The sequence below is a fragment of the Planococcus sp. 1R117A genome, assembly GCF_051417975.1.
Classification (GTDB): Bacteria; Bacillota; Bacilli; order Bacillales_A; family Planococcaceae; genus Planococcus; species Planococcus shenhongbingii.
On record NZ_JBPRLO010000007.1, the window covers coordinates 115,344 to 161,795 of the forward strand.

General features: G+C 45.0%; 39 protein-coding genes (1 of these 39 cut by a window edge). 27 read left to right on the forward strand and 12 right to left on the reverse strand.

Features of this window, described 5'->3' with window-relative positions:
* From ACSFXN_RS17880 to ACSFXN_RS17910, 7 genes are all read left to right on the forward strand, one after another.
* On the forward strand, window positions 1-807 hold the 3' portion of the coding sequence (locus ACSFXN_RS17880) for a TAXI family TRAP transporter solute-binding subunit (protein WP_437151524.1). It extends 366 nt beyond the left edge of the window; only the last 807 of its 1,173 coding nucleotides appear in the window; its start codon lies off the left edge, out of view; its stop codon occupies window positions 805-807.
* Window positions 808-874: 67 nt separating this feature from the next.
* Entirely contained in the window at window positions 875-2,788 is a 1,914-nt protein-coding gene (locus ACSFXN_RS17885; protein ID WP_437151526.1) for a TRAP transporter permease, read from the forward strand.
* A gap of 36 nt (window positions 2,789-2,824) precedes the next feature.
* Window positions 2,825-4,972 (forward strand): acetate--CoA ligase family protein, encoded by a 2,148-nt coding sequence (locus tag ACSFXN_RS17890; RefSeq protein WP_437151528.1) that lies wholly within the window; start codon window positions 2,825-2,827, stop codon window positions 4,970-4,972.
* Window positions 4,973-4,987: 15 nt separating this feature from the next.
* Window positions 4,988-5,416 carry a PaaI family thioesterase gene (locus ACSFXN_RS17895; protein WP_437151529.1) on the forward strand — a complete coding sequence of 143 codons (429 nt, stop codon included), beginning with the start codon at window positions 4,988-4,990 and terminating at the stop codon, window positions 5,414-5,416.
* Window positions 5,417-5,437: 21 nt separating this feature from the next.
* A complete protein-coding gene (locus tag ACSFXN_RS17900) occupies window positions 5,438-6,610 on the forward strand; it encodes an acyl-CoA dehydrogenase family protein (RefSeq protein WP_437151531.1) in 1,173 nt (390 codons plus the stop codon).
* A 17-nt stretch (window positions 6,611-6,627) separates the two neighbouring features.
* Window positions 6,628-7,419, forward strand: a complete 792-nt coding sequence (locus ACSFXN_RS17905; RefSeq protein ID WP_437151533.1) for a citryl-CoA lyase — start codon at window positions 6,628-6,630, stop codon at window positions 7,417-7,419.
* A gap of 132 nt (window positions 7,420-7,551) precedes the next feature.
* Window positions 7,552-8,334, forward strand: a complete 783-nt coding sequence (locus ACSFXN_RS17910) for an IclR family transcriptional regulator (RefSeq protein WP_437151535.1) — start codon at window positions 7,552-7,554, stop codon at window positions 8,332-8,334.
* 44 nt (window positions 8,335-8,378) lie between these two features.
* Here the strand turns inward: ACSFXN_RS17910 and ACSFXN_RS17915 are convergent, their stop codons facing one another.
* Window positions 8,379-9,275 (reverse strand): DNA-3-methyladenine glycosylase family protein, encoded by an 897-nt coding sequence (locus ACSFXN_RS17915; protein ID WP_437151537.1) that lies wholly within the window; start codon window positions 9,273-9,275, stop codon window positions 8,379-8,381.
* A 203-nt stretch (window positions 9,276-9,478) separates the two neighbouring features.
* Between ACSFXN_RS17915 and ACSFXN_RS17920 the strand changes: the two genes are divergently transcribed.
* Window positions 9,479-10,024, forward strand: a complete 546-nt coding sequence (locus tag ACSFXN_RS17920) for a GNAT family N-acetyltransferase (protein WP_437151539.1) — start codon at window positions 9,479-9,481, stop codon at window positions 10,022-10,024.
* A 25-nt stretch (window positions 10,025-10,049) separates the two neighbouring features.
* Here the strand turns inward: ACSFXN_RS17920 and ACSFXN_RS17925 are convergent, their stop codons facing one another.
* The gene (locus tag ACSFXN_RS17925) at window positions 10,050-10,226 is read right to left on the reverse strand and encodes a CsbD family protein (RefSeq protein WP_300991430.1); all 177 of its coding nucleotides are present in this window, start codon (window positions 10,224-10,226) and stop codon (window positions 10,050-10,052) included.
* Window positions 10,227-10,481: 255 nt separating this feature from the next.
* On the opposite strand from ACSFXN_RS17925, the gene ACSFXN_RS17930 reads away from it, so the two are divergent.
* The 4 genes from ACSFXN_RS17930 to ACSFXN_RS17945 all read left to right on the forward strand — a co-directional run bounded on the left by ACSFXN_RS17930 (window position 10,482) and on the right by ACSFXN_RS17945 (window position 13,756).
* Window positions 10,482-11,093 (forward strand): 3'-5' exonuclease, encoded by a 612-nt coding sequence (locus ACSFXN_RS17930; RefSeq protein ID WP_437151541.1) that lies wholly within the window; start codon window positions 10,482-10,484, stop codon window positions 11,091-11,093.
* 124 nt (window positions 11,094-11,217) lie between these two features.
* The gene (locus tag ACSFXN_RS17935; protein WP_437151543.1) at window positions 11,218-11,943 is read left to right on the forward strand and encodes an ABC transporter ATP-binding protein; all 726 of its coding nucleotides are present in this window, start codon (window positions 11,218-11,220) and stop codon (window positions 11,941-11,943) included.
* Complete coding sequence (locus tag ACSFXN_RS17940; protein WP_437151545.1) at window positions 11,940-12,962, forward strand: ABC transporter permease; 1,023 nt, start codon at window positions 11,940-11,942, stop codon at window positions 12,960-12,962. The genes ACSFXN_RS17935 and ACSFXN_RS17940 overlap by 4 nt, the downstream gene beginning before the upstream one ends.
* Before the next feature lie 35 nt (window positions 12,963-12,997).
* The gene (locus tag ACSFXN_RS17945; RefSeq protein WP_437151547.1) at window positions 12,998-13,756 is read left to right on the forward strand and encodes a class I SAM-dependent methyltransferase; all 759 of its coding nucleotides are present in this window, start codon (window positions 12,998-13,000) and stop codon (window positions 13,754-13,756) included.
* 149 nt (window positions 13,757-13,905) lie between these two features.
* On the opposite strand, the gene ACSFXN_RS17950 is transcribed toward ACSFXN_RS17945, so the two are convergent.
* Window positions 13,906-14,262 (reverse strand): DUF1801 domain-containing protein, encoded by a 357-nt coding sequence (locus tag ACSFXN_RS17950; protein WP_437151549.1) that lies wholly within the window; start codon window positions 14,260-14,262, stop codon window positions 13,906-13,908.
* Window positions 14,263-14,274: 12 nt separating this feature from the next.
* Window positions 14,275-14,796: a helix-turn-helix domain-containing protein gene (locus tag ACSFXN_RS17955; RefSeq protein ID WP_437151551.1), complete on the reverse strand. Its 522-nt coding sequence runs from the start codon at window positions 14,794-14,796 to the stop codon at window positions 14,275-14,277.
* 174 nt (window positions 14,797-14,970) lie between these two features.
* Here ACSFXN_RS17955 and ACSFXN_RS17960 point away from each other — a divergent pair, with 174 nt between their 5' ends.
* The 4 genes from ACSFXN_RS17960 to ACSFXN_RS17975 all read left to right on the forward strand — a co-directional run bounded on the left by ACSFXN_RS17960 (window position 14,971) and on the right by ACSFXN_RS17975 (window position 21,946).
* On the forward strand, window positions 14,971-16,275 hold the full coding sequence (locus ACSFXN_RS17960; RefSeq protein WP_437151553.1) for an MFS transporter: 1,305 nt from the start codon (window positions 14,971-14,973) through the stop codon (window positions 16,273-16,275).
* Between the two features lie 25 nt (window positions 16,276-16,300).
* A complete protein-coding gene (locus tag ACSFXN_RS17965) occupies window positions 16,301-17,284 on the forward strand; it encodes an ornithine cyclodeaminase family protein (RefSeq protein ID WP_437151555.1) in 984 nt (327 codons plus the stop codon).
* A 227-nt stretch (window positions 17,285-17,511) separates the two neighbouring features.
* A complete protein-coding gene (locus ACSFXN_RS17970; RefSeq protein ID WP_437151556.1) occupies window positions 17,512-20,292 on the forward strand; it encodes an EAL domain-containing protein in 2,781 nt (926 codons plus the stop codon).
* A 16-nt stretch (window positions 20,293-20,308) separates the two neighbouring features.
* On the forward strand, window positions 20,309-21,946 hold the full coding sequence (locus ACSFXN_RS17975) for a thiamine pyrophosphate-binding protein (RefSeq protein WP_437151558.1): 1,638 nt from the start codon (window positions 20,309-20,311) through the stop codon (window positions 21,944-21,946).
* Between the two features lie 40 nt (window positions 21,947-21,986).
* Here the strand turns inward: ACSFXN_RS17975 and ACSFXN_RS17980 are convergent, their stop codons facing one another.
* Window positions 21,987-22,643, reverse strand: a complete 657-nt coding sequence (locus ACSFXN_RS17980; protein WP_437151560.1) for a hypothetical protein — start codon at window positions 22,641-22,643, stop codon at window positions 21,987-21,989.
* Window positions 22,644-23,041: 398 nt separating this feature from the next.
* Here ACSFXN_RS17980 and ACSFXN_RS17985 point away from each other — a divergent pair, with 398 nt between their 5' ends.
* The 3 genes from ACSFXN_RS17985 to ACSFXN_RS17995 all read left to right on the forward strand — a co-directional run bounded on the left by ACSFXN_RS17985 (window position 23,042) and on the right by ACSFXN_RS17995 (window position 27,528).
* Window positions 23,042-25,582 carry a bifunctional diguanylate cyclase/phosphodiesterase gene (locus tag ACSFXN_RS17985; protein ID WP_437151561.1) on the forward strand — a complete coding sequence of 847 codons (2,541 nt, stop codon included), beginning with the start codon at window positions 23,042-23,044 and terminating at the stop codon, window positions 25,580-25,582.
* 506 nt (window positions 25,583-26,088) lie between these two features.
* Window positions 26,089-26,535, forward strand: a complete 447-nt coding sequence (locus ACSFXN_RS17990; protein ID WP_437151563.1) for a DUF4385 domain-containing protein — start codon at window positions 26,089-26,091, stop codon at window positions 26,533-26,535.
* A gap of 105 nt (window positions 26,536-26,640) precedes the next feature.
* Window positions 26,641-27,528 carry a TIGR01777 family oxidoreductase gene (locus ACSFXN_RS17995; RefSeq protein ID WP_437151565.1) on the forward strand — a complete coding sequence of 296 codons (888 nt, stop codon included), beginning with the start codon at window positions 26,641-26,643 and terminating at the stop codon, window positions 27,526-27,528.
* A 210-nt stretch (window positions 27,529-27,738) separates the two neighbouring features.
* On the opposite strand, the gene ACSFXN_RS18000 is transcribed toward ACSFXN_RS17995, so the two are convergent.
* The gene (locus ACSFXN_RS18000; protein WP_437151566.1) at window positions 27,739-28,203 is read right to left on the reverse strand and encodes an N-acetyltransferase family protein; all 465 of its coding nucleotides are present in this window, start codon (window positions 28,201-28,203) and stop codon (window positions 27,739-27,741) included.
* Window positions 28,204-28,272: 69 nt separating this feature from the next.
* Window positions 28,273-29,082 carry a DUF817 domain-containing protein gene (locus ACSFXN_RS18005; RefSeq protein WP_437151568.1) on the reverse strand — a complete coding sequence of 270 codons (810 nt, stop codon included), beginning with the start codon at window positions 29,080-29,082 and terminating at the stop codon, window positions 28,273-28,275.
* A gap of 170 nt (window positions 29,083-29,252) precedes the next feature.
* On the opposite strand from ACSFXN_RS18005, the gene ACSFXN_RS18010 reads away from it, so the two are divergent.
* Together ACSFXN_RS18010 and ACSFXN_RS18015 are read left to right on the forward strand one after the other, a co-directional pair.
* The gene (locus ACSFXN_RS18010) at window positions 29,253-30,029 is read left to right on the forward strand and encodes an alpha/beta fold hydrolase (RefSeq protein ID WP_437151570.1); all 777 of its coding nucleotides are present in this window, start codon (window positions 29,253-29,255) and stop codon (window positions 30,027-30,029) included.
* Between the two features lie 222 nt (window positions 30,030-30,251).
* Window positions 30,252-32,618 (forward strand): M14 family zinc carboxypeptidase, encoded by a 2,367-nt coding sequence (locus ACSFXN_RS18015; RefSeq protein ID WP_437151572.1) that lies wholly within the window; start codon window positions 30,252-30,254, stop codon window positions 32,616-32,618.
* A 411-nt stretch (window positions 32,619-33,029) separates the two neighbouring features.
* Here the strand turns inward: ACSFXN_RS18015 and ACSFXN_RS18020 are convergent, their stop codons facing one another.
* Window positions 33,030-34,961: a S9 family peptidase gene (locus ACSFXN_RS18020; protein ID WP_437151574.1), complete on the reverse strand. Its 1,932-nt coding sequence runs from the start codon at window positions 34,959-34,961 to the stop codon at window positions 33,030-33,032.
* Between the two features lie 175 nt (window positions 34,962-35,136).
* On the opposite strand from ACSFXN_RS18020, the gene ACSFXN_RS18025 reads away from it, so the two are divergent.
* Window positions 35,137-36,321 carry a CDP-glycerol glycerophosphotransferase family protein gene (locus ACSFXN_RS18025; RefSeq protein ID WP_437151576.1) on the forward strand — a complete coding sequence of 395 codons (1,185 nt, stop codon included), beginning with the start codon at window positions 35,137-35,139 and terminating at the stop codon, window positions 36,319-36,321.
* 73 nt (window positions 36,322-36,394) lie between these two features.
* Here the strand turns inward: ACSFXN_RS18025 and ACSFXN_RS18030 are convergent, their stop codons facing one another.
* Both ACSFXN_RS18030 and ACSFXN_RS18035 read right to left on the reverse strand, forming a co-directional pair.
* Window positions 36,395-37,180, reverse strand: a complete 786-nt coding sequence (locus ACSFXN_RS18030; protein WP_437151577.1) for a PAS domain S-box protein — start codon at window positions 37,178-37,180, stop codon at window positions 36,395-36,397.
* Window positions 37,181-37,312: 132 nt separating this feature from the next.
* Entirely contained in the window at window positions 37,313-38,071 is a 759-nt protein-coding gene (locus tag ACSFXN_RS18035) for an SDR family oxidoreductase (RefSeq protein ID WP_437151578.1), read from the reverse strand.
* 144 nt (window positions 38,072-38,215) lie between these two features.
* Between ACSFXN_RS18035 and ACSFXN_RS18040 the strand changes: the two genes are divergently transcribed.
* Both ACSFXN_RS18040 and ACSFXN_RS18045 read left to right on the forward strand, forming a co-directional pair.
* Window positions 38,216-38,779 carry a TetR-like C-terminal domain-containing protein gene (locus tag ACSFXN_RS18040; protein WP_437151580.1) on the forward strand — a complete coding sequence of 188 codons (564 nt, stop codon included), beginning with the start codon at window positions 38,216-38,218 and terminating at the stop codon, window positions 38,777-38,779.
* A 274-nt stretch (window positions 38,780-39,053) separates the two neighbouring features.
* Complete coding sequence (locus ACSFXN_RS18045; protein WP_437151581.1) at window positions 39,054-39,839, forward strand: TerC family protein; 786 nt, start codon at window positions 39,054-39,056, stop codon at window positions 39,837-39,839.
* A gap of 134 nt (window positions 39,840-39,973) precedes the next feature.
* Here ACSFXN_RS18045 and ACSFXN_RS18050 read toward each other — a convergent pair whose 3' ends face one another.
* Window positions 39,974-40,198 carry a hypothetical protein gene (locus ACSFXN_RS18050; RefSeq protein ID WP_300991455.1) on the reverse strand — a complete coding sequence of 75 codons (225 nt, stop codon included), beginning with the start codon at window positions 40,196-40,198 and terminating at the stop codon, window positions 39,974-39,976.
* Window positions 40,199-40,742: 544 nt separating this feature from the next.
* On the opposite strand from ACSFXN_RS18050, the gene ACSFXN_RS18055 reads away from it, so the two are divergent.
* Together ACSFXN_RS18055 and ACSFXN_RS18060 are read left to right on the forward strand one after the other, a co-directional pair.
* Entirely contained in the window at window positions 40,743-41,441 is a 699-nt protein-coding gene (locus ACSFXN_RS18055; RefSeq protein WP_437151583.1) for a DUF2294 domain-containing protein, read from the forward strand.
* Between the two features lie 194 nt (window positions 41,442-41,635).
* Entirely contained in the window at window positions 41,636-43,102 is a 1,467-nt protein-coding gene (locus tag ACSFXN_RS18060) for a protein adenylyltransferase SelO (protein WP_437151584.1), read from the forward strand.
* Between the two features lie 350 nt (window positions 43,103-43,452).
* Here the strand turns inward: ACSFXN_RS18060 and ACSFXN_RS18065 are convergent, their stop codons facing one another.
* Complete coding sequence (locus tag ACSFXN_RS18065) at window positions 43,453-44,034, reverse strand: biotin transporter BioY (protein ID WP_437151586.1); 582 nt, start codon at window positions 44,032-44,034, stop codon at window positions 43,453-43,455.
* A gap of 585 nt (window positions 44,035-44,619) precedes the next feature.
* Between ACSFXN_RS18065 and ACSFXN_RS18070 the strand changes: the two genes are divergently transcribed.
* Window positions 44,620-46,245, forward strand: coding sequence for a glycoside hydrolase family 13 protein (locus tag ACSFXN_RS18070; RefSeq protein WP_437151588.1), 1,626 nt, complete (start codon window positions 44,620-44,622; stop codon window positions 46,243-46,245).
* Window positions 46,246-46,452: the final 207 nt, after the last annotated feature.

Consider the following 46,452-nt stretch of genomic DNA (forward strand, 5'->3'; position numbering starts at 1 on the left):
GGACCACAGGACTTACGAGTAGTATGGGCTCCTTTCAGCTATCTTGGATTCGTCACACTGGAAAAATCAGGAATAAAGACAGTCGCGGATTTAAAAGGAAAAAAAGTTCCTTATATTACCGGCAACCAGTCCGTAAATATCAAAGCTGAAGCTGCTCTCGCTTTCGCTGGATTAACTTGGGATGATGTAGAAAAAACGGAACTATCCGATTATGGCGGCCAGGCGGATGCAATGAAAAATGGCCAGATTGATGTAACGTTCATGAATCCGACAGCATCTGTGCTGATTGAACTGGATAGTATGGACGACATTGCTTGGATTGAAATGCCTGCCGACGACACAGAAGGCTGGAAACGTGTCCAGGAAATAGCACCATGGGTAATGCCGAGTGATATGGATAACGGAGCTGGCATGACTGCGGAAAATCCGATTACGATTATGGGATACGGATATCCAGCGGTAGCCTATTCAGATCAAACAGCTGAGAGTGTTTATGCTTATGTAAAAGCGATGGATGAAACATATGATGACTGGAAAGATGCTGCAGCGAACCTCCATAACTGGCACAAAGAAAACATTCTTGTAGAACCATACGGAGTACCGGTTCATGAAGGAACAATCAAATTCCTGGAAGAAGAGGGATTATGGACAGATGAATACCAAAAGAAAAACGATGAACTCGTTGAACGCTCTAAAAAGTTGAAAGAAGCATGGGACCAGACAGTGAAAAGTGCCAAAGATGAAGGGATCAGTAAAGAAGAATTCCCGGAATACTGGGCTGCTAAAAAAGAAGAGCTAGTGAAGTAATAAAAAACAAGCGCGCCGAAGAACAAAAATCTTGGGTGCGCATCACTAACATAAAGGTGGTGTAGAGATGGAACAAAGATTAAATAAATTCTGGGGCAGCGTAGTGGTGATATTAACAGTAGTAGGAGTCTTGCTGACCATCAATCAATTATTTTATCTAAATCTTTTTGGTTTAAATCCAATCAACTCAGCTTATCTTTACTTTCTATTAGCAGCATTTATGCCATTGGCTTTTATTATTCACCCATTCAGCAAGAAAAAAGAGAATCAGAACGTCCAGTGGTTTGATGTCATTCTAATGATTCTGGCTTTTGTTATTCCATTTTACATGGGGCTCAATGCACAACGGATTATCAGCGAAGGCTGGGAATACATTTCTCCAGCGATTGCGACAGTTTTCAGTGTGATTTTCTGGATAATTATCCTCGAAGGACTTCGCCGTGTGGCAGGTCTCGCGATTATGATAATTGCTGCGGCGTTTTCATTGTATCCGCTAATTTCTGGAGCAGTGCCAATCGGTTTTTTGTCAGGCCAAACATTCGATTTTCTAACAACGGCACGGAACCATGTTATGAGTACGAACAGTGTAATTGGTATTCCATTTGACACAGTCGGATCTTTATTAATCGGTTTTATGCTATTCGGAGTTGTGCTGACAGCTTCAGGAGGAGGAGATTTCTTCTTCAACCTGGCGCAATCGATTTTTGGCCGTTACCGCGGTGGATCAGCTAAAGTTGCCGTTATCAGCAGCGCATTTTTCGGGATGCTGAGCGGAAGCGCAATTTCAAATACGATCACAACCGGTGCGATGACCATCCCTTCCATGAAGAAAGCAGGCTACCCGGCCCATTATGCCGGTGCAATTGAAGCTACAGCTTCTACGGGTGGGACCATTACACCGCCAATTATGGGATCGGCTGCATTTATCATGGCATCATTTATCGGGGTGCCATACGCGGAAATCGCTTTGGCAGCAGCTATTCCTGCCTTCCTCTACTTTTTCGCTTTGCTGGTCCAGGCGGATGGCTATGCAGCAAAAAACAACTTGCGCGGAATCCCGAAAGAGCAATTGCCGTCATTGGTTTCAACTTTAAAACAAGGATGGCCTTTCCTGACAGTTCTGGTTTTGCTGACGTATCTTCTTGTGGTTATGCGCAATGAAGGACAAGCGCCGTTTTATGTAAGTTTGCTGTTATTTGTTCTTGCAATGACGAGAAAAGAAACGCGCTTCAATAAAGAAAAATTATATAACCTTGGAATTGATGCAGGACGCATCCTGACAGATTTAACCGCTCTAATTGCAGGTATCGGCTTTATTGTCGGATCGCTATCTATCACGGGTGTATCATTCTCGTTCGCGAGAGAATTGGTTTCGGTAGCCGGAGACAATATGTTCCTGATTCTAGTTGCTGGTGCGATTACAAGTTTTGTACTTGGCATGGGGATGACAGTTTCAGCCGTATACATCTTCCTGGCAGTGGTTATGGCTCCTGCTTTGGTACAGCTAGGAATCGATCCGATTGCGGCTCACTTATTCGTTTTATACTGGGCGACTGTTTCTTACATTACGCCTCCAGTGGCTTTGGCTTCGTTTGCCGCAGCTGGAATTGCCAAAGCTAACGCAATGAGGACTGGCTTTACCTCTGTCCGGCTCGGAATTGTTACTTTCCTGGTTCCATTTATAATCGTCTACAATCCTGCACTGATTGGCCGGGGAGAAATATCGGAAATCATTAGCGTAGTAGGGACTGCCATTATCGGTGTTTTCTTATTGGCTTCAGTTCTGGAAGGCTACGTGATATGGGCAGGAACTATGAAAAACGTATGGATTCGAATCCTTTTAGGTGCGGTTTCCCTAATGATTATTGCGCCTTTCCTTTATTTAAGTTTAATTGGAATCGCAGTTTCTATCGTTCTATTGCTTATTATCCGCACAAGCAATAAAGCAGCATTGCGTTCAGAAGAAGCGATTGTTGAATAAAGCCAAAAGTATTCTGGAAACGAAAGGGAGTTGTGTATGCCAGCGAACAATTTAAAAGATTTCTTTCATCCACAATCAATTGCCATCATCGGAGCTTCAAAAGATTTGACTTCAATCAGCGGGAAACCGATGAAAAACTTGCTTCAGCATAAGTTTGAGGGGCAAATTTATCCAGTCAATCCCCGCTACGAGGAGATTGAAGGCGTGAAATGCTACAGCAGCATTCTCGATATTCCAGGAAAAGTGGATCTCGCTATGATCGCGATCTCTGCTGCAAGATTACTGTCGATATTAGAAGAATGCATCCAAAAAGAGGTGTATAACATCTTGCTCTTCAGTTCGGGATTTGCGGAAATTGGAGAGAGCGGAAGAAAGATCCAGGACGCAGTAGCAAAACTGGCAAAAGAAAACAATGTGCGCATTATCGGACCGAACAGTGTTGGTTGCCTGAATGTAAAAGAAAGCATTCCAATGGGTTTCGCAACTTCAATGGAAGCAGAAAACGGCTTTAAGCGCGGGAATATTGGTCTTGTTTCTCAAAGCGGCGCTCTCGGTTTTTCAGTTTTCGGCTTAGCGCAGGAAGAAAATCTCGGATTTACGTATGTAGTGAATACCGGGAACGAAATGGATGTCACGACCATCGATACGATGGAATCCATGCTTGAAGATGAGGAGACGACAGTAATTGCGGCTTATATGGAAGGAGTTCCTGATGGCCAGCAATTGATCCAGGTGGCGAAACGCGCGAAAGTATTGAAGAAACCGCTGATTATTTTAAAAACGGGAAGGTCCGAAATCGGAAAAGAGGCTGCATCTTCCCATACCGCCTCTTTAGCCGGTTCGGAAGAAATGTTCGAAGTGATTGCCAAGCAATATGGCATCCTTACTGTGAAAGATATTGATGAAATGATTGATGTTATGAAAATCGTTTCGAGAAGAAAATGGGCAGGCGGTCGCAAGCTGGTAACAGTATCCAATTCGGGAGCAGCTGGTATCGCGATGGCAGACTTTAGTGAAGAACTGGGCCTGAGTTTGGAACCGCTTCAAGGCAAGACAAAAGAAGTGATCGAAGCCACGATTCCATCGTATGGTTCTGCGTTAAACCCAATTGACATTACGGCGCAAGCTTTGAAAGAACAGCATATTTTTACGGAAACGATTGAAACACTTGTAAAGGACGATAATACCGACATTATCGTAATCCAGACAACTTTTGGTGGAGCCTTAGGTGAAGAAATTTGCCGTAAAGTGGCAGAAATCGACAAGCGGGAAGAAAAGCCGATCATTGTGACCGTCACAGGAACGGAAGAATTGACCGGCAAAGGGCGTGAAGTGCTCCGCAAAAATGGTGTTCCGGTTTACAAGACCACTTACGATACGATGCTTGCAGTCAAGCATTTGGCGGATCTGTCTGAGTTTTACCGTACGGAGGATCGTGCCATTGCCATGTCTTCCGAAATTGTGAGATTGAAGCCAAGAGACAATCGGACAGCCGTCTGGACGGAAGAAAAATCGAAAGCGTTGCTAAAGCAATTGGCAATCACTGTACCATTAAATGCGATAGCTGAATCTTATCAGGAAGTTGAACAAGTAATTGCAGATTTGAAATTTCCGTTAGTCGCTAAAGTCATTTCGAAAGACATTTTGCATAAAACCGATGCCGGCGGCGTCAAGCTGGACATTCAAAATATCGATGAATCGAAACAAGCATTCGAAGATATCATTGCTTCCAGTAAAAATTACAAGGAAGATGCCTTAGTCAATGGGGTATTGTTTGAAGAAATGCTCGTTGAAAAAGGGGTGGAAATGTTCATTGGGATCAAGCAGGACCCACAGTTCGGAAGCTTTATCGTCTGTGGACTAGGTGGCATCTTTATCGAAGTTCTAAAAGACATAGCAATTCGCCACGTACCGATTGATAAAGCGGATGCATTATTAATGGTCGAGGAACTGAAAGGCTATGCGCTGCTTCAAGGGATACGCGGAAGCGGAAAGGCTGATATTGAAGCGTTCGCCGATGCACTTGTTAATATTTCCGACTTTGTCTATGCACAAAATGGCAGCCTGAAGGAAATGGACATCAATCCAATAATGGTATTGGACGAAGGAAAAGGAATTGTAGCACTCGATGGACTGCTCGTCTGGAACAAAGTCGAAGCTCCAGACTTAGTAGTAAATCCATAAGGAGAGTGAGGAATTATGCTGAAAACTGAAACCGATTATCTTGAATGGTTAAAAGAGCATTTTGAGAGCGCTCCTTTCTGGAAAAATCTTGGCTTTAAAATTCATTCGATCGAAAAAGGAGAAGCCAAAGTAAAGGTTCTGGTTGCCGATAAAGTACTTAACAATAACCAGACATTGCATGGCGGCGCCATTATGTCCTTGATGGATGTAGCGGTTTCCGTTACATTGCGATCAATCCACCCGGAACTGGTCACGACGGTTTCGTTGACGACCAATTTTATGAATCCGGCAAAAGAAGGAAAGACGGTTTATGCTTCTGCATCGATAGCGGATTCAAAAAGCCGGATCCAGTATGTGAACGCAGAAGTTGTGGATGAAGATGGGATAATTATTGCAAATGGAGTCGGTGTTTTCTCTCTCATAAAAGGAACCAACAAAAACTGAAATTTATTAGGAGGAATTCATATGAATTTTGAACTGTCAGAAGATATCTTGGAAATCAAAAAAACGGTACGCGACTTTGTATACAACGAAGTAGATCCTTACGCCAATCAAATAGAGGAAGACGATGAAATTCCACAATTTATTATTGACAAGAGCAAAGAAATGGGACTTTTCGGCTTGAGCATCCCGGAAGAATATGGTGGGCTTGGGGTCGGCATGGTCGGCAAATGCGCGATTTTTGAAGAGCTTGGAAAAACATCGAATAGTTATACCACGTTGATCGGTGGACACGGTGGAATTGGAACTGTGGGGATTGTTGAAATGGGGAACGAAGAGCAAAAAAGAAAATATTTGCCGAAACTGGCTTCCGGTGAATACATTGGCGCTTTCGTCCTGACTGAACCGAGTGCCGGTTCTGATGCAGCCAATTTAAAAACACAAGCGGTCCGAAAAGGCGATAAATATATCTTAAATGGATCCAAGCATTATATCACCAATGCACCAATTGCAAGCGTCTTTACCGTGATGGCCGTAACAGATCCAAGCAAAGGAGCCAAAGGCATCACATCTTTTATTGTAGAAAAAGATAATCCGGGCTTGATCATAGGAAAAAATGAAGAGAAAATGGGTCTCCGCGGAGTGCATTCGGTTGAGCTTTATTTTGAAGACTGCGAAGTGGATGCAAAAGATATTTTAGGAGAAGAAGGAAAAGGCTATGTCAATGCGCTGAAAATCCTTGCAAATGGACGTGCGGGTCTTGCAGCACGGAATCTCGGATCATGCGAACGATTGTTAGAGCTGACGATAGACTTTGCGATGGAACGCGTACAATTTGGGAAACCGATTTTTGAACAGCAGATCATCCAGCATTACTTGGCAGAAATGGCTTTGGAAATCGAAACATTGCGCAGCTTTACATATAAAGTCGCATGGATGGTGGACCAGGGGCAGAACGTCATTAAAGAAGCGGCAATGGCTAAATTGCTTGGTTCGGAAGTTTACGGACGCGTGGCTGATAAAGCAGTTCAAATCCACGGCGGACTCGGTTATATGAAGTCCTATCCAATCGAACGTTTCTACCGTGATGCCCGAATCGCCCGCATTTATGAAGGAACTTCGGAAATTCAGAAAAATATTATTGCCTCTCAGTTACGTAAAGCTTATAACGCAAAAAACGTAAACGTACCGGTTTAAAAAAAGGAGGAAATAAAATGGACTTTAAAACCAATGTAGGCGTTTCGGAAACTGATAAAATACATGTTCATGGCTATAATTTGGTAGATGATTTGATGGGAGAAATCACCCTTGCTGATATGGCATTTCTAGGCGCTAAACACAGGAAGCCGACAGAAAATGAATCCAAAATGCTTAATGCGGTAATGGTGGCGATTTGCGAACACGGCTTCACACCGAGCTCCATTTCAACGCGTCTAACGTATCTTGGAGCGCCGGAAGCAGTACAAGCAGCGGTAGCTGCCGGGTTATTAGGCGCAGGTTCCGTTTATCTTGGAGCGATGGAGCAAGTTGCAGAAATGCTGACAAAAGGAATGGAAAAGTACGGGGAAGATACACCGGCGGAAGAACTGGCAACGCGGATCCTCGATGAGCGCGCAGAACAAAAACTGCAATTGCCGGGCTTCGGACATCCGATTCACCGGCCGGTTGACCCAAGAACCGTTAAACTGTTTAAACTTGCAAAAGAACTGGGCTTCTATAAGAAAAATTCAGAAGTCATTGAAGAAATCAGCCGGCAATTCAATGAAAGAAAAGGCAGGCCTATCACATTGAATGCTGTTGGGGCAATTGGTGCTGTGTTAGCCGATATGGAATTTGATCACCGCGTCATGAAATCATTCGCTGTTGCCGCACGGGCAGTCGGCCTTGTCGCCCATATTGTTGAAGAAATCGAAGTGGGAAGAAAAGAAAGTGTCGGCCAGCAATTGTTTGATTATGTTGAAGAACATACAGATTACACGGCCAAAAAAGAGGCAATTGTTGAATAAAGAAGATTTCCACAGCGGATTGAAATTTATTTGAAGACTGCCTTAATAATGGCCCTTTAAACAGGATATAATAGTGTGCAGCCCATGAAATAAGGGAATAGGTAGTGGAAACATTGAACCGAGGTGGAGAAGATGGAAGCAGAGAAAAAGAAATATTCCGTTCCGGCAGTCGATACAGCCTTTAAATTGCTTACCTTACTGAGCCGGAAAAAATATCAAAGCAGTACGCTTACCGAGATTTCCAATGCATTATCGATAAATGCAACAACTTGTTACCGGGTGCTTTACGAACTACAGCAAATATCGGTTATCAATTACGATGCCCGAAGCAAACGCTATACACTTGGTCCGTATCTGGTAGTACTTGGAGAACGGGCAAAAGAGCATTTGTTTGATCTATCTATTATTAATGCCCAGCTGGAAAAGCTGACAGCTATCACTGGTCAGACAACTCATTTGGTTTCGCGGGTTGGCAGAAACCGTTCGACTATCATTTCGAAAGTTGAAGGTGACAACTTTGGAGTGCGGGTTTCCGTTGGCCGCCATTTTGAATTGATCGACGGAGCATATGGGAAATGCCTGGCAGCCTATGCCACCAAAGAAGACTTGGAATATTGCTTGCAAAACAACGAACGTGTCCAAGGCTTCAGTGAAGAAGAGCTTGCCGGTCTGCGGCAGGAACTGATTGAAGTGAAAAAGAATGGTTACGCCGTTTCATACAACGAAACGATAAAAGGGATTTTTGGAGTTGGCGCTCCAATTGTAAATTTCAATGGCCAGGCGGAAATGGCTATAGCATTTGCAGGAGTGTGCGCGCAATACGAAAAAGACGAACTGCAGCCATTAATTGACTTGATCAAAGGTGCAGCAGAAGAAATTTCGAAGCAATTGAATAAAGTTTATGCAACGACATAATATAGAAGGAAGCTGGTTCAAGCCGTTACTTGAACCAGCTTTTTTTAATACAGCAGCCGCCACAGATAAAAAGTCGCGTAAGCTTCCCAATTTTTCCACGAAACAGCAACTTCTAGAATTTCCTGTTTCGTCGGTTTGCGGTCAAGCGCCAACTGTAATTTGAGGGCATTGATCAGCCCGACATCATCGACTGGGAACGCAGTCGGAAAGCGGAGGCAGCGCATCAGAACATAATTGGCGGTCCAAGGACCAATGCCGCGGATTTGAATCAATTCTTTTTCAATCTGTTTAAAATCGCCCAATGCCATCAGCTTTTCTTTTGATAGCTCGCCGCTTCCCATCAATTGGGCAACGCCGATGATGTACTCGCATTTCTTCACCGTCATTTTGATATCGGATAAATCGGCAGGCTGCAGTTTAGCAATCTCTTCATACGAAGGGAAGATCCAATAAGTTTGTCCGTTGTATTCAACCGATTCCCCGAACTTCTCAACAAATTGGCGTTTTAGCGTATAAGCATAACCTAAATTGATTTGCTGGCCCAAGATTCCCCAGCACAGCGCTTCGAACAAATCCGGGAACCCAATATTGCGCAAGCCATAGAAATCAGTGACGGTCTGTTTTAACAGAGGGTCTTTTTGCGCCATCTCATAAAAAAGAGCGAGGTCGTTATCAAGGTCGAACCAGTCGCGGATAAAAGCGGCAATGGCATTCTTGTTTTCAGTTTTAATGCCAGTCAGAAAATGAACGTGTAAAAAGCGGTTATCGGGACAGGCAATCTGGAACAATGTACGTTCTCCGCCAACATCAAGCGCCCGCGTAATTGTTCCATCTTTAACCATATACATGCACTCTTTCGGGTTGCGCTGCATATAAGCTAAATTAATGCGGAAATCGAATATCTCCGGCAGCTCGATCAGCAATTCTTCTTGAGTATCCAACGACAGTCCTCCTTTCGGTTGTTCATTAGTTAACAGCATTCCAAATTAAGGCAATAGACCCTTGGATGCGCGTACAATATGATGAACGCAAATAAACCTTTGGCGAACGCAAATAAACGCTCACTGAACGCAAATAAAAATTTCTAAACGCAAATAAACTTCGGTTATGCTACGATATACAGTAAATCGAAGGGGGAATTGGTATGTTTATACATAAAATTGATGAAGATTTAGCTTTGAAATTGCCTGAAATGAAAGATGCTGAGCGGATTTTCGAACTGACCGACAGTTCGCGTAAATATTTAAAAGAATGGCTTCCTTGGCTCGATTTTACGACGAAACTGGAAGACACCCAAGATTTTATTAAAACGGGAAGAAGGAATTATGCAGAAGGCAAAACCTTAAATGCAGCCATCCTCTTTAAAGGAGAAATCGTCGGGATGGGCGGCTTCAATACCATCAACCAGGCGAATAAAACAGCTTATATCGGCTATTGGCTCGCACCAGAATACCAAGGGCACGGCATCATGACCCGCGTTGCAAAAGCATTCACCGAGTATGCACTGAATGAGCTGAAGCTCAACAAAGTGGAAATCCGTGCAGCTGTCGGCAATCAGAAAAGCCGCAGCATTCCGGAACGGCTTGGATATATACAAGAAGGCACCATCCGCCAAGCGGAATGGCTGTATGACCATTACGTAGACCATGTCGTCTATGGCATGCTTGCTGAAGAGTGGACAAGGAAATAAAAAAATCCGGCGGTTAAGCCGGATGTTAAGAACCGCGTTTTAATTTTCCAATGGTTTTTTGGAATTTGCCTTTGGTTTTGTCGAACTTGCCTTCATTTTGCAACCGTGAATCGTCCGTAGCATTACCTACTTGATCTTTGACCTCGCCCTTGGTTCTGCTGACAACGCCTTTCAGTTTATCTGAAAATCCTCCACGGGCCATCTTTAATTCCTCCTATAGTTTTTCTTACTATTTGTATAGCACCATAACGGAAATTCTAAACGTTTTCCGGTACAATAAAGAGAAACTTCCTTCAGTGGGAGCGCTATCCCACTGAAGGTTAGTTGAACCAATCGGACTTTTACGGCCAGTGGATCTCCGCTTGGAAAAGCGGAAGATCCTTACTGACCGTTAAAGCGGGATAAAGAGAAACTTCAATTAAAGTGAGGCAAAAGGAATAACGAAAGGAGGGGTGGCGTGGACAAGCGAGACCCGAGACAAATACTCGAACAGAAAATGAGAGAGACCCGGCCAAAATGGGCGAGAAACCAAGCGCCGAGCCCGAAGAAATACAAACCCAGCATGGAGCTGGTTGAAAACTACGTCGTCCTGGATTTTGAAACGACCGGCCTGCGGGCAGGAAGCGATAAAATTATACAGATTGGTGCGGTCAAATACATCGGACATAACCGTGAAGATACCATGTACCTCTTGATCAACCCCGAACAATACATTTCTCCGACCATTACGCGCATCACTGGCATCACCAATGCAGATGTCCAGGATGCGCCGGCCATCGAAGAAGTGGTGGACGAATTGATCGAGTTTATTGAAGGTCTGCCAATTGTGGCGCACAACGCACCGTTCGATATGGGCTTTTTGTACGCACTAGACAAGATTGCGCCGATACCGGAATATACGGTAATCGATACGGTGAAGCTGGCACGGAAAGCTATCCGCGAAACGCCAAACCATAAGCTGGGAACTTTAGCGCAGTATTTGCAGCTTGAGCACAATGCCCATGATGCCTTAGGCGACTGTCTAGTGACAGCGGAAATTTACCAGTATTGTGTCAGCCGAATAAAATAACAAAGCAGCGGTCTCCTTGATGGGGATCGTTTTTTTATTGCCCCAGCGGCTATGAATCAAATTGAAAAAGAGTAAAATACAAGGTAATAACGCATTCGTTTTTTCTGAAATGGGGGGCTTGTCCATGAACGCCAGCATTGAATTGAAAAACGTCACCAAAAGCTTCGGCAAGAAAACCGTGCTGCAGGAAATCGATTTGTCGATTGAAGAAGGCCGGATTTACGGGTTGATCGGCCCATCGGGATCCGGAAAGACGACGTTGGTGAAAATGATTGTCGGCATCGATGCGCCGGACACCGGTACGGTCCGAGTGCTGGATGTGAAAGTGCCGGATCTGGAATTGTTGAAAAACATCGGCTATATGGCGCAGTCCGACGCTTTATATGCAGAATTGACCGGCAAGGAAAATTTGGATTTTTTTGCATCGCTGTATCCAATGAAAAAATCAGCCATGAAAAAACGCATTGCTTATGCAGCGGATTTAGTTAAATTAACCGATGACCTGAACAAAAAAGTATCGGCTTACTCGGGTGGGATGAAACGCCGGCTGTCGCTGGCTATCGCATTGGTGCATGATCCGAAAATCCTGATCCTGGATGAGCCGACCGTGGGCATCGACCCGGAACTGAGAGTGTCCATTTGGAATGAGTTGTTTCATTTGAAAAATGAACAGCAAAAAACCATCCTCATCACCACGCATGTGATGGACGAAGCGGAAAAATGCGATCAAGTGGCGATGGTGCGGGACGGAACGATTTTGGCGAGCGGCACACCGTCTGAATTGAAAGACCATTATGGAGTCGGGCAATTAGAAGAAGCCTTTTTAAAAGCGGGGAGGTTGCAGCGATGAGAATTCTCGCGTTGGTGCGCCGGATCATCAAGCAAATGCTGCGGGACAAACGGACTTTGGCGCTGCTGTTTTTTGCACCGCTCGTTGTCCTGACGCTGATGTACTTCTTTTTCAACGGCAACACGGTCAATCCGGAACTCGCTGCAGTGGGTATCAACGAACCCTTTACGGCGGCCTTGGAAGAACGGGGAGTCATAGTCATTCCTTACGAAAAGGCAACAGAAGAAACCGTCGTAGAGGATGATTTGGATGGTTTGCTGGTATTGGACAACAGCCGGCTGATCCTTACCCTATTGAATGACGATCCAACATTAGCAAAAAATCTGCTGGCCCAGGTCAGCCAAACGGTCTTGCTGGCTTCAGGGCAAACCCAGGCCATGCAGCTTGAAACGGCTTATATTTACGGCAGCAGCGACACAGAGTTTTTCGATGTACTGTCACCGGTGCTTATCGGCTTTTTCGTCTTCTTTTTCGTGTTTTTGATTTCAGGCATCGGTTTATTGAAAGAACGGGTATCCGGCACTTTGGAGCGTTTAATGGCGACTCCAATTCGCAAAGGGGAGCTGATTGCCGCTTATCTAACGGGATTCGGGATTTTCGCGGTGATCCAGACCATCATCGTGGTGACGTTTTCCATTACGGTGCTTGATGTGGTGCTGGTCGGATCGGTCTGGCTTGTGCTGCTTATCAATTTATTGCTGGCATTGGTAGCGTTGTCGCTCGGCATCTTGCTGTCGACATTTGCGGCTTCTGAATTCCAAATGGTCCAATTCATTCCGCTTGTAGTGGTTCCCCAAATCTTTTTTGCCGGCATTTTTCCGCTCGAAGGGCTGGCGGACTGGCTGCAGGCAATCGGCCGCGTCATGCCGATCTATTACGCGGCGGATGCTTTAAAAGCTGTTATGTACAAAGGCCTCGGTTTCAATGAAATCAGCGGTGATTTATTGGCATTGGTGATTTTCGCTGCGGTTTTTATTGCGCTGAATAATGTTGTTTTGAAAAGGCATAGAAAGTTATAGTGTATTGAACTAGAAAAAATAAAGGGGGAAATGGATTGCTAAATTACTACAGCAAACTATCGACAGAAGTTTACGACCTAGACAAACCAATCGGCAGTTCTTTCGGCGATATCGAATATTACCAAGAACGTCTGAGGAAAACAAGCGGCCGCATTTTAGAGCCGGCAGTAGGAACAGGGCGAATGCTTATTCCATTGCTTGAAGCAGGATATGAAGTGGATGGATTTGATGTTTCAGCGGAAATGCTTGAAAAGTGCCGGGATAATTGTCGTCAAAGAAACTTGAGTCCGAACTTGTTTAAAGGAAGAATGGAGTCGTTTTCAACAGATCAGCAATACAATGCCATCATTATTCCGACCGGTACGTTTTTGCTGCTGCATGAGCGGGAACAATCTTTGAACGCATTGCGGAACTTCCATTATCATCTGGAAGACGGCGGCAAGCTGATTATCGACTTGTATTTGCAGCGGGAAATCGACTTAGGGAAAATTTCAACTCGTACATGGACACTGGAAAATGGTGATACGATCACACTGGAAAATAAGAAAGTGGAAGTGGACTGGGTGAATCAATACACGGTTTCTCACGGCCGCTATGAAAAGTGGCGCGAAGGAAAACTCATCGCCACCGAACTAGAACGTTTCCCGATGCGCTGGTATGGCGTGGAGGAGTTTATGATGGTATTGGAGCAGACTGGTTTTAAAGATATCACTGTTTCAGCCGATTACCGATACGGTGAATATCCGACAAGCGCAGGCCAGTGCATCACTTTTGAAGCGATAGCGGAGAAATAAATCAGTGATTTTGGTGAGTTGGGCATAACGGCATGAGAGTTGGGCATAAAACAGCTAAAGTTGGGCATAAAATCGAAAAGTTGGGCATAACCAGCTGCAACTTGGGCATAAACGACAAAAAGGATGACTCTGCGGAGTCATCCTTTTTGTCATTTTTTATTATACTCAATTGCTTCCCAGATCAAGTTTTTAAAAGCGTCTGGCTGGATGTCATCCAGCTTTCTGACGCGGATATGGCGCATCTTCGTGCCGTCGCCTTCCAGTAACCCATCGCGGTCATCCAGCTGAGCTCCTTGATAAAAGCCGAAATTGATGTGGCTTTTGGCAGTTTGCAGGTAGCACACCAACCCATCCCGTGAATAGCTGGGTTTGCCCCATTTGATTTCTTCTTTCATGTGTTCGGAAACCTCAAAAATCAATTGGCGCAATTCGACGGCCATTTTTTGGATATGCTCGGGAAGTTCTTCAATGTATTGGTCAACTGCTGGGTTTAATTGTGCGTTCATCTGACTCTCTCCTTAAATCGTTTTTGATGAGACGACCAGAAATCGGACATCCCGTTCGGTCATGTTGAACCAGTAATGGGTTTTGCGGGCATCGAACAGCGTGGATTGCTGCTCAGGGAGTTCAAATCGCTGGCCGTCGACTTCCACCGTCAGCACACCTTCCACGACAAAAATAAATTCATAGCCATTGTGCGCGAACGCATTGCCCTTGTTTTCTCCGGGCTGCAAAGTGACGAGGATCGGGGAAAAGCCCGCTTCTTTCACGCCGTTTGATAAATCTTTATAGAAGAATCGTTCCAGGCGGACAGCCAGGTCGTCCTGTTCTGCATTGCCGTCTGCAAAAAAAGTGCTCGGGTCTACTTTCAAAGCATCCGAAATCTTCCGCAGCGATTCCAAAGTGACACTCGATTTTCCGCGCTCCACTTGCGACAGAAAACTGATGGATACTCCGGTTTCATCAGCCAATTCCTTTAATGTCATTTTCCGCTCTTTGCGAAGGCCTTTTAAAGTGGTACCTATTGAACCAGTAGGCATATGCATTTCCTCGCTTTATTGTGATATCTTGTTTCATCATACCTTACTTGAAAGAATCACAGCAATGAAAAACAAAACCTGTTGACAGAAAATTTGTAACTGTCTAAACTGATAAAAGGGGATGAATTGAAGTGGGACTTCAATTTCTATTATTTTATTCAAGGGGGAAACAGTATGGACAAAAAGCAAACACGGCGTATTTTAACGGCAAGTTTAGTGGGAAGTTCGATTGAATGGTTTGACTATTTCTTATATGGAACGATGGCAGCACTTGTTTTTAATCAATTATTTTTTGTCAATGAAGATCCGACAGTCGGACTGATGCTGGCTTATGCGTCATTTGCGCTGTCATTTTTCATCCGGCCTTTCGGTGGCATTATTTTCAGCCATATCGGTGACCGCATCGGGCGCAAGAAAACCTTGGTCATTACATTAAGTTTGATGGGACTTGCGACATTCGGAATGGGCTTATTGCCGACGTATCAAGCGATTGGCATTTGGGCTCCGATTTTATTGATCACCTTGCGTTTGGTGCAAGGGCTTGGAATTGGCGGCGAGTGGGGTGGCGCACTGTTGCTTGCGACGGAATATGCTCCTCCTGAAAAGCGCGGGCTCTTCGGCAGTATTCCGCAAATGGGTGTAACCATCGGGATGGTCATGGGAACTCTCGCTTTATGGGTGATGACGCTGCTTCCAGACGGGGCGTTTATGACATGGGGCTGGCGCGTACCGTTTATCTTGAGCGCATTTTTAGTCATTTTCGGTTTATGGATCCGTAAAGGAATCGATGAGACACCGGAATTCAAGAAAGTGCAGGCATCGGGAGAAATTCCGAAACTGCCGATTGTTGATACATTGAAATACCATTGGCGCGAAGTGCTGATTGCAATTGGCGCGAAAGTGGTTGAAACAGCACCATTTTATATTTTTGGTACGTTTGTTGTATCGTATGCGACAACGACTCTCGGGTTTTCGCAAACCGCGACGCTGGGATCGGTAATGATTGCAACCGTCATTACAACGATTTTAATCCCAATCATGGGTTCGCTGTCCGATAAAGTCGGACGCAAAAGAATGTATATTACCGGAACTGTAGCAATGGCGTTATTCGCTTTCCCATATTTCTGGATGCTGCAGCAAGGATCAGTGTTGTTGCTTGTAGTAGCAACGATTATCGGACTGGGAATCATTTGGGCGCCGATTACCGCGGTGCTCGGCACGATGTTCTCTGAAATCTTTGAAGCGAAAGTCCGCTATACGGGCGTAACGCTCGGCTACCAGATCGGGGCAGCATTGGCAGGCGGAACAGCGCCGCTTGTCGCAACAGCGCTGCTGGCTCGCTTTGATAATTCTTATGTGCCAGTTGCCATTTACATCATCATCACCGCATTAATTTCACTTGCCGCTATTTGGGCAGTGAAAGATTTAAGCGGAAAACAAGCAGCGCCGAAAGTGGCAGTGAAAGAAAGCCGAGTATAAGCCACTTTCTTTAAAGGAGGAAACCATGCTCATCATCAATGAAAAGCAGATTCAGGAAACTTATCAAATGACAGATGCCATCCAAGACATTACTGTCATCTTAAAAGCGAAACAGCAAGGCAAGATTGCTAATCCGCATCGCATCGTTCTGGATTTCCCTGAACGCCAGGCATCATCTCTTTATATGCCGAGCGCCGATTTAGCTGGAGATATTGCCGGAGTGAAAATCGTGACGATTTTTCCGGGAAATCCGGCGCAGGGAAAGCCGACGACACAAGGCATGATTTTGCTGACGGACGCAACAGACGGCCAGCACGTGGCACTTATGACAGCTTCCTATTTAACGCGTTTGCGCACCGGAGCTTTAAGTGCCATCGCGACTGAGCGCCTGGCAAGAAAGGGCAGTAAAATCCTTACCGTCATCGGCACCGGAGCGATGGCGTTTGAACAAGTGCTCGGTGTGCTCGAGGTCCGTGCGATTGAACGCATCATCCTGGTGAACCGGACACCTGAGAAGGCACAAGCCTTCGGTGAAAAATTGGAAGCTTTTGGAGTGAATATTCCGTACGAAGTCGAAACGGACGTCCAAAAAGCGGTCAAGCAAGCAGACATCATCTGCTGCGCCACCCGTTCCAATGATCCTGTTTTTGATGGCCGGGATTTGCAGCCAGGCACCCATATCAATGGAGTCGGTTCCTACTTGCCAAGCATGCGGGAAGTGGATGAAGTCACGGTGTCCCGGACAGATAAGATCGTTGCGGATGACTTGGCAGGTGTGCAGGAAGAAGCCGGCGAATTGATCCACTGCGCCCAAAACAGCAATTGGTCGTTTGATGATATTTATGCCGAACTTGGCGAACTTATAGAAGGCGATAAAGCTGGACGCGAATCGGAACAGGAAATCACGTTCTTCAAATCCGTCGGAGCGGCATATTTTGATCTGGCAGTCGCCAAGGGTGTTTTTGCAAAAGCACAGGCGGCAGATTCAGGAATAGAAGTAAAAATGTAATTAGAACTGTCCACATTTGTGGGCAGTTTTTTTTATGGATAATCAGTACAAAAGGCTGATGGATTTTTAATTCAATATAACTAGATTTTGTGGTAGGATATGCAGAAGTATTGTATTTAAACAGTATATTTATTCCAAAAAAGTGTTAAAATTAAAATAAGTAAGGTATTTATTGGAATTATCCATTATATTGTGCTGATCAACTAATAGAACTGAGGAGCGTATGAATGCGAAAAGAACAAACACGGTATTCTCGGCTTGCGCAAATTACGAAATTAATAAACACGAAACTCGAATTGAGGGAAGTGCTGGAACATGTAATTACAGCGATTTCTGAGGAAATTGTTCAATGTGATTCGGTCGGGATTTACTTGCCGGAAGAAAACGGAGATTTCCGGGGATATGTTGGAAAGCCTGAAATTATAAATGGCATGACGCTGGATATGCATTTTATCGATATGGAATATGATTTGCTGGCAAAAGAAGTAATGGAAACAAAGAAAACGATTTACATCCCGGATACTTCCAGGGATGACCGCCCCGACCCGCGGGCTGTCTCTAGTTTCCAGATTAAATCGCTTCTTGGGCTGCCGATTACGTATGAAGACGAATTGTTCGGCCTGGTGTTTTTATTCGACTACGGGATTCCGATGGATTTAAAAGATGAAGAAATCCAGACGGTCGAAGCTTACGTCAATATGGCAGGCGTTGCCATCCGCAATGCCACCAACTTAAGCAACAAAGAAAATTTATTGGCGGAAAAACAAGTGTTGCTTGATTTCACGCGGGAACTGTCAATGTGCTCGACGATGAAGGAAGCTTTGGATAAATGTTTTTCTTATGTCGGAGATGTATTGAACAATTACAACGTCGGGGTCCATTTGCTGGATCCGCAGGCTGAGAAAAAAATTCAGCCTGCCAATCTGAGCAAAGACAGCCACTGGTCAGAAGAAGACTGGTTGGCTACACATAACAAGGCACAGTTCGACACATTAAGTGATGGCGTGTTCAAAGAAGTAATCCGAACAAAAAAACCGCTTTTGATTCCCAATGTTTTTGAAGACGACCGGCCGAACCATGAAGTATGCAGAAACTTCGGCATAAAAGGCATGTTCATGATGCCATTGATCGCCATGGGCGAAGTTTTAGGGGCCTTGGCTGTTCCGGAATTCGAGAAAAACGAACTTTCTTTCAAAGAAGCGGATATGCAGCTGGCACAGTCTTTAGCGGATGCCACAGCCTCGACTTTGTCCAACCTTTTGTATATGGAGAAACAGGAAGTCATTATTGAAGAAAGAACTTCTGAAATCCGGATTAAGAACAATGAGCTTGAACGGGTAGTAGCAGAATTAGGGAATTTAAGCCGCGAACGCGAGCTGATTTTGAACTCAGCCGGAGATGGGCTTTTCGGATTGGATCTTGAAGGAAGGATCACTTTCTGCAACCCGGCAAGCGAATCGATGCTTGGATATCAATCGGGAGAGCTGATTGGGAAATCTTCCGAAGTCATTTTTGGGAAAAAGAAAGCACCTATTTCCGAAACGGCTTATTTTGAACCCAACCAGCAATTTTTCAAGAAAGACCATTCCGGTTTTTCAGTGGAATATGTCATTTCTTCGATAAAAGACGGCAACCACATTCTCGGCGAAGTAGTCAGTTTCAAAGATATTTCAGAACGCAAAAAACTGGAAGAAGAGATTAAATACCTCGCTTATTATGACAGCTTGACGGATTTGCCAAACCGGGTGCTATTGAATGACCGGTTAAACCAGGAACTGGCTGCTGCAAAATATAAAAGTAAAAAAATGGCCATAATGTACTTGGACTTGGACCGCTTCAAGTTGATCAACGACAGTCTTGGGCATAGCTACGGAGATATTTTATTGAGGGAATCGGCAGGGCGTTTAAGAGTCAGCGTTCCAGACGAAGCCATTGTATCGCGGCAAGGTGGCGATGAGTTCACGATAGTGCTGCCAAATGTAAAAAGCAAAAAAGATGTTTTAAATGTTCTGGAAGATGTAATGGATGCCTTTTCAAAGCCTTATTCATTAAAAGGCAACGAAGTTTACATTAAAACGAGCATCGGCATCAGCATGTATCCGCAAGATGGAGATACGGCTGAAACCTTAATAAAAAATGCCGATGCCGCGATGTATAGATCCAAAGAAAAATCGGGAACTTATTATCACTTCTTTGAAAGCGATATGAGCAACCGGAATCTGGAAAGCATCAAATTGGAGAATGCTTTATACAAAGCATTGGATAACGACGAACTGGTCATTTATTATCAGCCGCAAATAGACAGCAAGACCAATCAGCTGATCGGGGCGGAAGCGCTGCTCAGATGGATGCACCCAACAGAAGGCATGATTTCACCGGTGGACTTTATTCCAATAGCGGAAGAAACAGGATTGATCATTCCAATCGGCAAATGGGTTTTGAAAAACGCCTGCAGGCAGTTGAAAGAATGGCATGCAGCAGGCCATACATCTCTGAGTATTTCGGTGAACTTGTCTGGCCGCCAGTTTGAAGAAGATAATCTGGTATCCATGGTCCGGGACATTATAAAAGAATATGAAATCACTCCTGAGAACCTGCACATTGAATTGACTGAAAATCAGTTGATCCGGAATACCGAAGTGACCATAAAAAAAATGAAGCAATTAAAACAGCTGGGTGTTAAAATTGCCATCGATGATTTTGGTACCGGGTATTCGTCCTTGGGTTATTTGAAAAACTTCCCGATCGATGCGCTGAAAATTGACCGCTCATTCGTCCAAGATATTGAACATGACAACGACAATGCTGCCATAACCGACACCATTATTACTTTAGCCCAAAACCTGAAGCTGAACGTGATTGCTGAAGGTGTTGAAACTCAGGAACAATTGGATTTCTTAATGTCTAAAGAGTGCTACACCATGCAAGGATTCTTTTTCAGCAGACCAATCGAAGCAAAAGATTTAGCTAACAAGTACTTATACAGCAACAGCAACACATTACATTAAACCAGGAGGCTAAAAAATGAAAGCAGTTCGTTTAGTATTAGAGTATTTACAAGGCATGGGTGTTAAGCACGTTTTCGGTATTCCAGCAGGTTCTGTCAATGGATTCTTCAACGAGCTTTACGATATGCCAGAAATTACACCAGTCGTTACAAAGCACGAAGGAGCCGCTGGCTATATGGCCGCTTCCTACGCGAAATACAGCAACCAATTGAGCGTTTGCATCGGCAGCAGCGGACCTGGAGGCACTAATTTGGTGACTGGTGCAGCCAATGCCATGCGTGAACATCTACCTGTTCTGTTTTTAACAGGAGCGGTTCCGGTCAACACAATGGGATTGAACGCTTCACAGGAATTGGATGCTGATCCTGTCTTTAAATCTGTGACAAAATACAGCGTGACGGTGACTGATGCCAATGACTTGTTGAAAGAAATTGTCAAAGCAACCGAAATTGCGATTTCTGGCGTGCCAGGACCCGTGCATGTCGCGATGCCGATCGACATCCAGCACAGCCAAGTAGGCGAAGTGGAAATTCCGGCTCCGGCAAAGCGGGAAAATATGGTGCCGGATCTTGAGGCAATCAAAACAGCCGCTAAGGAAATGGCGGAGCGGAAGAGCGGTTATATATTTGCAGGGCAGGGAGCAAGAAATTCAATTGAACAGCTAATTGAGCTGGCAGAGCTGTTGGATTGGCCGATTATGGTTTCTCCTCAGGCAAAAGGAATCATCCGCCATGACCACCCGCTGTTTGCGGGAGTTTTCGGTTTTGCCGGAAACGACGGAGCATCAAAATTGATGAATGAAGGCGACGCGAAGACTTTATTGGTAGTTGGCTCGAGCCTGGGTGAAACGGCGACGAACAATTACAACGCCAATATGGCAAAAGACCGTTTCTTGGTGCAGCTGGATTTCGACGCGTCGGTCTTTAACCGCAAATACGAAGTGGATGTGCCTGTGCTAGGCGATATTCAACTAAGTTTGGTATTTTTGATTGAAGAACTGAAGGCGCTCGGTTTGTCTGCCAAAACGATGGAGCCTCTAGAATCCAAGGAAGCACCAGCAAACCTTGAAGAATACAGCACCAAAAACGTATTGCTGAAACTGCAGGAATATTTGCCGGCTTCAACTCGCTATACAATTGATATCGGTGAATTCATGGCTTATGTTATCCACCATATGGAAGTGAAAGATGAAGGGACCTTTGACATCAATGTCCATTTTGGAGCAATGGGCAGCGGCTTGAGTGCAGCGATCGGTTCGAAGTTTGCGGAGCCTGAGCGCCCGACTGTAGCGATTACCGGAGACGGTTGTTTCTTTATGCACGGCATGGAGATTTTGACTGCGAAAGAGTACAATCTGCCGATCTTGTTTGTGGTGATGAACAATGCACGCCTTGGGATGGTTTATCATGGGCATGCACTGCAATTCAAGCGTGTCCATGCTGCATTTGAGCAGGAGCCGATTGATATTTCGGCAATGGCCAAAGCGATGAATATTCCAAGTTACAGAATGGATGGAATGGAAGATTTGAATCCGGAAATCCTTGAAGAACTCATGAATATGAACGGACCAGCAGTCCTTGAAGTGGCATTGGTCGATAATAATACACCGCCAATGGGAGATCGTGTGAAGTTTCTGTCATCATTTGGTAAATAAAAACACAATCCCCTTTTTCACTAGTGAAAAGGGGATTGTTCTATAAAGTGGCATAAGATTTTTGAATCGTTCGGTGGATAGCGCCCATTGTCTGGCGTTTAAACAAATCAAGAACGGCTTTTCCGTTCGGATTGCAGAAGTAATAAGCGTCCACTTGTTCATCAAAAGAAAAGCCGAGGTTGGATAACTCCTGCTGCAATTCTTCAGGCAAGCTGTCCATTCCGGTTTTTTCAGTGAAATAGGCAGTCGGAACGACTTTTACATCAACATCGTTTGTTCCGGTATGGACGAGAAATAAATCCTTGTCATTTCGGACAATCCACTGATCTTTCGAGTAGAGTGAAATTCGCTGCTGGTGCAAGGCGGAGATGCCTTCCAGATTTGTGCCGAATATTCGGTTGAGCATTGCCCGGATTTCAGAACCGGATACGGCCTGGCCATGCTGTTCTATGTAGATGTCTATTGCTGCTGCGGATGGCGGAAGAGTGGGAGAGGAAAGATGGACTGCCTGCAGGGCGAGTTCTTTATCCAATATACGAGCTTTATACAAATCCATCCCAAAAGCTTGCTGAATGGCCCTGCAAATTACGAGGCCATTGATTTCACCTTCTAATGAAGAAATGCATCGATCCATCAACTCTACTTTTGACTGATTTTCCTTTTCTTGCTGAAGTGCATCGAAAATAGGCTTTTTCATAAATAATTTCCTCCTTGTTAAAGTAATAGTAGTCCCAATATCACTATTTATTCCATTATATCTCAAAATATTCCACAAAAATATCTAATCGGAGAAATAAATTAGATATTTTCTCCATAATAAGATGACTCTAATACTTAAACTGAAAGAAATTTCATCACTGCATTTCGCATAGCAGTCTTTATAGTTCCTTTTAAATTCTTTTGTCCGGGTTATTTCATTGAACGTCTTTTGATAAAACAGGAAAATATAATCGTAGAATAAGCGGCATTTGTAATTTATAATTACCTAATTGTCTTGCTCATTAAAAAAGGGGATTAAAGGGAATATCATATGGCGACAAGGCTTGGGATAAAGGAAACTCTATTCTCTCTAACAGAAAAGTGAGTTGAACATAAATGCTTAACAGTAGACGCAATTTGCCCGTCCAAACGATTATCAATGCAAGTCCCGACATTATTCTCTTAAAAGATCCAAAAAGCCGGTGGATGGAAGTGAGTGCTCGAACGCTTGAGATTTTCGGGATAGACAGAGATGCAGTAATCGGCAAGACGGATAAAGAAGTAGGCGATATCTACCCTCATTATAAAAAATACGTATCTTGTTTTTTTGAATCTGATCGGCGGGCATGGCAAGCCGGCGAACAGATTCAGACTGCTGAAACTATCACGGTTGATGGTGTAGAACGGATCTTCGACGTAATCAAAATACCGATTTATGATTCAGAAAGGACTGCGGATGCACTTGTTGTCATGGGCAGGGATATCACAGGCTTACTGGAACATGAACAGATGTACAAATCGTTATTCCGCGACCATTCGGATGGAATTTATTCGCTTGATAAAGAAGACAATATTTTGGATGTTAATCAAGAATCCGAGATAATCAGCGGTTATAGCAGGGAAGAACTGATTGGCATGAACTTTCGTTCCGTGCTTGCTCCTGAAGCGCTTGATGAAGCCATCAGATGCTTTGACAAAGTATTACAGGGAATTCCCCAATGCTACGAGTCTAAATTGCGCTGCAAAGATGGAAAAATCAAAGATGTGCAAATCACTACGCTTCCGGCAAAATTGAATGGAAAAATTATTGGCATCCACGGTATGGTTAAAGATGTGACGGAAAAGAATTTGTTGGAACAGCTAAGAAACGAACAAACTGTGATTTTGGCCAAGATTGCGGTAGGGGATCCGCTGGGAGAAATCATGCATTATATCATCGGAGTTGTGGAGAAAATATCTAAAGGTATTTGTACCGTCATGTTTTATGAAAAAGAGCATGACTGGCTGCGTTTTGGCTATGGATCAAAATTGCCTGAACAATTCATCAAAGTGATTGATAGATTTCCGGTAGGTCCTCATCTCGCTTCGTGCGGCCATGCATCTTATACCAAAAAAATTGCAATTGTAACGGATATTGAAAAGGCTGCTTCCTGGTCCCGATGGAGCCAGGAAACTGTCCGCTATGGAATCCGTGCCTGCTGGTCAATGCCGATTCTTTCCACTAAAGATGAATTGCTCGGGACATTCGGAGTTTACTACCATGAAGTCAGAGAACCGTTGGATATTGAAATTGACATGCTGAAGACGTTCAGTTACCTGTCCGGACTGGCGATTGAGCGCAGCCGGCACGAAGAGGAGATTCAGTTTTTAGCCAATCACGATGCCCTGACCAATTTGCCGAACCTGCGATATTTTAAAGAAGTGTTTGCAAATATGATTCGGCAAACTGAAGACTTGGCTGTTATGTTTGTGGATCTTGACCAGTTTAAATCGCTGAATGATACATTCGGCCATAATTTCGGAGATATTTTGCTTCAGGAAGTTGCCAAAAGAATCGGCAAAGCGATTGGTAAAGAAGACATCGTTTCTCGAATGGGCGGAGATGAATTCATCCTGCTGCTTCAGGACGTCACTGATGCGCAGCAAGTACTCCTTGCTGCAGAACAAATTTTGAAAGAAATTGAAAAACCACTGATGATTGAAGGACAAGAGTTCCATGTAACTGCAAGCATCGGCATTAGCCAGTTTGGCAAGCACGGCAAGACAATTGGGCTTTTGATGAAAAATGCGGATGTAGCGATGTACAATGCAAAAGCAACAGGCGGCAATGCCAGCAAAGTGTATGACCCTGCCATGGACGACAAAGCGCATGAACTATATATGTTAAGAGGCGAATTCCGCAAAGCATTGGAACTGCAGCAGTTCGAGCTTCATTACCAGCCTAAAATCAACTTGAAGAAAAAGCGCATCAGTGGAATGGAAGCACTAGTCCGCTGGAATCATCCGGAAAAAGGAAGCATCAGCCCGGCAACTTTTATTCCTCTGGCAGAAGAAAGCGGATTTATCTTGGAATTAGGCGCTTGGGTATTGCGGACTGCTTGCCGGCAAGTGAAGGAATGGCGAGCGGCAGAAGGGCCTGATATCCGTGTAGCGGTTAATGTTTCGGTCAAACAGTTTATCAAACAAGACGTAGCGGCTCTCGTGCAATCGATCTTAAATGAAATGGAGCTGCCGGCGGAGTGTCTGGAAATTGAAATTACTGAAAGTGTGCTGAGCAGCCATGAATCCGTGATCCAGGAAGCGGTTGAGAGCTTGCAGAAGCTCGGCGTGAAAGTGTCGATCGATGATTTTGGCACCGGATATGCTTCATTGACTTACTTAAAGCAATTTCGGGCAGATGCCATTAAAATAGATCAATCGTTCATCCGGCATCTGCCACAGAACCAGGACGATGCGGCTATCGTCTCAGCAGTTATTACATTAGCGAAAGCGCTGGATATATGCATTGTCGCGGAAGGTGTTGAAACAAAAGAGCAAGTGGACTTCCTGGTTGAAAAAGAATGCACCGAAGTCCAGGGGTATTATTTCAGCAAGCCTCTTCAGGCAGACAAAATGCAGAAGCTTTTGAAGCAGCAATTTGCTTCTGAAAATAAATAAAAGCAGAACATTCCTGGAGGATGTTCTGCTTTTCTGCTTGTTGAGAAAGTTGAAATTTGTATTAGGGATATCTCTTATCCAATATTCCGCCAATTGCTTTGCGACGTGCAGCGCCCTTTCATGTCTCGAAGCTAGCGAAGCGATGCAACGACAGAGACAGTATGGCCTTTTCCGCTGATTGCATCGCTTTATCGGCGTTAATTGGATTCCAATCGGCGTTTCGCTCGTTTTTATCAGCGTTTAAAGAATTTCTATCGACGTTTCGGACATTTCAATCAGCGTTTCTCAAGTTTCTATCGGTATTCTTCCAAAAGACACCTTTCTAAATCGAAAGCTCAAAAGATTGAATGGAAAAGGGCTTCGCTAGAACGAAGCCCTCTTTCTAACAAAGTCGGCTTTTGGCCACAGCCAAAAGCCGCTGAATATTCCCCTCTACACTACCCAATCGAATTTCAGGCATTTTTCCCATTCAAGCAGGGTATAAAAACAAAAAGGAGTGCATGCAGATGGCGTTTGATTACAGTCACGATTATGAAAATTTGGATCTCCGGGAGCATCCGGAACTTTATCGTGTCGGCAAAGGAGAGCAAGGCGTGCTGTTGGTAGAACCGTATAAAAGTGAGATTTTGCCGCATTGGCGTTTTAAGACGCCGGAAATCGCTCAGGAATCGTGCGAAAGGATTTATGAGATGTTCGAGGAATACCGCAAGCAGGATGATTTTGTCGGGATGGACATGGCGCGGAAATTTATCCAGATGGGCTATACGCGCGCCCGGCGCTATACCAATTATAAAGGCGGCCGAAAATACAACGAAGACAGGACGATCAAGGAACGGCAAATCGATCCAGTCAAAGCTGAGTCTGCTGCGATTTTCAAAAAGAAATGGGATGAAATCAGGGAAGATGAAGATTATTTGAAACGCAAAAAAGAACATCAGAAAAAGTATGGCTAATAGGTTGCTTTGCATAAAATCTATGCACCCTTCAAGCTGTTCCCTTCGTCATGTACAATAAGAAATGACTGGAAATTTAGAACTGAACAGAAATGAGGGAATGGCTTGAAAAAGAAAGTTGTGATTGCTGGCGGAACGGGTTTTATCGGCCAATATTTAGAGAAACAATTTAAAGAACAAGGCTATGAAGTTCACATAATCTCCCGCCAATCCAACCAGATTTTATGGAATGACCATAGGGGCATCGTGGCAGCATTGGAAGGAGCGGAACTGGTTGTCAATCTTGCGGGCAAATCGGTCAATTGCCGCTACAACGCGAAAAACAAAAAAGAGATATTGGAATCCCGGACGAAAACGACACAGCTTCTTGGCAACGCGGTGGCAGCTTGTGAAAATCCACCGCCGCTTTGGGTCAATGCAAGCACAGCGACAATTTACCGGCATGCGGAAGACCGGCCGATGACGGAAGAAAAAGGGGAGTTTGGCAGCGGATTTTCCGTTGAAGTTGGCCAGGCCTGGGAACAGGCATTTTTCGCTTTCCAGCTCCCTAAGACTCGTCAAGCGGCGCTTCGCATGGCAATCGTACTTGGTGAAGGCGGCGTCATGGAACCGTATAAAAACATGGTGCGTTTTGGCCTTGGCGGCAAACAAGGCAAAGGCAAGCAAATGTTCAGCTGGATCCATATCGAAGATGTCTTCCGCATCATCTTATTTTTGCTGGACCATAAAGATTTAAGTGGAATCATTAACGCTTCTGCTCCAAACCCTGTCACCAACCGCGAGCTGATGGAATTGATGCGCAAGGCGATGAACCGGAAACTCGGGCTGCCGGCAGCCAAATGGATGCTCGAAATGGGGGCTGTAGCGCTGGGCACTGAAACCGAGTTGATCTTGAAAAGCCGCTGGGTCTTTCCGGAACGGCTGGAACGTGCAGGATTCGAGTTTAAATACGAAACGCTCGATCAGGCACTGGGACAAATCTTGAAGAAATAAGACGGGGACAGAAAACACATGAGGTATTTACTTTGCTGTTTCTCCTTGTATAGTTGAATGCTGAAACAGAGTTCCAATCGTTGGATTTTGGTTCAGTAAAGTCATGCGGTGATAAGAAAAAGCTTTTGCAAAGTTAACATGTTTTGATCAAAAAACAAGCCTATTATCCATCGCGGATAATAGGCTCATTTGTATTCAGGAGTCCATTCTTCAAGTCAGCTTGAGTTTAAACCCTTCATGCGTCGCTTCAAAGCCGAGCTGTCCATAAAACCGCAAGGCGTCTTCACGCTGCTTGTCCGAAGTCAATTGTACCAAATGGCATTCGCGCTCTTTTGCCCGTTCGACTGCATACAAAATCATCTGGCTGCCAAGCCCTCGTCCTCGAACGGACGATGCTGTCCGGACGCCTTCGATAGTAGCCCGCCAGCCTCCTTGCCGCACAATGTAAGGAGTGAATGTAATTTGCTGCACACCGACCACTTCACCATCAAGGCAAGCGACGACCAGTTCGTTGTTGGGGTCAGCCGCAATGGCATTGAATGCCTGAACATAAAATTTAGGGAGCGGCTGTTCATAGCGTTCACGCTGGCTCCCTAATACATCATCCGCAAGCATCTCCACAATGCGGTCCAAATCCTGTCGTGTGGCTTGCCTGAATTCAATTGCTTGATCCATAAGCGCACCTCCTTGTTTTCTTCATCGTAACTTAAAAGCAAAGATAAGTTAATTCGAATTTAAAAATGATTATTTATAAGTGTTCCTTATGGGTACAGGGAAAGAAGGCTGTTCTTTTTCTGGATATCTCATTGAACTTTTCATCCGCTTTAATTGTGCCACAATGATGACCGAGATGATGACTAATAAAAACCACGAACTGATTTTTCCGATATGAACAAGCGACCAGGCGGCTTGCTGGTTTGGGTACTGCCAAGCGCCCAGAAAAGTTGTGATGTTTTCCGCTATCCAGATAAAGAAGCCGATTAGCAGAAAAGATAAGATTAATGGCATTTTGTAAGGGGTTCTGTTCACCCGGAATGTCACAAACGTCCGAAAGAAAATCACGAACAGCAGAGCTTTTAAAATCCAGCGGATGTCGTAAGTGAAATGATGCGTGAAAAAGTTGGCGTAAATGAGGAATGAAATTGCAAAGGTGTAAAACGGCTTTGGCCATCCATAAACTTTTAAATCCATCCGTCTCCATGCCTGGCAGATATAACTGGCCACGCTGGCATACATAAAACCGCTGTAAAGCGGGACTCCAAAAAATTTGGAGTGTGCGGCCTCCGGATAAGCCCACGATCCCATATGCACTTTGAACAATTCCAATGCCAGGCCGATTACATGGAAAACGCAAATCACTTTCAATTCATCCATGGTTTCCAGCTTTGAAGTCAGCATGACGAATTGTGCGGCAATACAGACGAGCAGAATAAAATCGTAGCGAGGCAAAAACGGGATTTCCACAAACTTTGAAAACGCTAGTGCAGCAAAAATAACAGCTGGAAAAATACAGGACAGAGCCTGAAGATAACCGAAGCGTATAAAGTTTTTCATGAAAGACCTCCGTTTTAGGAGAATATATTTTAAGCTAAGACGAAAAAGGTTTTAGGAAAGTTTCTGTGATTTTGAAAAAGTAAACTAGACGCCGGCAAAGCGGGTATAGAATAAAAAGACACAGCATGAAAAACCTGCGAAATCTTTAATTCACTGAAGGAGGAAGAGAAATGCCGGAATTCACATCAAACGGAGTTCGCTTGTATTATGAAGAAGCAGGGGAAGGGATGCCAGTGATTCTGCTGCATGGCCTGGGTTCAAGTCACGCCATGTTCAGACAGGAAATGGATTTTTTGAAAAATGAATACCGGGTCATCGCCATTGACTGCCGTGGACATGGAAAATCAGACAAACCGGTGAAATTTACGCTGAACGACCATATTGAAGATGTCATTGCGTTACTTGATCATGTGGGTATTAAAAAAGTGCATATCATTGGCGTGTCCATGGGAAGTTATATCGCGCAAGGCGTTGTGTTGGCGCATCCGGACCGAGTGGAAAAGCTCATATTGGTGGTATCGAAAGCCCATGGAAAAACCTCTTCCACCCAGGAATTATTGACCCGCTATGCCGATGAGCTAGAAGGAATAGAAGAACAAAAACAAATGGAATACTTGTCGAAATACGTCTTCCATAACTTGCCCGCCATCCAGAAATGGCAGGAAGAAATGGCGCAAATCGAGCCTGAATTATCCCTTACGGAAATGGCCGCTGCGAATAAGGCATTAGAAGGATTTGATTTTCGTTCAGCACTGCCGACTGTCACAGCCAAAACGCTGATTATCAGCGGTTCTTACGATGGATTGAATCCTCCAGTGAGGGGGCAAGAACTGGCATCACTCATTCAGAATTCCACATTTGTCGAATTTGAGCAGTCAGGACATGCACCGAACGTAGAAGAACCGGAAAAATTTATAAAGTCCATTTCAGAATTTTTAGGAAAATAGTCGGGAAGCTTAGAGAGGATTCTCTAGGCTTTTTTTATTTATGCAATAAATATAGTTAAAAACAAAAATAACTGATAAAAATATAGAGGCATTTAGATGCTTTCACTCTTATAATTAACTAAATTTTTAGTTAATTATAACCATGGAGCTTACAGATATCTTCAATTATTATTAGAAGTAGTAAATATTTATACAACTAAACAACTAATTGGGGGAACATGAATGAAAAAAACAGTCAGCGGTTTATTGGCAATCAGTATGCTTGCAACAGCTCCATGGTCTTCGGTCCTTGCGGAATCTCCGAAAACTACGTACGTTAATGCGCTGGAGGAGCAGGACGGCAGCAAGTTCAACTCGGAGAGCTATGATTTTCTGAAATTCTCGAAAATCGGTGCAGAGCTTGAGCGCATCGATAAAACATCGAACCGCATCAAAGTGGAGGTCCAAGGCACGTCCGCTGATGGGCATCCGTTGTATGTGGTGACTGTTGCGGATCCGAAAGCGGGCGGCAAATTTGGCCAAAACCAGGCGCTCCGGAAACAAATGTTCAAAAATCCCGGAAAAGCACAGGAATGGATTGCCAAAAACCCGGACTTTAAAGTGCCGATTATGATCAATGGCTCCATCCACGGCACGGAATTTGTCGGCAGTGATGCGGTGCTTCAGCTGATTGAGCGCTTTGCTACGCAAAACGATGCCCAGACCAAAAAAATCCTGGAGAGCAACATTTTAATTTTTAACGTCGTTGCCAACCCGGATGGCCGTGTCGACGCGACCCGCTTCAACGGGGAAGGCATTGATTTGAACCGTGACTTCATTACACAGTCACAGCCTGAAACCGTGCATACGGTAGATTTGATCACTGAATGGAATCCAATGGTATTTCTCGATACACACGGTTACGTAAAGAATTATGCACCGAATAAGCAGGGCTTGATCGAACCTTGTACGCCGCCGCATAATCCGAACTACGAATATGACCTGTACAATAAATGGGCAATGGGACAAGCGGAAGCGATGGAAAGCGAAATCATGAAAAACAAAGCCGAATACGAAGGCACGCTGTATAAAAACATGGTCGGCACATACGTGCCGCAGCGTGACGATGAAGCGGGCTGGGATGATTATCCGCCAATCTTCACTCCGATGTATGCAATGTACCACGGTGCATATGGCCATACGCTTGAAGCGCCAACCAATGATGAAGACGGCGTGAAGTGGATGTACGATGCAGTCATGGGAGCACTTCAACACGCGACTGACAATAAAGACGCCATGATCACCGACCAGATCGAAATGTTCAAACGCGGCATCAATTTTGACCACCCGTTCCATGCTGACGGCTTCTTCCCTGAAGCTTACGTATTGCCGGTCGATGAAAAAGATTCGACTGTAACGGAAAAAGCGGTCAATCATTTGATACAGAACGATATTGAAGTGGTGAAGGCATCCAAGGCCTTTACGATAGAAGGAAAATCTTACGCTAAAGGCTCTTATATCGTAGACATGGCACAAGCAAAAGCGGGACTTGCCAATACGATGTTATGGGACGGGGAAGACATTACGGACGATACACCGGCGATGTACGACATCTCTGCTTGGAGCTTGCCGGAACTATGGGGCTTCCAAGCAGATCCGGTCCAGACAAAAGTTACGGTAACAGCAGCCAAAGTCAATGAAGTGAAAGGCCAAGGCACGGTTACAGGAAAAGGGCCGTTTGTGATTCCAAATTCTTCGGTGAAAGCAGTTGAACTGGTCAACACACTTCTTCAGCAAGGCGTTTCTGTTAAACGCAGCGAACAAGGCGATTTCTATGTGCAAGCACCAGCTAACGCCATTTCTGCTGCTGTGAAAGCATCCGGCATCCAAGTGAAGAGCGGAACTGTGCCAGCAGGAGCTGAAGCGATTTCTGCGTTGAAAGTGGCACTTCTTGAAGACGGCGGCATGGGCAAAGTGCAGTCGCATTCCGGCATGAATTTGGCGCTTGAACGCTTAGGGTTTGATGTAACCGAACTGTCTCCAGTTGAAGTGGCAGAAGCCGGGCTTAACGGTTTTGATGCATTCATCTACAACGGTACGGAAAGCTTGATTTCAACAAACTTAAGTGCAGCGAACAAAGAATTCGGTTTCCAGAACGCAGCACAATTTGATAAGTTCAAAGCGAACGTCAATGCGTTCGTCGCTGACGGCGGCAAATACATTGCAGCCGGAGCAGGAGCATCACGCGCTACAAAAACGCTCGGCTTGACGACTGCTTCCGTCAATTCAGGCGGCAGCAACAGCAATGGCATCGTTTCTGTTGACTACGACGGCAAGGGCATCACAGCAGGTTACGGCCAAGACGACATCGGTTTTGTTTACCGTCCGGCTTGGTACACAGGTGTTGAAACTGAAGAAGTCCTGGCGGCATTCGACGATAGCGACTTCTTTATGGCAGGCCACTGGAAGAATAATCAGTTGGCATCAGGCCAGCCGGTCATTGTTCGTGAAAGCGATAAAGACGTCACCTTGATCGGGCTTGAGCCAGGATTCCGTGACCACACAGATTACTTGTTCCGCTTGATTTCAAACGCGCTTTACACGAAATAAAGATAGTAGAAAAAGGAGCAGCTGATTTTCTGGCTGCTTCTTTTATTCACTCTTTATGAAGAGATCATCTGCAGTTTCGTCCGGAGGAAGCACAGGATTCTCTTCAACGCTGACGCAAGGTTTGGCAGTTTTCCTATTATCGTCCGCTCTATTTTAAAATCGCTCTTGCTGCCAAAGGTGATACCGTGACGAAATAGATTGACAGCCGGGCCAATATGCTTTACTGTTAGAAACGCGATGAGCTCGTTTGCGTAAGACGGACCAGCAATCCTTTATTGGAACACGTTGTGGAACGTGGCTTGGACGCCGCAAATTTTCGAGACCACCTTGCCTTTGGGCAAGGTGGTTTTTTATTTATATAGAAGAAAACGGAGCAACCCATTTAATGGGGTTGCTCCGTTTTTAGTCCGTTCAATCAGACAAGTTCTCAATAGGAACCGGCTCAATGTCATCAGCCGGCTCAAAGCCGAAGACTTTGCTGTAGAAATACAGTTCGGCTTCAATGGAACGTTGGATGTTTTCTGCCATCCGGAACCCATGCCCTTCGCCTTCGAAAGTCAGATAAGCGACAGGCAGGCCTTTTTCTTTCAAGGCATCTACCATCAGCTCTGCCTGGTTTGGAGGGACCACTTTATCTTCGAGACCCTGCAAGAAAATGACGGGGCATGATAATTGGTTCGTAAAGTTGATGGGAGAACGGTCGTAATACGTCTGCTTCGCTTCCGGATAGGCCCCGAGCAAGCCTTCCAAGTATTTGGATTCGAATTTATGGGTTTCTTTCGCGAAAATCTCCAGTTCGCTGAGGCCGAAATAGCTCGCGCCCGCTTTATAGACATCCGTGAAGACGAGCGATGCCAAAGTTGTGTAGCCGCCGGCGCTGCCACCGACAATAGCTGCCCGCTCTCCATCAACTTCTCCTTTTTCAATCAGGTAGTTGACGGCATTCGCGCAATCTTCCACATCGACCACACCCCAGTTGTCTTTCAAGCGCTCGCGGTATTCACGGCCATAACCGGTGGAGCCGCCGTAATTGACATCGACGACCGCAAAGCCGCGGCTTGTCCAAAATTGAAATTCCAGATTAAGTGCAGAAATAGCGGCACTGGTAGGGCCGCCGTGGACCGACACCAGCAAAGGGGGCTTTTCGCCCGCCGGTGCTGCGTGATCCGGATTTTTAGGCCGGTAGTAAATGGCATGGGCGGTTTTTCCGCCTGCTGTTGGATATTCAATGGCTTCCGGGATGGACAGGTAATTTTCATTTAATGGCAAATCGGAAGCTGCCTTGACTTCTTCCAGCTGGCCATTCGCATCCAATCGCACGACACGCGGAAAGTCTGTCGGCGAAGCAGTGATAAAAGCGGCTTCGCCGCCATTTGAATGGATGGAAGAAAAATAGGTGAACCGGTTTTCAACGGGCGTGACATCACCGCTTTTGGCATCTATTGTGGCCAAGTGCATGATGCCGCTTTGCGCATACGCCGCAAGAATGGTCGATTCATTGAGGAAACCATAATCCGCTTCGCCGAATACCCAGCTCGGACCGCCGAATTCCGCTTCCATCGGACAAACCGGTTCCGCTTCACTGCCGTTCAAGCGCATAATGTTCCACCAGTTTGAGCGGTCAGAAAGAAAATAGAGCACGCCGCCCGGTGACCAGACCGGCTGAATAATCGATTCGTTCGAACCGCCTGCCACCATACGGGCATTGGAAACAGAGCCATCTTCATTCAAATCGGCCAGCCATAATTGTGTGTCATCCCAAGGCATGTTCGGGTGGTTCCACGTCAAATAAGCCAGCTGCTTAAAATCTGGGCTGATGCGGGGATTTGAATAGAAATCATTGCCGGACAGAACAATGCGTTCATTGCTGCCATCAAGGTCCATCACCACAATGGCTGTTTCTGCGTAAATGGAGGAGTTGGTATGGTCTTCACGGATCCAGTATAAACGGCCGCGGGAAGCATCGACCGCACCATCGGCATAACGGCGATGGGGATCCGAGGTGATCGGTTGGAAATTGTGTTCTCCTCGCCGGAGATAAAGCAAGTTGTCGTCAAAATTGGAAAAGTAGAGGTCTGTATTATGGACCACAAAAGGGGCACCGCCGTATTCATGGACGCGTGTGCGGACATTAAACGGGGAAGGCGTCAGTTCTATGGCCGTTCCATCTGCCGTTTTTTTCATCACCGTGTTGCGCCCTGCTTCTGCTGGCCGCTCTTCAGTCCAGTAAAGGTCTTGTCCTTCTAAAGCTGCGTTTACAATTCCGACAGTGTCGCGTGTCATCAAATCTGCTGTGATAGGGGATTTCCAACTTCCATAAGGCGATGCAGCGGTTTGGCTCATGTTTGATCTTCCTCCTGGTCTCTTTGAAGTTTTCTGGTTTAGCTGTCTTCATGTTACCATTATAACTTTTTAAATTGTTGGAAAATTAAATAAAATCTACTTTCCCTGCATAGACAGAGCAGGGAAAGTGTGAAAAAATAGAGCCACTATCTCATCTAAAGAAAAGAGTGAAGTTATGAAGCTGAAGGCGGAAGAGAGAGGGAAAAGGATCTTGGCGCCGTTTAAAATCGCTTTAGCATTTGCCGCTGCAAAATTGCTGAAAAACAAAAGCGGGAAACCAATAGTGCTGGTTGGCGGCAATCTTGGAGAAAAGTATGAAGACAATGCTTCGGTCCTGCATCAATATTTGATCAGGCAATATGCCGATACCATGGAGGTATACTGGCTTTACGATCCAAAAACGAATTATGCGGAAGAACAAGGAATGCGTAATGCAGTGGCCCTCGGCAGCTTCCGGAATTATTTCCTGTTCTTTCAAGCAGATTACTCTTTTCATGGCCATTCGATCCGATATGATATTGCGCCTTCCGCACATAAATTTCTATTCCTAAATACCAAGACGGTCATGACGCATGTCAGCCATGGCATTGAAGGCTTTAAAAAGATTTTAATTCAAAAAGAAGATGTGCCACTTTTGAAGCGAACGGACTTTTTTAATTGCGCGTCCCAGTTTGAAATGCGGATCAAACGGGATGAGTGGAAAATCCCTCAAGAAAAACTGATTGTGACCGGCTTTCCACGGTTTGACCGCTACACCGCCAATCAGCCGGCACCATATGTGAAGAAAGTGCTGGCGATGATGACATGGCGGGAATGGCTGATGGAATCGGATAGCGAAGAATTTGAAAAAAGTGATTACTTTGTGCATACCAGCGAGTTGCTGAAGCACGCTGGAATTCAGGAGCTTCTGGAAAATCAGGATATGCAAGTTACCGTAGCGCTGCATCCATTTATGCAGCGCTTTGAAAGCCATTTCAATGAGGTCACTAGCGAGCGTGTCCATTTTATCGGCTTTGACCAGCTTTCCATTTCACAGGCCATTGAAGAAAATGATATGTTGCTGACCGACATCACCAGTGTCTCTTGGGATTTCCTTTATTTGAACAAGCCGATCATCTTTTATTTATTCGATCAGGAAGATTGGGAAAAGAAACGCGGCATCTATATGGATCTGAATAAGGACTTGTATGGCTATAAAGCCAAAACGGTTGAGGAAGTTTATGAGTTTCTGAAAGAAATCGCTGTTGAAGGCGTCAACTTCAACAAATGGTATAGCATGGCGCCGCAGTTCATCGATTTTTTTGATCACAACAACTGCAAACGGCTGACGGAAAGAGTATTCGGGGAACAGAATCAGTAAAAACAAAACAAGCCGCTGTTTGGATACTTAAACAAAGTATCCAAACAGCGGCTTGTTTCAGGAAGCTATAATTTCAGCTAGTGGCTGGTGATCGGGAAAACTCAATAGCCTTCTGAATGGATGAAAAAGTAAGAAGGTGCGGGCTTGTCCCTTGCGAAGTCCCCAGCTCATGTGCAGCTTTTGGAGAAACTCCCGTAATGTATAATGTCGTGCCCATCAGTTTCAATACATCCCGGATGCTTACTAAGCCTTCTATCGGAAACCCTTCTTCCCAATAAAGTCCGGTGACGTCTATGATGACTTTTTCAACACGCTGTTTTTGGACATACATGCTTAGTTTTGAAATTAATAATTCAAATCGCTGCCGGCTCATATTTCCGATTAATGCGACAGCCGCTACATGGTCTTGCAAAGCTAGAATAGGCAGCATGATTTCTTCGATTTCCAACTCTTTTTCAGTGAGGGCCTGGCGCTGGGAATGCTCAATTGAAACATTGGTTTGTGTGCCGATAAAATAGAGAGCGTCATTTACATGTACCGGTTCAATATTCAGCCGGTTCCAAAAGAGGGTTCCATCTTTGCGGTAATTCTGTAAAGTAACCGTCACGCTTTCTCTTGCTTCAATGGCATCTCTAAGTTTTTTTCGGATTTTGGAAGGGGCTTCTTCACGCTGCAAAAAGCGGCAATTCCGGCCCAAGGCTTCCGACTGCTGGTAGCCGGTCATTTTTTCAAACGTGCGGTTTGTATAAATGATGGGATTGTCTTCTTGGGACGGATCTGTAACAATCGTTGCTACTTTGCTGCCATCCAACATGGCTTCAAGAAGCGTGATTTGTTCTTCGTGACGCAAGTTTTTCATAAGAATTACCTCCAAAAGGTGGTGCTGTACTGGAATGCTTATCTATCGTAGCATAATGCAATAGCCAGGAAAAACCAAAACCTGCCGGAACGGCAGAAATATCGTCCCGACAGGTTTTTTGAAGGATATTTATCAATAAGCGGTCCAGCCGCCGTCAATTGTAATCACTTGGCCATTCACAAAGCTGGCTTCGTCTGATCCGAGGAATACCGCTAATTGTGCAATTTCTTCCGGCTGCCCCACACGCGGATTCAAGGCCATCCCAAGCTGCTGGCGGCTCATGCCCGCTTCGCTGATATTGCTCATTGTGCTGCCGATGTTTGTCATGACAGCGCCTGGCGCAATACCGTTCGTGCGGATATTTTTGTCCGCGTACATAAATGCCGTGTTTTTAGTCAATCCAACAACGGCGTGTTTAGATGCGGTATAGGCAGCCCCTGCACGGGCGCCGTACAAGCCGCCAGCTGAAATGTTATTGACGATGACACCGTGCCCTTGTTCAAGGAAAATTGGAATCGCAAGGCGCATGGCGTGCATGACTGCCGTCGTGTTGACCGCAAAAACACGTTCCCATCGTTCATTTGAAATTTCCCCGACCGGTTCCATGCCATCCATGATTCCCGCATTATTCACCAGAATATCAAGTTTGCCAAAAGCTTGCTTCGTTTCTTCAAAAAGGCGGCTTAAGTCGTCTTCAGAAGTGACATTCGTCTGAACAGCAATGGCTTCAGCTCCTGATTCTTTAAGGGACTCGACAACTGCAGAAGCGCCTTCCAAATTCAAATCGGACACCACGACTTTCGCACCTTCTTTAGCATAGCCTCCAGCAATCGCTTTGCCCATACCTGAAGCGGCACCGGTAACAATCGCCACTTTACCTTCTAATCTCATCCTCATAACCTCCTGTTATTTTATTGAACATCTGTCTATTAAAAAGTATAGTGAAGGAAGAAAACGTTTTCAATAATCAAATAAAACCATACTGTTCAATAAACCACAAAACGTGAAAATCTGTTCAGTAAAAGGAGAATGAAAATGCGAAGCGATTTGCGGGTGATCAAAACCAAACAAGCCTTAGAAGAAGCTTTATTGATTTTGTTGCAGGAGAAGGCCTTGAAATCAATTTCCATCACGGAAATCTGCCGATTGGCAAAAATCAACCGGGGCACATTTTATCTGCATTATGGCCAGATAGAAGATTTGTTTGAAGATTATTATAAGGAAATCATGAAAGACTTAACGGATTCCTATCAAGAACCTTACCGTCACACAAAAATTTTAAATCCCCGAGAACTGAATCCGTCGACTATCCGCATTTTTCATCATATTGAAAAGTACAAACGGTTTTACCGGATTGTATTTTCCAAAACGGTGCCGATGTCTTATTACTACCTCTTATTCGATCAAGTCCGTGATTTGCTGAGAAAAGACATGGACCTGGCTTTAAAGCCGGAAATAGATTCCGCTATGCTGAGCGCTTATCAGGCAAATGCCATTCTCGGCATGGCCATTGAGTGGAGCAGAACGGATTTCCGGCAAAAAGCAGAAGAGTTGAATCAGCAGCTGGTATACATTTTGAATATCAATTTGGCTAACTAATCGATTGCTTGATGCCATTTGTTAATAAAAAAGTTGTGGCATTCGGTACCTATCATTTTTGTTCAAGCAGGATAGATGTTATACTAGCATTACAACTCAATAGACTTTGACTTTATGTCAAGGGGGAGTAGCTGTAGGGAAACCTATTTCACAGTCGTCAATACATGGTTCGTAGCCATCGGTTGTGATAGCAAACAAGTTTGCTTAGCGAGACCTTTGCCTTTTATTAGGCGAAGGTCTTTTTTGCTGGCAAAAATTAGAAGGAGGATGAAAGATGGAAGCAATTTTATTGGAGTACGCATGGGTCCTGTTGGTTTTAATCGGTTTGGAAGGGCTCTTGGCTGCGGATAACGCGGTTGTTATGGCCGTCATGGTCAAGCACTTGCCGAAAGAACAGCAGAAAAAAGCATTATTTTACGGGTTAGCTGGAGCATTTGTGTTCCGTTTTGCGGCATTGTTCATGATTACGTTGCTGGTGAACATTTGGCAGATCCAGGCACTAGGAGCTGCGTATCTATTGTTTATCTCAGCTAAGCACATTTACGATCAGCGAAAAGGCGATAGCGATCACATCCTTGACGTTGAAAAAGCACCGAAAAAAGGTTCAGGTTTCTGGATGACAGTGTTTAAAATTGAAATGGCGGATATCGCGTTTGCGATTGATTCGATGCTTGCGGCGGTCGCACTTGCTGTCACGCTGCCGCATTTGAATGTATTCGGAATGGACACTATCGGAGGCATCAACTCCGGACAATTCTTCGTCATGCTTGCCGGTGGATTGATCGGTGTCATCATCATGCGATTTGCTGCCCATAAATTCGTTAAGCTCTTGGAAACCTATCCACAGCTGGAAACAGCAGCATTTCTTATCGTCGGATGGGTAGGGGTCAAATTATTGGTGATGACTTTATCTCACGAAAAATTAGGCATCTTGCCGCACGATTTCCCGCATTCAACACCGTGGACCATCGTATTTTGGACGGTATTAATCGGAATTGTGGTCGTTGGTGCGTTGCTTGGAGTTAAAAAGAAAAAAGAGGCGGAAGCCGAAAGTAAATAATGGCATAAGAAAAGGAGTCTGCTTGAAACTAAGCAGGCTCCTTTTTGTGTGTTACGAAAGGTTTTACTCTTTATCCGATGGGCATAGAAAAGAATAGGCGTTTTACTAAAATTAACGAAACGGACTTTTCTGTTCTAATGCGCGGGATTGATGAAAATTTCCTCATGAGTGGCCAACTGCTGCACAGAAGTGCAGTGTGGACAGATGGTGTAACCTTTTTGTGTTTGAAGCGATTCAATGTAAGCGAGACAATCTTTGAATTCCCGTTTTTCAATCGGTGTTGTCGTGAACCCGCACCGGTCTCCGGCAAAGACTCTTTGGTGAATGGTTTTTGTCGCGTGATCAATCAAATATTTCACTTCCTGCACTCCTTTCTATAAGAAAAGGCAAGGTTTTCCACAAACATCTTATCTTTAGCTTACTTAATAGTAGAAAGAATGAGTAGTGTCTAACAGTCTATTTTTATTAGAAAAATCAGATTTCTTTCTAAAGAAAAAGCTTAAAATAAAAGCTTTAATAGGTATTTTTAGCTAATTTCGTTCTGAATCATTAAAATTTGCTGCATATTGGTGAACGTCCAGGATCAGTTAATGAAAGGATCGGATTCGATGCCAAGAGATTATGGTGGACATTGAAAAGGAATTGGTCAAAAATAGAGCCACCAAAGAATTGAGGCTGGCAAAGTGTTCTTGAATGCCGGATGCTGAATTCTGTTGATCTTGAAACTATTTTAAAAAAGCCTCTGCTGGATGTATTCCTTAACTGGGATTTCGAAGGAGACTGAGGAATAAGAGCCTGTATGCTTGAACTTCATACAAAGTAAGGCATATTAACCCTGAATCTGTTCCTGTATAATGAAACCAAATTAGTAAAATGTGGCTTTCAAGAAAAGGAGGCGTTTAGATGACAAAGGAAAAAACACTTCAATCTGAAATCAGCAGCTATCTGTCCAGCTTGCTGCGCGAGCATTTCGGCAAAGGCCCAACTTCGGTGTTTGTCACGATTGCCATCCCTTTTATCACTATCCATTTTCGCGGCTTTTTGTCGCCAATGGAAAAAGTGCTAATGAAACAAAAGGAAGAACAGCGCATATTGGAGACAAGAGATTTGATGATGAATGATTTGAAACCGGAAATCATCCTTTCACTTAGTAAATATTTGGCGATAGATGTCAAAGAACTTTATGCAGACTGGGACCTTGAAAAAGAAACAGGCCTGATTATTGGCGTACTGGATACAGGTTTGAACAGAGAAACCATCGAGTGGCCGAAAGAGGCAGATGAAAAAGCATTCCAGGAAAAAATAAACGAAGCGAGCAAAAGAGCGGAAAAAGTGCCGGGCAGCACGGATGCTTTTTGGTTGAGTGACCGCACCATCCTTGTGCGGCGTTCAAAGATTTTAGTGCAGATTGAAAAAGAGCTGATCAGGAACGGTTTCGAGGAACAATTGAAATTGGCTAAACGGCCACTTGAACATAGAGTGTTGGAAGAAGCCAGACTGGAAACAGTCCTTAAACGCCAAATCAGCGAGACGTTTTTGGATTGGAACTTTAATGAGGACCTAGGATATATCGTGTTCTTATTAGAACCAAAGAATTCGTGAATGCGTGATCAATTCTTATAGCAGCTTTTTAGATAAGAGGATTGTATGAATGGGAGATAGAAGTTCAAAAAGCCAAGTGCTGAGTCATCCGCCGCTGAAGGGGGTATAGTAAGAAATAGAAGGGTTTCCGACCGGGAGCCTCTTAATAGAACAACCAGCCAAGTTTTTATTTATATAGAAGGAAGGGAGATATTATGACACAACGGAAAGAAAGAACGGAGACCGGGTGGAATTTGGAAAACAGTTATGCCCGCCTCCCAAAAGCATTTTTCACCAACGTAAAACCGCATCCTGTGAAGTCTCCGAAGCTAGCGGCTTTAAATGAACCGTTGGCAGCATCGCTCGGATTGAATATAGAAGAACTGAAAAGCGGAAAAGGCCTGGAAGTACTTGCCGGAAATGAAATTCCGGAAGGCGCGCTGCCGCTTGCGCAAGCTTACGCCGGCCATCAATTTGGTTATTTAACCATGTTGGGCGACGGCCGTGCGGTATTGTTGGGGGAACAAATCACCCCTGCAGGCGAGCGCTATGATATTCAGTTGAAGGGATCCGGACGTACGCCCTACTCGCGAGGAGGCGATGGCCGGGCAGCACTTGGGCCGATGCTCCGCGAATACATCATCAGTGAAGCGATGCATGCACTCGGCATTCCGACCACCCGCAGCTTAGCGGTGGTGGCGACAGGTGAGGAAGTCAGACGCGAAACCAGTCTGCCAGGGGCCATTTTGACCCGTGTTGCGGCAAGCCATCTGCGTTTCGGGACGTTTCAGTATGCAGCAGGAGTGGGCGATATTCAAGCCTTGGCAGATTATGCAATCGAGCGCCATTATGCGGATGTGGATCTTGGAGAAGGCCGTTACCTCGGATTTTTCAGAGCAGTGGCGATGCGCCATGCGTCGCTCGTTGCAAAATGGCAGCTCGCTGGGTTTATCCACGGCGTCATGAATACCGATAATATGACCATCAGCGGCGAAACAATCGATTACGGGCCTTGCGCTTTCATGGACACGTATGACCCGGCAACGGTCTTCAGCTCGATTGACCATCATGGCCGCTATGCTTATGGCAACCAGCCGCAGATTGCGGGCTGGAACTTAGCGCGTTTCGCGGAAACTTTAATTCCTTTATTGCATGAAGAACAGGAAGAAGCGGTAAAGCTGGCACAGCAAGTGCTGTCTGATTACATCAAAACATATTACACCCATTGGCTCTCCGGAATGCGCGCGAAGCTGGGAATTTTCAATGAAGAATCGGCGGATGAAGTGCTTGTTGCGGATCTGCTGAATCTCATGAAGGAATACGATGCAGATTATACCAACACTTTCCGTGCGTTGACGTTTGATCAGCTGAAAGATACAGTGCTGTTCGGCAAGCCGGAGTTTACTGTCTGGACTGAACAATGGCAGGCAAGGCTTACACGGCAGAAACAGTCAAAAGAACAGTCGCATGAGTTGATGCGAAACAGCAACCCGGCAGTGATTCCGCGGAATCACCGGGTGGAGGAAGCGCTGGAAGCCGCAGTGCAAAAAGGCGACTACAGTGTCATGGAACAACTGCTTAAAGTTCTTGCTGATCCATATGCCCATACCGAAGATCAGAAGGATTACAGCACATTGCCTCCGGAGTCACCGGATTCCTACCAGACATTCTGCGGGACATGAAAAAACGGCTAATCCTCAATGGATTAGCCGTTTTGGTTTGATGGGGAATTTCAGCTGCTGTAATCATTTCGTTCCAGGGCAGACGCTTTCCGCGGGGGGCGGCCTGAGCCTCCTCGTTCGCTTCGAAAACCTTGTGCTCCTGCAGCACTGCGCGCTTCGTCGCAAAGACTTGGCCTCACAAACCTCAGCCACAAAACATGTGCTCCTGCGCAAGCTCGTCGCAAAGCTATTGACCGAAATGATTCGGCCTATAGCTTCGCAGCTGGTTGACGGAATATCGGTTAAATGAATAAGTTCTATATACAAACTAAGACGACTAATCCTAAAGGGATTAGCCGTCTTTTCTTTCATTATTTAAACTTCTGAATAATCGGGCGCAGGCGGAATCCAAAGAGGCCGGCAAGCACTGACAGGATCAAGTCTTTTGGAAGCGGTACGGCCATCCATGCCCAAGCCATTTGGTATGTGAAGCCTTCGGGTGCAGCGAACCATAGCTTATAAGCTGCATACATCCAGTTGGTGCCAAATACGTAGTTGACAACAAGGCCAGCAAGCGCTGCCATGACAAAACCGATACGCTTCGGGAATTTATTGGCAATCCAGCCGCTTATTAACGCAATCAGGACAAACGACAAGATAAAGCCGAATGTTGGGCTGATCAAGGTATCCATCCCTCCGGAGAATCCGGCGAACACCGGAACTCCGGCTAGGCCGATAAACGCATAAACAACCATGGAAAAAGCGCCCATCCGGCTGCCAAGCAAAAGGCCGGCAAGGATAGCGAAAAACGTCTGAAGCGTAATTGGTACGCCGCCGATGATCAGGAACGCCGAAATATTCGCCCCGATGGCCATGAGTGCCGCAAACATGGCGATATGTATTAAATGCAAAGTCTTGGAATGATTGGCCGTTCTGGTTGTGGTCGTTGTCATAGTTTCCCTCCATATTTTCAAGCTATTTTCAGTATAATAAGCCTTCGTGTTTGAGTCAACTTATTTTTAATTTAGGTTAACACAAAGAATTCCGTAATATAAGCTGTATCTTTTGTAATAGCCTAAAATCGTTGTAAACTGTAAATAAAATCAAGGTTTCAGGAGCGAAGAACGTGGAACGATGGAAGATTTAAACTGCCTATTTTAATGAGGTAAATGTTCACCAATATGTGCGGGGAATAATCGACAAAGTCCTATCGAATTATGCTATTATGACAGTCGGCGAAATGCGGAAAATCTTAAAGGTAAGAATGATCCCTTCACAGACAAGGAAAGAGAAATTTCGTTAAACCCTTCTTAAACTGTTGTTTTTTTATCACAAAATATTAGTTTAACGTGAATAACTTATTCATCAGCGGGTATGTACTAAAAACTATTAAATTCACTGCTGCCGCTTAAAATTGTTGCTTAGACACTGGCTAGAAAGACAAAACTAAACGGAGGAAACGGGAGCGCGAAACTTGTGTTTGGCCTGCCGGGTTGATCAACTCGGATTGTGTGATCGTTTTTAAAGGAGTCAGCAAGATGAACAGAAAATGGTGGAAAGAGTCGGTTGCTTATCAGGTATACCCGCGCAGTTTCAAAGATTCAAATGGCGATGGCATTGGAGATTTAGCAGGAGTGACCAGCAAGCTCGATTATTTGAAAGAACTTGGAATCGACGTCATCTGGATTTGTCCCATGTACAAATCGCCAAATGATGACAATGGCTATGATATCAGCGATTACCAGGAAATTTTGGAAGAGTACGGGAATATGGAGGATTTTGACCGCCTGCTTGATGAAGTCCACAAGCGCGGCATGAAACTCATCATTGATTTAGTGATCAATCATACAAGCGACGAACATCCCTGGTTTATGGAATCCCGCTCATCAAAAGACAATCCGAAACGGGACTGGTATATTTGGCGGGATGAGCCGACAAATTGGGAAAGTATTTTTGGAGGTCCGGCCTGGGCTTATGACCAACAGACAAAGCAGTATTACTTGCACTTATTTTCCCAAAAGCAGCCCGATTTGAACTGGGAAAACCCGGAGGTGCGCAAAGCATTATACGATATGGTCAATTGGTGGCTTGCCAAAGGAATCGATGGATTCCGAGTGGATGCCATCAGCCACATTAAAAAAGATTTCAGTGACATGCCGGATAACATCGATAGAGCGTATATCCCGGCTTGGGAGAAAATGATGAATGTCAAAGGCATCCAGCCGCTGCTTGCTGAACTGCGCGATGAAACGTTTGCGAAACACGACATCATGACCGTCGGGGAAGCGAATGGCGTAAATGTAGATGATATCGGAGAATGGATCAACGAAGATGACGGCAAATTCAATATGGTATTCCAGTTTGAAGACATGGGATTATGGAGCGCAGATTCAACACACGGCGTTGATGTCCGCAAGCTGAAAGAAATCCGTTCACGCTGGCAAAAAGGTGTAGAAGGCAAGGGCTGGAATGCGCTGTTCATTGAAAATCACGACAAGCCCCGCATGGTATCAACTTGGGGCAACGACCGGCAGTATTGGCGCGAAAGTGCAACGGCATTTGCCTGCATGTATTTCTTCATGCAAGGTACTCCGTTCATTTACCAAGGCCAGGAAATCGGCATGACAAATGCTCCTTTTGAAGAAATTGAACATTACAACGATGTACGAACCCATAATTTGTATTTCTACAAACGCGCAACCGGCATGATGCATGAAGATATCATGACGCTGGTCAAAGCAACCAGCCGTGACCATTCGCGGACGCCGATGCAATGGGACGCGAGCCCATACGGAGGATTTTCAATTGAGCGGTCGTGGCTTGGAGTCAATCCGAACCACAACTGGCTGAATGTCGAAGCACAGAAAAACGATCCGCATTCGGTCCTGTCATTTTATAAACAGATGATTTGGCTGCGGAAGCATATGGATGTGCTGGTGTATGGACGCTACGATCTTGTCGAACTCGGACATGAATCGGTTTTCGCCTATACCCGTGAAGATGAACACGAAAAAGTGCTGGTCGTGACAAACTTGGCACAGCATGCATGCTGGTGGGACGAACCGGAAGACGGAACTTTATTATTAGCAAATTATAAAGAAATTGATCCCAATCAGTTATTCCCTTACGAAGCACGCGTGTATAAAGTGAAACTCAATCAGTGAGGTTTTCCACTGATTGTTAGTTGAACCAATCGGGCTTTTACGGTCAGTGGAGCTTCCGCTTGGAAAAGCGGGAGTCATACTGCCCGTTAAAGCGGGATAAAGTGAAACTCAATCAGTGAGGTTTTCCACTGATTGTTAGTTGAACCAATCGGGCTTTTACGGTCAGTGGAGCTTCCGCTTGGAAAAGCGGGAGTCATACTGCCCGTT

Coding starts and splice junctions, on each gene's coding strand:
- ACSFXN_RS17885 (WP_437151526.1), top strand. CDS start 875: ATGGAACAAAGATTAAATAAATTCTGGGGCAGCGTAGTGGTGATATTA.
- ACSFXN_RS17890 (WP_437151528.1), top strand. CDS start 2,825: ATGCCAGCGAACAATTTAAAAGATTTCTTTCATCCACAATCAATTGCC.
- ACSFXN_RS17895 (WP_437151529.1), top strand. CDS start 4,988: ATGCTGAAAACTGAAACCGATTATCTTGAATGGTTAAAAGAGCATTTT.
- ACSFXN_RS17900 (WP_437151531.1), top strand. CDS start 5,438: ATGAATTTTGAACTGTCAGAAGATATCTTGGAAATCAAAAAAACGGTA.
- ACSFXN_RS17905 (WP_437151533.1), top strand. CDS start 6,628: ATGGACTTTAAAACCAATGTAGGCGTTTCGGAAACTGATAAAATACAT.
- ACSFXN_RS17910 (WP_437151535.1), top strand. CDS start 7,552: ATGGAAGCAGAGAAAAAGAAATATTCCGTTCCGGCAGTCGATACAGCC.
- ACSFXN_RS17920 (WP_437151539.1), top strand. CDS start 9,479: ATGTTTATACATAAAATTGATGAAGATTTAGCTTTGAAATTGCCTGAA.
- ACSFXN_RS17925 (WP_300991430.1), bottom strand. CDS start 10,226: ATGGCCCGTGGAGGATTTTCAGATAAACTGAAAGGCGTTGTCAGCAGA.
- ACSFXN_RS17935 (WP_437151543.1), top strand. CDS start 11,218: ATGAACGCCAGCATTGAATTGAAAAACGTCACCAAAAGCTTCGGCAAG.
- ACSFXN_RS17940 (WP_437151545.1), top strand. CDS start 11,940: ATGAGAATTCTCGCGTTGGTGCGCCGGATCATCAAGCAAATGCTGCGG.
- ACSFXN_RS17950 (WP_437151549.1), bottom strand. CDS start 14,262: ATGAACGCACAATTAAACCCAGCAGTTGACCAATACATTGAAGAACTT.
- ACSFXN_RS17955 (WP_437151551.1), bottom strand. CDS start 14,796: ATGCCTACTGGTTCAATAGGTACCACTTTAAAAGGCCTTCGCAAAGAG.
- ACSFXN_RS17960 (WP_437151553.1), top strand. CDS start 14,971: ATGGACAAAAAGCAAACACGGCGTATTTTAACGGCAAGTTTAGTGGGA.
- ACSFXN_RS17965 (WP_437151555.1), top strand. CDS start 16,301: ATGCTCATCATCAATGAAAAGCAGATTCAGGAAACTTATCAAATGACA.
- ACSFXN_RS17970 (WP_437151556.1), top strand. CDS start 17,512: ATGCGAAAAGAACAAACACGGTATTCTCGGCTTGCGCAAATTACGAAA.
- ACSFXN_RS17975 (WP_437151558.1), top strand. CDS start 20,309: ATGAAAGCAGTTCGTTTAGTATTAGAGTATTTACAAGGCATGGGTGTT.
- ACSFXN_RS17980 (WP_437151560.1), bottom strand. CDS start 22,643: ATGAAAAAGCCTATTTTCGATGCACTTCAGCAAGAAAAGGAAAATCAG.
- ACSFXN_RS17985 (WP_437151561.1), top strand. CDS start 23,042: ATGCTTAACAGTAGACGCAATTTGCCCGTCCAAACGATTATCAATGCA.
- ACSFXN_RS17990 (WP_437151563.1), top strand. CDS start 26,089: ATGGCGTTTGATTACAGTCACGATTATGAAAATTTGGATCTCCGGGAG.
- ACSFXN_RS18000 (WP_437151566.1), bottom strand. CDS start 28,203: ATGGATCAAGCAATTGAATTCAGGCAAGCCACACGACAGGATTTGGAC.
- ACSFXN_RS18005 (WP_437151568.1), bottom strand. CDS start 29,082: ATGAAAAACTTTATACGCTTCGGTTATCTTCAGGCTCTGTCCTGTATT.
- ACSFXN_RS18010 (WP_437151570.1), top strand. CDS start 29,253: ATGCCGGAATTCACATCAAACGGAGTTCGCTTGTATTATGAAGAAGCA.
- ACSFXN_RS18015 (WP_437151572.1), top strand. CDS start 30,252: ATGAAAAAAACAGTCAGCGGTTTATTGGCAATCAGTATGCTTGCAACA.
- ACSFXN_RS18020 (WP_437151574.1), bottom strand. CDS start 34,961: ATGAGCCAAACCGCTGCATCGCCTTATGGAAGTTGGAAATCCCCTATC.
- ACSFXN_RS18025 (WP_437151576.1), top strand. CDS start 35,137: ATGAAGCTGAAGGCGGAAGAGAGAGGGAAAAGGATCTTGGCGCCGTTT.
- ACSFXN_RS18030 (WP_437151577.1), bottom strand. CDS start 37,180: ATGAAAAACTTGCGTCACGAAGAACAAATCACGCTTCTTGAAGCCATG.
- ACSFXN_RS18035 (WP_437151578.1), bottom strand. CDS start 38,071: ATGAGATTAGAAGGTAAAGTGGCGATTGTTACCGGTGCCGCTTCAGGT.
- ACSFXN_RS18040 (WP_437151580.1), top strand. CDS start 38,216: ATGCGAAGCGATTTGCGGGTGATCAAAACCAAACAAGCCTTAGAAGAA.
- ACSFXN_RS18045 (WP_437151581.1), top strand. CDS start 39,054: ATGGAAGCAATTTTATTGGAGTACGCATGGGTCCTGTTGGTTTTAATC.
- ACSFXN_RS18055 (WP_437151583.1), top strand. CDS start 40,743: ATGACAAAGGAAAAAACACTTCAATCTGAAATCAGCAGCTATCTGTCC.
- ACSFXN_RS18060 (WP_437151584.1), top strand. CDS start 41,636: ATGACACAACGGAAAGAAAGAACGGAGACCGGGTGGAATTTGGAAAAC.
- ACSFXN_RS18065 (WP_437151586.1), bottom strand. CDS start 44,034: ATGACAACGACCACAACCAGAACGGCCAATCATTCCAAGACTTTGCAT.
- ACSFXN_RS18070 (WP_437151588.1), top strand. CDS start 44,620: ATGAACAGAAAATGGTGGAAAGAGTCGGTTGCTTATCAGGTATACCCG.